This window comes from Streptomyces sp. DSM 15324 (assembly GCF_001514285.1).
Taxonomy (GTDB): domain Bacteria; phylum Actinomycetota; class Actinomycetes; order Streptomycetales; family Streptomycetaceae; genus Streptomyces.
On the sequence record NZ_KQ949040.1, the window covers coordinates 68,440 to 123,073 of the forward strand.

Annotated in this window: 57 protein-coding genes and 2 pseudogenes (1 of these 59 cut by a window edge); 36 read left to right on the top strand and 23 right to left on the bottom strand. The window is 73.7% G+C overall.

The window, feature by feature from the left end; translation table 11 throughout:
• Positions 1-93 precede the first annotated feature (93 nt).
• Positions 94-813, bottom strand: a pseudogene (locus AQJ58_RS37990) (MFS transporter); the annotation flags it as partial.
• On the opposite strand from AQJ58_RS37990, the pseudogene AQJ58_RS37995 reads away from it, so the two are divergent.
• From AQJ58_RS37995 to AQJ58_RS38040, 10 genes and pseudogenes are all read left to right on the top strand, one after another.
• Positions 729-1,520: pseudogene (locus AQJ58_RS37995) on the top strand (NAD-dependent epimerase/dehydratase family protein); the annotation flags it as partial. The pseudogenes AQJ58_RS37990 and AQJ58_RS37995 overlap by 85 nt on opposite strands.
• A 234-nt stretch (positions 1,521-1,754) precedes the next feature.
• Positions 1,755-3,389: a carbamoyltransferase family protein gene (locus AQJ58_RS38000; RefSeq protein WP_067258917.1), complete on the top strand. Its 1,635-nt coding sequence runs from the start codon at positions 1,755-1,757 to the stop codon at positions 3,387-3,389.
• Positions 3,386-4,489 (top strand): glycosyltransferase family 2 protein, encoded by a 1,104-nt coding sequence (locus AQJ58_RS38005; protein ID WP_234360437.1) that lies wholly within the window; start codon positions 3,386-3,388, stop codon positions 4,487-4,489. The genes AQJ58_RS38000 and AQJ58_RS38005 overlap by 4 nt, the downstream gene beginning before the upstream one ends.
• Positions 4,486-5,187 (top strand): D-glycero-alpha-D-manno-heptose-1,7-bisphosphate 7-phosphatase, encoded by a 702-nt coding sequence (locus AQJ58_RS38010; protein ID WP_079079477.1) that lies wholly within the window; start codon positions 4,486-4,488, stop codon positions 5,185-5,187. The genes AQJ58_RS38005 and AQJ58_RS38010 overlap by 4 nt, the downstream gene beginning before the upstream one ends.
• Complete coding sequence (locus tag AQJ58_RS38015; RefSeq protein ID WP_067258919.1) at positions 5,184-6,191, top strand: glycosyltransferase family 9 protein; 1,008 nt, start codon at positions 5,184-5,186, stop codon at positions 6,189-6,191. Before AQJ58_RS38010 ends, AQJ58_RS38015 begins: the two co-directional genes overlap by 4 nt.
• Positions 6,188-7,150 carry a glycosyltransferase gene (locus AQJ58_RS38020; RefSeq protein ID WP_067258921.1) on the top strand — a complete coding sequence of 321 codons (963 nt, stop codon included), beginning with the start codon at positions 6,188-6,190 and terminating at the stop codon, positions 7,148-7,150. The genes AQJ58_RS38015 and AQJ58_RS38020 overlap by 4 nt, the downstream gene beginning before the upstream one ends.
• 104 nt (positions 7,151-7,254) lie before the next feature.
• Complete coding sequence (locus AQJ58_RS38025) at positions 7,255-8,487, top strand: glycosyltransferase (protein ID WP_067259009.1); 1,233 nt, start codon at positions 7,255-7,257, stop codon at positions 8,485-8,487.
• Positions 8,488-8,507: 20 nt separating this feature from the next.
• Entirely contained in the window at positions 8,508-9,095 is a 588-nt protein-coding gene (locus AQJ58_RS38030) for a D-sedoheptulose-7-phosphate isomerase (protein ID WP_079079478.1), read from the top strand.
• The gene (locus AQJ58_RS38035; protein WP_067258925.1) at positions 9,092-10,432 is read left to right on the top strand and encodes a PfkB family carbohydrate kinase; all 1,341 of its coding nucleotides are present in this window, start codon (positions 9,092-9,094) and stop codon (positions 10,430-10,432) included. Before AQJ58_RS38030 ends, AQJ58_RS38035 begins: the two co-directional genes overlap by 4 nt.
• Positions 10,429-11,421, top strand: a complete 993-nt coding sequence (locus tag AQJ58_RS38040; RefSeq protein ID WP_067258927.1) for a glycosyltransferase family 9 protein — start codon at positions 10,429-10,431, stop codon at positions 11,419-11,421. The genes AQJ58_RS38035 and AQJ58_RS38040 overlap by 4 nt, the downstream gene beginning before the upstream one ends.
• 368 nt (positions 11,422-11,789) lie before the next feature.
• Here AQJ58_RS38040 and AQJ58_RS38045 read toward each other — a convergent pair whose 3' ends face one another.
• The 3 genes from AQJ58_RS38045 to AQJ58_RS38055 all read right to left on the bottom strand — a co-directional run bounded on the left by AQJ58_RS38045 (position 11,790) and on the right by AQJ58_RS38055 (position 14,493).
• A complete protein-coding gene (locus AQJ58_RS38045; RefSeq protein WP_067258929.1) occupies positions 11,790-12,329 on the bottom strand; it encodes a DUF4232 domain-containing protein in 540 nt (179 codons plus the stop codon).
• A 220-nt stretch (positions 12,330-12,549) separates the two neighbouring features.
• Positions 12,550-13,686 (bottom strand): MFS transporter, encoded by a 1,137-nt coding sequence (locus tag AQJ58_RS38050; protein WP_067259010.1) that lies wholly within the window; start codon positions 13,684-13,686, stop codon positions 12,550-12,552.
• Positions 13,687-13,851: 165 nt separating this feature from the next.
• The gene (locus AQJ58_RS38055) at positions 13,852-14,493 is read right to left on the bottom strand and encodes a DUF2637 domain-containing protein (protein WP_067258931.1); all 642 of its coding nucleotides are present in this window, start codon (positions 14,491-14,493) and stop codon (positions 13,852-13,854) included.
• A gap of 332 nt (positions 14,494-14,825) precedes the next feature.
• Here AQJ58_RS38055 and AQJ58_RS38060 point away from each other — a divergent pair, with 332 nt between their 5' ends.
• Both AQJ58_RS38060 and AQJ58_RS38065 read left to right on the top strand, forming a co-directional pair.
• Complete coding sequence (locus AQJ58_RS38060) at positions 14,826-15,626, top strand: class I SAM-dependent methyltransferase (protein ID WP_067258933.1); 801 nt, start codon at positions 14,826-14,828, stop codon at positions 15,624-15,626.
• Positions 15,627-15,661: 35 nt separating this feature from the next.
• Complete coding sequence (locus tag AQJ58_RS38065; protein ID WP_067258934.1) at positions 15,662-16,015, top strand: VOC family protein; 354 nt, start codon at positions 15,662-15,664, stop codon at positions 16,013-16,015.
• A gap of 30 nt (positions 16,016-16,045) precedes the next feature.
• Here AQJ58_RS38065 and AQJ58_RS38070 read toward each other — a convergent pair whose 3' ends face one another.
• Both AQJ58_RS38070 and AQJ58_RS38075 read right to left on the bottom strand, forming a co-directional pair.
• A complete protein-coding gene (locus AQJ58_RS38070; RefSeq protein WP_067258936.1) occupies positions 16,046-16,852 on the bottom strand; it encodes a polysaccharide deacetylase family protein in 807 nt (268 codons plus the stop codon).
• Between the two features lie 119 nt (positions 16,853-16,971).
• Positions 16,972-17,844: a polysaccharide deacetylase family protein gene (locus tag AQJ58_RS38075; RefSeq protein ID WP_067258938.1), complete on the bottom strand. Its 873-nt coding sequence runs from the start codon at positions 17,842-17,844 to the stop codon at positions 16,972-16,974.
• A gap of 247 nt (positions 17,845-18,091) precedes the next feature.
• Here AQJ58_RS38075 and AQJ58_RS38080 point away from each other — a divergent pair, with 247 nt between their 5' ends.
• Entirely contained in the window at positions 18,092-18,412 is a 321-nt protein-coding gene (locus tag AQJ58_RS38080; protein ID WP_067258939.1) for a GYD domain-containing protein, read from the top strand.
• Positions 18,413-18,595: 183 nt separating this feature from the next.
• Here AQJ58_RS38080 and AQJ58_RS38085 read toward each other — a convergent pair whose 3' ends face one another.
• Positions 18,596-19,396, bottom strand: a complete 801-nt coding sequence (locus AQJ58_RS38085; protein ID WP_067258941.1) for an inositol monophosphatase family protein — start codon at positions 19,394-19,396, stop codon at positions 18,596-18,598.
• 101 nt (positions 19,397-19,497) lie between these two features.
• Between AQJ58_RS38085 and AQJ58_RS38090 the strand changes: the two genes are divergently transcribed.
• Positions 19,498-20,562, top strand: a complete 1,065-nt coding sequence (locus tag AQJ58_RS38090; protein WP_067258943.1) for a DUF3533 domain-containing protein — start codon at positions 19,498-19,500, stop codon at positions 20,560-20,562.
• Between the two features lie 530 nt (positions 20,563-21,092).
• Complete coding sequence (locus AQJ58_RS45570) at positions 21,093-21,929, top strand: hypothetical protein (protein ID WP_067258946.1); 837 nt, start codon at positions 21,093-21,095, stop codon at positions 21,927-21,929.
• 119 nt (positions 21,930-22,048) lie between these two features.
• Here AQJ58_RS45570 and AQJ58_RS38105 read toward each other — a convergent pair whose 3' ends face one another.
• The 5 genes from AQJ58_RS38105 to AQJ58_RS38125 all read right to left on the bottom strand — a co-directional run bounded on the left by AQJ58_RS38105 (position 22,049) and on the right by AQJ58_RS38125 (position 24,129).
• Positions 22,049-22,492 carry an iron chaperone gene (locus AQJ58_RS38105; RefSeq protein ID WP_067258948.1) on the bottom strand — a complete coding sequence of 148 codons (444 nt, stop codon included), beginning with the start codon at positions 22,490-22,492 and terminating at the stop codon, positions 22,049-22,051.
• Positions 22,489-22,767, bottom strand: a complete 279-nt coding sequence (locus tag AQJ58_RS38110; RefSeq protein ID WP_324613860.1) for a helix-turn-helix domain-containing protein — start codon at positions 22,765-22,767, stop codon at positions 22,489-22,491. The genes AQJ58_RS38105 and AQJ58_RS38110 overlap by 4 nt, the downstream gene beginning before the upstream one ends.
• Before the next feature lie 28 nt (positions 22,768-22,795).
• A complete protein-coding gene (locus AQJ58_RS38115) occupies positions 22,796-23,206 on the bottom strand; it encodes a VOC family protein (RefSeq protein WP_067258950.1) in 411 nt (136 codons plus the stop codon).
• Positions 23,207-23,294: 88 nt separating this feature from the next.
• Positions 23,295-23,687 (bottom strand): winged helix-turn-helix transcriptional regulator, encoded by a 393-nt coding sequence (locus AQJ58_RS38120; protein ID WP_199844785.1) that lies wholly within the window; start codon positions 23,685-23,687, stop codon positions 23,295-23,297.
• Positions 23,688-23,886: 199 nt separating this feature from the next.
• The gene (locus AQJ58_RS38125) at positions 23,887-24,129 is read right to left on the bottom strand and encodes a hypothetical protein (protein ID WP_067258951.1); all 243 of its coding nucleotides are present in this window, start codon (positions 24,127-24,129) and stop codon (positions 23,887-23,889) included.
• 39 nt (positions 24,130-24,168) lie between these two features.
• On the opposite strand from AQJ58_RS38125, the gene AQJ58_RS38130 reads away from it, so the two are divergent.
• Positions 24,169-25,053 carry a glycerophosphodiester phosphodiesterase gene (locus tag AQJ58_RS38130; RefSeq protein WP_067258953.1) on the top strand — a complete coding sequence of 295 codons (885 nt, stop codon included), beginning with the start codon at positions 24,169-24,171 and terminating at the stop codon, positions 25,051-25,053.
• 35 nt (positions 25,054-25,088) lie between these two features.
• Here the strand turns inward: AQJ58_RS38130 and AQJ58_RS38135 are convergent, their stop codons facing one another.
• Positions 25,089-25,706 carry a phosphoribosylanthranilate isomerase gene (locus AQJ58_RS38135; protein ID WP_067258955.1) on the bottom strand — a complete coding sequence of 206 codons (618 nt, stop codon included), beginning with the start codon at positions 25,704-25,706 and terminating at the stop codon, positions 25,089-25,091.
• A 138-nt stretch (positions 25,707-25,844) separates the two neighbouring features.
• Between AQJ58_RS38135 and AQJ58_RS38140 the strand changes: the two genes are divergently transcribed.
• Positions 25,845-26,051 (top strand): DUF4287 domain-containing protein, encoded by a 207-nt coding sequence (locus AQJ58_RS38140; protein ID WP_067258957.1) that lies wholly within the window; start codon positions 25,845-25,847, stop codon positions 26,049-26,051.
• Between the two features lie 66 nt (positions 26,052-26,117).
• Positions 26,118-26,531: a VOC family protein gene (locus AQJ58_RS38145; RefSeq protein WP_067258958.1), complete on the top strand. Its 414-nt coding sequence runs from the start codon at positions 26,118-26,120 to the stop codon at positions 26,529-26,531.
• Here the strand turns inward: AQJ58_RS38145 and AQJ58_RS38150 are convergent.
• Positions 26,528-27,109 carry an ALF repeat-containing protein gene (locus tag AQJ58_RS38150; protein WP_067258960.1) on the bottom strand — a complete coding sequence of 194 codons (582 nt, stop codon included), beginning with the start codon at positions 27,107-27,109 and terminating at the stop codon, positions 26,528-26,530. The genes AQJ58_RS38145 and AQJ58_RS38150 overlap by 4 nt on opposite strands.
• Positions 27,110-27,238: 129 nt before the next feature.
• Between AQJ58_RS38150 and AQJ58_RS38155 the strand changes: the two genes are divergently transcribed.
• The 9 genes from AQJ58_RS38155 to AQJ58_RS38195 all read left to right on the top strand — a co-directional run bounded on the left by AQJ58_RS38155 (position 27,239) and on the right by AQJ58_RS38195 (position 40,249).
• Positions 27,239-28,306, top strand: a complete 1,068-nt coding sequence (locus tag AQJ58_RS38155) for a PucR family transcriptional regulator (RefSeq protein ID WP_107122255.1) — start codon at positions 27,239-27,241, stop codon at positions 28,304-28,306.
• 159 nt (positions 28,307-28,465) lie between these two features.
• Positions 28,466-29,485, top strand: coding sequence for a phosphate ABC transporter permease subunit PstC (gene pstC, locus AQJ58_RS38160; protein ID WP_067258962.1), 1,020 nt, complete (start codon positions 28,466-28,468; stop codon positions 29,483-29,485).
• A gap of 1 nt (position 29,486) precedes the next feature.
• The gene (gene pstA, locus AQJ58_RS38165; protein ID WP_067258964.1) at positions 29,487-30,770 is read left to right on the top strand and encodes a phosphate ABC transporter permease PstA; all 1,284 of its coding nucleotides are present in this window, start codon (positions 29,487-29,489) and stop codon (positions 30,768-30,770) included.
• Positions 30,767-32,428, top strand: coding sequence for a phosphate ABC transporter substrate-binding protein PstS (locus AQJ58_RS45575; RefSeq protein ID WP_067258966.1), 1,662 nt, complete (start codon positions 30,767-30,769; stop codon positions 32,426-32,428). The genes pstA and AQJ58_RS45575 overlap by 4 nt, the downstream gene beginning before the upstream one ends.
• Positions 32,425-35,043, top strand: a complete 2,619-nt coding sequence (locus AQJ58_RS38175; protein WP_067258968.1) for a hypothetical protein — start codon at positions 32,425-32,427, stop codon at positions 35,041-35,043. Before AQJ58_RS45575 ends, AQJ58_RS38175 begins: the two co-directional genes overlap by 4 nt.
• 133 nt (positions 35,044-35,176) lie before the next feature.
• On the top strand, positions 35,177-37,153 hold the full coding sequence (locus AQJ58_RS38180; RefSeq protein ID WP_067258970.1) for an Ig-like domain repeat protein: 1,977 nt from the start codon (positions 35,177-35,179) through the stop codon (positions 37,151-37,153).
• Between the two features lie 122 nt (positions 37,154-37,275).
• Positions 37,276-38,166: a sortase gene (locus AQJ58_RS38185; protein ID WP_067258971.1), complete on the top strand. Its 891-nt coding sequence runs from the start codon at positions 37,276-37,278 to the stop codon at positions 38,164-38,166.
• A gap of 10 nt (positions 38,167-38,176) precedes the next feature.
• Positions 38,177-39,025: a phosphate ABC transporter ATP-binding protein PstB gene (gene pstB, locus AQJ58_RS38190; RefSeq protein ID WP_067258973.1), complete on the top strand. Its 849-nt coding sequence runs from the start codon at positions 38,177-38,179 to the stop codon at positions 39,023-39,025.
• 39 nt (positions 39,026-39,064) lie between these two features.
• Positions 39,065-40,249: a pyridoxal phosphate-dependent aminotransferase gene (locus AQJ58_RS38195; RefSeq protein ID WP_067258974.1), complete on the top strand. Its 1,185-nt coding sequence runs from the start codon at positions 39,065-39,067 to the stop codon at positions 40,247-40,249.
• 102 nt (positions 40,250-40,351) lie between these two features.
• Here the strand turns inward: AQJ58_RS38195 and AQJ58_RS38200 are convergent, their stop codons facing one another.
• Positions 40,352-41,008 carry a TetR/AcrR family transcriptional regulator gene (locus AQJ58_RS38200; protein ID WP_067258976.1) on the bottom strand — a complete coding sequence of 219 codons (657 nt, stop codon included), beginning with the start codon at positions 41,006-41,008 and terminating at the stop codon, positions 40,352-40,354.
• Entirely contained in the window at positions 41,001-41,471 is a 471-nt protein-coding gene (locus tag AQJ58_RS38205) for a DUF1569 domain-containing protein (RefSeq protein WP_067258978.1), read from the bottom strand. Before AQJ58_RS38205 ends, AQJ58_RS38200 begins: the two co-directional genes overlap by 8 nt.
• A 57-nt stretch (positions 41,472-41,528) precedes the next feature.
• On the opposite strand from AQJ58_RS38205, the gene AQJ58_RS38210 reads away from it, so the two are divergent.
• Positions 41,529-42,965, top strand: a complete 1,437-nt coding sequence (locus AQJ58_RS38210) for an aldehyde dehydrogenase family protein (protein WP_067258979.1) — start codon at positions 41,529-41,531, stop codon at positions 42,963-42,965.
• Positions 42,966-42,998: 33 nt separating this feature from the next.
• Positions 42,999-44,192 carry a Rieske 2Fe-2S domain-containing protein gene (locus AQJ58_RS38215; RefSeq protein ID WP_234360438.1) on the top strand — a complete coding sequence of 398 codons (1,194 nt, stop codon included), beginning with the start codon at positions 42,999-43,001 and terminating at the stop codon, positions 44,190-44,192.
• Here the strand turns inward: AQJ58_RS38215 and AQJ58_RS45175 are convergent.
• Positions 44,074-44,388, bottom strand: coding sequence for a DUF6191 domain-containing protein (locus AQJ58_RS45175; protein WP_107122256.1), 315 nt, complete (start codon positions 44,386-44,388; stop codon positions 44,074-44,076). The genes AQJ58_RS38215 and AQJ58_RS45175 overlap by 119 nt on opposite strands.
• Before the next feature lie 196 nt (positions 44,389-44,584).
• Between AQJ58_RS45175 and AQJ58_RS38220 the strand changes: the two genes are divergently transcribed.
• Entirely contained in the window at positions 44,585-45,478 is an 894-nt protein-coding gene (locus AQJ58_RS38220; RefSeq protein ID WP_067258981.1) for an SCO2400 family protein, read from the top strand.
• Positions 45,479-45,525: 47 nt separating this feature from the next.
• Complete coding sequence (locus AQJ58_RS38225) at positions 45,526-46,125, top strand: DinB family protein (protein ID WP_067258983.1); 600 nt, start codon at positions 45,526-45,528, stop codon at positions 46,123-46,125.
• A gap of 67 nt (positions 46,126-46,192) precedes the next feature.
• Here AQJ58_RS38225 and AQJ58_RS38230 read toward each other — a convergent pair whose 3' ends face one another.
• From AQJ58_RS38230 to AQJ58_RS38240, 3 genes are all read right to left on the bottom strand, one after another.
• On the bottom strand, positions 46,193-46,555 hold the full coding sequence (locus AQJ58_RS38230) for a cupin domain-containing protein (RefSeq protein WP_067258984.1): 363 nt from the start codon (positions 46,553-46,555) through the stop codon (positions 46,193-46,195).
• 49 nt (positions 46,556-46,604) lie between these two features.
• Complete coding sequence (locus AQJ58_RS38235) at positions 46,605-47,348, bottom strand: SDR family NAD(P)-dependent oxidoreductase (protein ID WP_067258986.1); 744 nt, start codon at positions 47,346-47,348, stop codon at positions 46,605-46,607.
• A gap of 95 nt (positions 47,349-47,443) precedes the next feature.
• The gene (locus tag AQJ58_RS38240) at positions 47,444-47,947 is read right to left on the bottom strand and encodes a hypothetical protein (protein WP_067258987.1); all 504 of its coding nucleotides are present in this window, start codon (positions 47,945-47,947) and stop codon (positions 47,444-47,446) included.
• 311 nt (positions 47,948-48,258) lie between these two features.
• Between AQJ58_RS38240 and AQJ58_RS38245 the strand changes: the two genes are divergently transcribed.
• Positions 48,259-49,704, top strand: coding sequence for a sensor histidine kinase (locus AQJ58_RS38245; protein ID WP_159056393.1), 1,446 nt, complete (start codon positions 48,259-48,261; stop codon positions 49,702-49,704).
• 6 nt (positions 49,705-49,710) lie between these two features.
• A complete protein-coding gene (locus tag AQJ58_RS38250) occupies positions 49,711-50,370 on the top strand; it encodes a response regulator (RefSeq protein WP_067258991.1) in 660 nt (219 codons plus the stop codon).
• 19 nt (positions 50,371-50,389) lie between these two features.
• Here the strand turns inward: AQJ58_RS38250 and AQJ58_RS38255 are convergent, their stop codons facing one another.
• Positions 50,390-51,616 (bottom strand): wax ester/triacylglycerol synthase domain-containing protein, encoded by a 1,227-nt coding sequence (locus AQJ58_RS38255; RefSeq protein WP_067258993.1) that lies wholly within the window; start codon positions 51,614-51,616, stop codon positions 50,390-50,392.
• Between the two features lie 202 nt (positions 51,617-51,818).
• Here AQJ58_RS38255 and AQJ58_RS38260 point away from each other — a divergent pair, with 202 nt between their 5' ends.
• Complete coding sequence (locus tag AQJ58_RS38260; RefSeq protein ID WP_067258994.1) at positions 51,819-53,000, top strand: macrolide family glycosyltransferase; 1,182 nt, start codon at positions 51,819-51,821, stop codon at positions 52,998-53,000.
• Positions 52,997-53,428 (top strand): acyl-CoA thioesterase, encoded by a 432-nt coding sequence (locus AQJ58_RS38265; protein ID WP_079079483.1) that lies wholly within the window; start codon positions 52,997-52,999, stop codon positions 53,426-53,428. Before AQJ58_RS38260 ends, AQJ58_RS38265 begins: the two co-directional genes overlap by 4 nt.
• Here AQJ58_RS38265 and AQJ58_RS38270 read toward each other — a convergent pair.
• Together AQJ58_RS38270 and AQJ58_RS38275 are read right to left on the bottom strand one after the other, a co-directional pair.
• Positions 53,410-53,658: a DUF397 domain-containing protein gene (locus AQJ58_RS38270; RefSeq protein ID WP_067258995.1), complete on the bottom strand. Its 249-nt coding sequence runs from the start codon at positions 53,656-53,658 to the stop codon at positions 53,410-53,412. The genes AQJ58_RS38265 and AQJ58_RS38270 overlap by 19 nt on opposite strands.
• Positions 53,658-54,503 carry a helix-turn-helix domain-containing protein gene (locus AQJ58_RS38275; protein WP_067258997.1) on the bottom strand — a complete coding sequence of 282 codons (846 nt, stop codon included), beginning with the start codon at positions 54,501-54,503 and terminating at the stop codon, positions 53,658-53,660. The genes AQJ58_RS38270 and AQJ58_RS38275 overlap by 1 nt, the downstream gene beginning before the upstream one ends.
• A gap of 125 nt (positions 54,504-54,628) precedes the next feature.
• On the opposite strand from AQJ58_RS38275, the gene AQJ58_RS38280 reads away from it, so the two are divergent.
• Positions 54,629-54,634 carry part of the coding region annotated (locus AQJ58_RS38280) for an ATP-binding protein (protein ID WP_067258999.1) on the top strand (this coding region is incomplete at its 3' end). 463 nt of the annotated region lie beyond the right edge of the window, so 6 of the 469 annotated nt are shown.

The following is a 54,634-nucleotide window of genomic DNA, read 5'->3' on the forward strand; positions in this document are numbered from 1 at the left end:
CCGGACACAGGTGGTCGGCCCGGATGGGCCGGCAGGACACCGCCCGCCGTCACCAGACGCCCCCGACACGCACCACCCAGCCGCCGCAAGCACTCAGGCAGCCGTGCCGAGGGGCTCTCGGCCCAGGGTGGCCGGTAGAGGGGTCGGGTGGGTGGGGGTGTCGGACGCGGGTGGGGGCTGGAGAGGGCGGCGCGCTGCGGTGAGCAGGCCCGCTCCGGTCACGGCGGCGACCAGGAGTCCGCCGCTCACGAGGGCGCCACGGGCACCCGCCAGTTCCATGAGCAGCCCCAGCACGGGCGGGCCGGCGAGCCCCCACACCGTGCCGATGCCGTTCCACACCCCGAGGACCCGGCCGCGCAGGTGAGCCGGCGGGTCGGTCTGCAGGACCGCCGTGCCGGCGGTGTCGGACACGGACTCGGCGACCGCCATCGGCAGGACGAGCACCAGCAGCACCGCGAGCGACGGAGCCAGCCCGACCGCCACCTGGAGCAGCGCCCCCACGGCGGCCAGGGCGCCCACGTGACGCACCGACGGGCGGTGGAGCCGGGCGCCGAGGACGGCGCCCAGGATCCCGCCGACGGCTAGCACCGTGGAGACCGTGCCGAAGGCCCCCGCCCCCGCGGCGAGCGGCCCGGTGACAAGGACGGCGAGCGTCAGGCCGTAGTTCCGGCCGAAGACCGCGCTGATCCCGGTGATCCCCGCGAGGGCGACCAGCCGGGGCCTGGCCCGGCTTCCGGCTCGTCGAGTGCGACGTCTGCGCACCGGAGTGCCCGGAGGTCCTGGCCGGGCCCTACGACCTCGTCCTGCACTTCGCCTGCTGTGCGTCCCCGGCCGACTACCTCCGGTTGCCGCTGGAGACCCTGGACGCCGGCAGCATCGGCACCCGCGCCCTGCTGGCCGTGGCGGAGCGGGACGGGGCCCGGTTCCTGCTGGCCTCGACCTCGGAGGTGTACGGCGACCCGCTCGTCCACCCGCAGCGGGAGGACTACTGGGGCAACGTCAACCCGGTGGGCCCGCGCAGTGTCTACGACGAGTCCAAGCGCTTCGCCGAGGCCCTGGTCACCGCCCATGTGCGCACCCGGGGCGCCGACGCGGGCATCGTCCGGCTGTTCAACACGTACGGGCCGCGGATGCGGGCGCACGACGGGCGGGCCGTACCCACCTTCGTCTGCCAGGCGCTGGCCGGCGATCCGCTGACGGTGGCGGGGGACGGTCGGCAGACCCGGTCCCTGTGCTACGTCGACGACACGGTCGACGGGGTGCTGTCCGTGGCCGCCAGCCGGTCCGTGCGGCCGGTGAACATCGGCGGCACCGACGAGGTCACCGTCGTCGACATCGCCCGCCGGGTCCTGGAGCTCACCGGGTCCTCCTCCCGCATCGAGTTCGTCGGCCGTCCCGTCGACGACCCCCAGCGGCGCCGCCCGGACACCGCGCTGGCCCGGGAACTCCTCGGCTGGGAGCCGAAGGTGCCCTGGGAGGAGGGGATCAAGCAGACCATCGCCTACTTCGCCACGAGCCGACCGAACCGACCGAGCCGACCGAGCGGACCGAGCGGACCGAGCGGACTGAACCATCCGGACCGACCGAGCCGTCCGGACCAGGCGGGCGGGCCGAGCCGGACGGCCTCGCCGGGCCAGCCCCACCAACCCCACCAACCCCACCAGTCCAAGCAGCCCAGCCAAGCCCGCCGAACCGACCGGACGAGCCCCGCCGGCCGCTGACGCGGTCGGGCCCACAGCCACGGGAGCGACCCCATGCGCGTACTGGGAATCAACGCCCTCTTCCACGACCCCGCAGCCGCGCTGGTCGTCGACGGGAGCATCGTGGCCGCGGCGGAGGAGGAGCGGTTCAGCCGGCGCAAGCACGGAAAGCGTCCGGTGCCCTTCTCCGCCTGGGAACTGCCCGAACGCTCCGCCCGCTGGTGCCTGGAACGGGCCGGGCTCACCCCGTCCGACCTGGACGCCGTCGCCTACTCCTACGACCCCGGCCTCGCCCGCCCGGCCGAGCTGCTCGGTCTCGACGACCCCTGGGACCACCTGCGCCAGGAGTACGCGCGCCGGGCCCCCGAGTTCCTGGCCGAGGCCCTGCCCGGACTCGACGCCGCCAAGGTCCGTTTCGTCGCACACCACGTCGCCCACGCCGCCTCGGCCGGGCAGGCGTCCCCCTACCCGGACTGCGCGGTCCTGGTGCTCGACGGCCGCGGCGAATGCGGCTCCCACCTCGCGGGCCGCTACCGCGACCGGGACCTCACCGTGCTGCGCACCCAGTCGCTGCCGGACTCCCTCGGCCTGTTCTACGAGGACCTCACCGAGCACCTCGGCTTCCTGCGCAGCAGCGACGAGTTCAAGGTGATGGCCCTGGCCTCGTACGGCGCCCCCCGCTTCCTCGGCGAGCTGCGCGCGTACGTCGGCGCGGACGGCCGGGGCGGCTTCCGGGCCCGGCCCGTCCCCTGGTCCTCCCTCGTGCCTGCGCGGGCGCCCGGCGCTCCCTGGAGCCAGGGACACGCCGACGCGGCCGCCAGCGCCCAGGCCTGCCTGGAGGAGGTCCTGCTGGATCTGGCGCGCTGGCTGCACGGCCGTACCGGTGACGACGTGCTGACGCTGGCGGGCGGGGTGGCGCTCAACTGCGTCGCCAACACCCGGCTCCACCGCGAGAGCCCGTTCCGGCGGATCTGGGTGCAGCCGGCCGCCGGGGACGCCGGAACGGCGCTCGGCGCCGCCCTCCATCTCGCCCACGCCAAGGACGCGGTGGAGCCGATGCCGACCGCCGCCCTGGGCCGCGGCTGGCCCGACGCCGAACTGCGGGCCTGGCTGGAGCGGGCCGCCGTACCGTACGAGGAGCCCGAGGACATCGCTGAGACGGTCGCCGAGGAGCTGGCCCGCGACGGTGTCGTGGCCTGGTTCCAGGGCCGTGGCGAGTACGGTCCGCGGGCGCTCGGCCACCGCTCCCTGCTGGCGCACCCCGGGCACGCCGGGAACCTGGAGCGCCTCAACGCGGTGAAGGGGCGGGAGGAGTTCCGGCCGGTCGCCCCGATGGTGGTGGCCGAGCGCGCCGCCGAACTCTTCGACGGGCCGCTGCCGAGCCCGTACATGCTGTTCGTGCACGATGTCGCCGCCCGGTGGCGGGCGCGGATCCCGGCCGTGGTGCACGTGGACGGCACGGCCCGGGTGCAGACGGTGGACCGGGCGGACGAGCCGCTGGTGGCCCGCATGCTCGACGGATTCGAGCGGCGGACCGGGCTGCCCGTGGTGGTCAACACCAGCCTCAACACCGCCGGCCGGCCGATGGTGGACGATCCCCGCGACGCCCTGGAGTGCTTCGGGTCGGCACCGGTGGACCTGCTCGCCCTCGGGCCGTTCGCGGTACGCCGCGGGGAGGTGTTCGTATGACGGACGCCACGACGGACTCCATGACGGACGACGGAGCGCGCGTGGACGCCCCCGCCTATTCCGTGGTGATCCCCACGATCGGGCGGCCCTGCCTGGCCGACTGCCTGCGGGCGCTCGCCGGGGCGGACGGCGGCCGTCCGCCCGACAGGGTCGTCGTCGTGGACGACCGCCCCGGGTCCGGCGAGCCGCTGCCGCTCGCCGCGGCCGGGATCCTGCGCGACCGTGTCCGCACCCTGCGGACCGGGGGCCGTGGTCCGGCCGCCGCCCGCAACGCCGGCTGGCGCACGGTCTCCACACCCTGGACGGTGTTCCTCGACGACGACGTCCAGGTCCTGCCCGAGTGGGCCCGGCACCTCGCCCGCGACCTGGCCGCGGCCGGCCCGGCCACGGGCGGCGTCCAGGGGCGGCTGACCGTCCCGCTGCCCGGGGACCGCCGGCCGACGGACTGGGAACGGGGTACGGCCGGTCTGGAGCACGCGGCCTGGGCGACCGCCGACATGGCGTACCGCACGGACGTGCTGAGGCAGGTCGGCGGCTTCGACGAGCGGTTCCGCCGCGCCTTCCGGGAGGACGCCGACCTGGCCCTGCGGGTGGGCGAGGCCGGCTGGCGGCTGGGGCGGGGCAGCCGTACGACCCGCCACCCGGTGCGGCCCGCCGACCGCTGGGTGTCGGTGCGGGCGCAGCGCGGCAACGCGGACGACGTCCTGATGACGCGGCTGCACGGCCGTGACTGGTGGCGGCGGGCCCGTGCCCCTCGCGGGCGCATCTCCCGGCACACGCTCGTCACGGCGGCCGCGCTCGTCGCGCTGGGCTGCGCCCTGACCGGCCGGCGCCGCGCCGCCGGGGCCGCCGCGGCCCTGTGGGCGGCCGGCACGGCCGAGTTCGCCCTGGCCCGCATCCGGCCCGGTCCGAGGACCGGGGCCGAGATCGCCACCATGGTCGTCACCAGCGTGCTGATCCCGCCCCTGGCGGTCCACCACCGCCTCACCGCCCTGGTCCGCCACCGCCGGGCCCGGCCCCTGCCCACCGGCCGGCCCGCCCCCACCCGGCAGCAAACACCCGCCACACCCGGAGCCCCACCGATCGGGGGCCCGTCATGAAGCGTGTCGGTGCTGTTCTCTTCGACCGGGACGGGACTCTCGTCGAGGACGTCCCCTACAACGGCGACCCCGATCGCGTGCGCCCGGTGCCCGGTGCGCGGCGCGCCCTGGATCTCGTGCGGCGCGCCGGGCTCCGCACCGGTGTGGTCAGCAACCAGTCGGGCATCGGCCGGGGACTGCTCACGCACGCACAGGTCCGCCGGGTCAACGAGCGGGCCGACCTGCTCCTCGGCGGCCTCGGCACCTGGGTCTACTGTCCGCACGCCCCCGCGGCCCGCTGCACCTGCCGCAAGCCCCGGCCGGGGCTGGTGATCGAGGCGGCCCGCCGTCTCGGCGTGCCACCGGGCGACTGCGTGGTGATCGGTGACATCGCCGCCGACGTCCTGGCCGCCCGCGCGGCCGGTGCGGGGGCGGTGCTCGTGCCCACGGCGGCGACCCGGCCGGAGGAGATCGACGCGGCGCCCCGTACGGCTCCCGACCTGCTGACGGCGGTACGCATGATCCTCGCGGGCTGCGCGGGCTGCGCGGGCTGCGCGGGCGGCGCAGGCGGCGCAGGCCGCTCAGGCCCCACAGGGCCCACAGGCGACGCATGCCCCACAGGCCCCACAGGCGACGCAGGCCCCACAGGGCCCACAGGCGACGCAGAAGACGCAGGCCACACAGCCCGCGCAAGCGACGCAGGCGGTGAGCAGCCGTGAAGTCGCTGGTCGTACGGCTCGACAGCTTCGGTGACGTCCTCCTCGCCGGGCCAGCCGTCCGCGCGGTCGCCGCGCACAGTTCGCACGTCGGCATGCTCTGCGGCCCGCTCGGCGAACCGGCGGCCCGGCTGCTGCCCGGCGTCGACGACGTCGGCGTGTGGGCTGCGCCCTGGGAGGGCTTCGACCCGCCGTCGGTGCCGGACGCGGACGTCGAGGGCCTGATACGCCGACTGCGGGAAGCCGCGTTCGACGCCGCGCTGATCCTCACCTCCTACCATCAGAGCCCGCTGCCCACGGCCCTGCTGCTGCGGCTCGCGGGAGTCCCGCTGATCGGCGCCGACAGCACCGACCACCCGGGGCGGCTGCTCGATGTGCGCCACCGGCGCCTCGCGGGCCGGCACGAGGCCGAGGCCGCGCTCGACACGGCCGCCGCCATGGGCTTCCTCCCGCCGCCCGGAGACACCGGCCGGCTGCGGGTCGTACCGCCGCCCGACACCGTCGCGCTCACCGGCAACGGTCCCTACGTCGTCCTGCACCCCGGCACCAGCGCCCCCGCGCGGGCCTGGAGCCCCGGCCGCTGTGCCGAGGCCGTCGAACTGCTCGCCGACGAAGGTCACCGCGTCGTCGTCACCGGCGGTCCCTGCGAGAGCGGTCTGACCCGGCGGGTGAGCGGCGGTACGGCCGTGGACCTGGGCGGCCGGACCGACCCGCGGACCCTGGCGGGCGTCCTGCGCACCGCCGACGTCGTGGTCAGCGGCAACACCGGCCCGGCCCATCTGGCCGCGGCCGTCGGCACGCCGGTGGTCTCCCTGTTCGCGCCCGTCGTACCGGCCGAGCGCTGGGCGCCGTACGGCGTGCCGAGCGTGGTCCTCGGCGACCAGCGCGCCCCCTGCGCGGACACCCGTGCCCTGCGGTGCCCCGTCCCGGGCCATCCCTGCCTGGACGAGGTCACCGCCAAGGACGTGGTGGGCGCCGTCCGCACCCTGCTCGAGGAGAGCACATGAACATCCTTGTCTGGCATGTGCACGGCTCCTGGCTGACGTCGTTCGTCCAGGGCCCGTACGACTGCCTCGTCCCGGTGACCCCCGACCGGGGACCGGACGGGCTGGGGCGGGCCAGGACCTGGCAGTGGCCCTCCCGGGTGCGGGAGGTGGGCCCCGACGGCCTGCGCGAGGCCCGCATCGACCTGATGGTGCTGCAACGGCCGCACGAGCTCGCGCTGGCCCGGCGCTGGACCGGCCGGACGCCCGGTGTCGACGTGCCCGCCGTGTACGTGGAGCACAACTGCCCGCACGGGCCGGCCGTGGACACCCGCCATCCGCTCGCCGACCGCACCGACATCCCCCTCGTGCACGTCACCCACTTCAACCGGCTGATGTGGGACAACGGACGGGCGTCCACGGAGGTCATCGAGCACGGCGTCATCGACCCCGGCCCGCTGTGGACCGGCGAGGAGCTTCGCGCGGCGGTCGTCGTCAACGAACCGGTGCGGCGGGGCCGTACGACCGGGACGGACCTGCTGCCCCGCTTCGCCCGCACGGTCGCGCTGGACGTCTTCGGCATGCGCACGCAGAACCTGGCCGGGCTGCTGGGGATCGCCCCCGCCGACTGCCGCAGCCACGACCTGCCCCAGCACGAGCTGCACGCGGCGATGGCCCGCCGCCGGCTGTACCTGCACCCGATCCGCTGGACGTCCCTCGGACTGTCCCTCCTGGAGGCCATGTTCCTGGGGATGCCGGTGGTGGCGCTGGACACCACCGAGGTGCGCGACGCCGTGCCGGAGGGCGCCGGGGTGGTGTCCAACCGCTTCGACGTGCTGGAGGACGCCGTCCGCGGTTTCCTCGCGGACCCCGGTCACGCACGACGGACCGGGGAGGCCGCGCGGGCCGCGGTACGGGCCCGTTACGGACTACGCCGGTTCCTCGACGACTGGGAACGCCTGATCAAGGAGGTCACCCGATGAGCACCGCCCGCCGCACCGCACCGCACCCCGCACCCCGCACCGCACCCCACCCCGTCGGCCATGCCCTCGGGCGCCCCGCCCGCCACCCCGTCGGCCGCGTCGCCATGGTCTCGGAACACGCCAGCCCGCTGGCCGAGCTGGGCGGCCCCGACGCGGGCGGGCAGAACGTGTACGTGGCCCAACTCGCCGCCGGGTTGGCACGGCGCGGTCACGAGGTCGTCGTCTACACCCGGCGGGACGATCCCGCACTGCCCGAGCGCGTCGACACGGACGACGGAGTGCGGGTCGTCCATGTGCCCGCCGGACCGCCGGTACCGATACCGAAGGACGAACTCCTGCCCCACATGCCCGAGTTCGGCGACTGGCTGGCCGGAAAGTGGCGGGCGGACCCGCCCGACGTGGTGCACGCCCACTTCTGGATGTCGGGGCTGGCCGCGGTGCGCGGCGCCCGCGACCTCGGCCTGCCCGTGGTGCAGACGTACCACGCGCTGGGCACCGTGAAGAAGCGGTACCAGGGAGCCGCCGACACCAGCCCGCCGCAGCGCATCGGCATCGAGACGGCCGTGGGCCACGCGTGCGCCGCCGTCATCGCCACCTGCTCGGACGAGGTGGCCGAGCTGACCGCGATGGGCCTGCCGCGGGAACGCGTCCATGTGGTGCCCTGCGGAGTGGACCCCGAGCACTTCAGGCCGGCCGAGGGGGCGCGCCGGACCGACGGGGCGCGACGCAGGCTGCTGACCGTCGGCCGGCTGGTGCCCCGCAAGGGCTTCGACCGGGCGATCCGCGCCCTCACCGAGGTGCCCGACGCCGAACTCCTCGTCGCCGGGGGCCCCAACCTGGCGCTGCTGGGCGCCGAACCGGAGGCGGAGCGGCTGTGGGCCGTCGCCGTGGAGTGCGGGGTGTCGGACCGGGTGACCCTGCTGGGCGGGGTGAGTCCGCTGCGGATGCCGGAGTTGATGTCCGACGCGGACCTCGTGCTGTCCGTGCCCGTCTACGAGCCGTTCGGCATCGTCCCGATCGAGGCCATGGCCTGCGGGACGCCGGTGCTCGCGACGGCCGTCGGAGGCCAGCTCGACACGGTGGAGCACGACGTCACCGGTCTGCTGGTCCCGTCCGACGCGGCCGCCGACACCCTCGGTGCCGCGATCCGCGGCCTGCTCGGCGATCCGCAGCGCCTCGCCCGGTACGGCGCGGCCGGCCGGCGCCGGGTCCTCGCCCACTACACCTGGGACCGCGTGGCCGACGGCGTCGGCCGGGTCTACGGCGCGGTCTCCGGCGTCCCCTCCCTGGCGGGAACCCCCTCGCTCACGGGAAGCCTCCGAGGAGCCGTCCGATGAGTCGTCCGATGAGTCGTCCGATGAGTCACACCACCGAGGTCGCCCACTGCGACGATCTGATGCACGCCCTCGGCGAGTTCCGCGACCATGCCTCGGCCGTCACCGAGCGGTGGGGCGCCGCTCTGGCGTCCCGTCTCGGGGCGGGCTGCCGGCTGCTGGTCGCGGGCAACGGCGGCAGCGCCGCCCAGGCCCAGCACCTCACGGCCGAACTCGTGGGCCGCTACCGTGACGACCGCCCGCCGTACTCGGCGCTCGCGCTGCACGCCGACACCTCCTCCACCACGGCCATCGCCAACGACTACGGCGTCCAGGAGATCTTCGCCCGCCAGGTCTGCGCCCACGGCCGCACCGGCGACGTCCTGATGCTGCTGTCGACCAGTGGCGCCAGCGCCAACCTGCTCGTCGCCGCGAAGGAGGCACACCGGCTCGGGATGAGCGTGTGGGCGCTGACCGGTCCGGCGCCCAACCCGCTGGAGGGCACCGCGGACGAGCACCTGTGCGTGGACGGGGCGACGACGGCCACCGTCCAGGAACTCCACCTGGTAGCCGTCCACATGCTCTGCGACTCCTTCGACCGGGCCGTGGCGGACGGGGTGGTCCTGCCATGACCGCCCCGGCGCATCTGCTCGTCGTGGGGGACGCCCTGCTCGACCACGACGTGTGCGGGCGGGCCGACCGGCTGGCGCCCGACGCGCCCGTGCCGGTGGTCAGCGGGGCCCGGCGCGCCAGCAGGCCGGGCGGGGCCGCGCTCGCCGCGTGTCTCGCCGCGGCCGACGGCCGGCCGGTCACCCTGGTGACCGCGGTCGGCGAGGACGACAGCAGCGACCGTCTGGTCCGGCTGCTCGCCGACCGGGTCCGGCTGGTCCGGCTGCCCCTCACCGGCGAGCTGTCCAGCAAGACCCGGATCCTCGCCGGGGGCAGGCCGCTGCTGCGGCTGGACGACGGCGACGGGCGGGCACGGGAGGCGACCGAGGAGGCGCGGCGGGCCGTCTCCCGGGCCGGGGCCGTGCTCGTCGCCGACTACGGCCGCGGGAGCGCCGACGTGCTGCGCGAGGCGCTGACGGCCGCGGCCCGGCGGGTGCCGGTCGTCTGGGACCCGCATCCGCGCGGCGGCCCGCCGGTGCCCGGGGTGCGGCTGGCCACGCCGTCCGCCGCCGAGGCCCGTTCCTTCGCCGCGTCGGACGCCGGTGACGCCACCGTGTTGCAGTGCGCGGCACGCGACGCGGGCGCCCTGGTACGGGCCTGGCGGGCCGCGGCCGTCGCGGTCACGCTCGGCGGACGCGGCGCGCTGCTGTCGCACGGGGACACCCCGCTGCTGGTGCCCTCGCCGGTCACCGCGGCGGGCGACGCGTGCGGGGCTGGCGACCGGCTCTCGGCGACCGCCGCCGGGCTGCTGGCCGACGGCGAACTGACCGAGACGGCGGTGCGCGCCGCCGTCCACGCGGCCACCCGGTATGTGAGCGAGGGCGGAGTGCGCTCGCTGACGTGGGAGGACGTCCCCCGGCCGGACCCGACGGACGACCGGGTGCCGCTGGACGGCGCCCTCGGCACGGCGGCCCGGGTCAGGGCGGCGGGCGGCACGGTCGTCGCCGCCGGCGGCTGCCTGGTGGTGTGCGTCAACTCCGACGACTCCGTGCGCCGCCGCAAGGGCTCCGGACGGCCGCTCGTCGCCCTGGCGGACCGGGTCCGGGTGCTGCGGGCCCTGGAGTGCGTGGACGAGGTCGCCGTGTTCGACGAGGACACACCGGAGCGGCTGCTCGCGGCACTGCGCCCGCACATCTGGGCCAAGGGCGGCGACTACGCGCTGACCCGGCTGCCGGAGACGTCGCTGGTGGAGAGCTGGGGCGGACAGGTGGTGCTGTTCCCCTACCTGGACGGCCGTTCCACCACGGGCCTGGCCCGGCGGGCCGCCGCGGGCCCCCGGCCGAGCGGGCGCCCGCGGTGACCTCGGCGCCGCCCCGGGTGCTGGTGCTGCGCGCGCTGGGACTGGGCGATCTGCTCGCCGGGGTGCCCGCGCTGCGGGGCGTGCGGCGCGCCTTCCCCCGCCACCGGGTGGTGCTGGCCCTTCCGGCGGCGCTCGCCCAGGCCGCGTCGGCCACCGGCGCGGTGGACGCCGTCCTGCCGGCCGAGGCGCCGCACCGGGGGGTGCCGGTGCTGGAGGGCTGGCGGGGCGGGCCGCCGGACGTGGCGGTCGACCTGCACGGAAACGGCCCCGAGAGCCGCGACGCGCTGGCCGTGCTCTCCCCCCGCCGGCTGCTGGCCTACGCCCACCCCGATCCCTCCCTGGCCCGTCCGCCCGTATGGCGGCCGGACCAGCACGAGCGCGAGCGGTGGTGCGACTTCCTCGCCGCGTACGGCATCGCCGCGGACCCGGACGACGTACGGCTGCCCGTACCGGCCACGGCGTCCCCGGCGCCCGGAGCCGTCGTGGTCCATCCCGGCGCGCAGGCCGCCTCCCGGCGCTGGCCGGCCGCGCGTTTCGCCCGCCTCGCCCACACGCTCCGGGAGGCCGGTCACCGGGTCGTCGTCACCGGCGGCCCCGGGGAGGACGCGCTGGTCCTGGAGGTCGCCCACGGCGTCCGCCTGCCCGCCGAGGACGTCCTGCGGGGCGGGCTGGCGTTCCCCGAGCTGTCGGCGCTGGTGGCCCGTGCCGCGCTCGTGGTGAGCGGGGACACCGGTCTCGCGCACCTCGCGGTGGCCCACGCCACGCCGTCCGTCACGCTGTTCGGTCCGGTGTCCCCGCGGCTGTGGGGGCCGCCCCGCACCGGCCGGCACCTCGCCCTGTGGCGGGCCGGACCGCCCGGCGACCCGCACGGGGACCACCCCGACCCGCGGCTGCTGCGGATCGGGGTCGAGGAGACGGCCGCCGCGTGCCTGGCCCTGCTCGCCCGCCGCGGCCCGGAGGCCTCCCGTGTCCCCGCGTCCCGCGCCTGAGCCGGACGCCCGGGTCACCGTCGCGGTGATCACCCGCGACCGTCCGGTCGGCGCGCCCGGGTAGTCGGCCACCTCACGGGTCGCCCGGACGACGGCCCGGCGCCGGGCCGTTCCGCTGCGGCCGACGGGCCGGGAGACGGCCGGCGCCACGGCGAGACGGTCCGCCGCGACCGCCTGGAGGCCGTCACCGCGGTGGCCTCGCCATGACGGTCGCGTGCCCTGCCGCTGACGGCGGTGGCCCGGCTCGCTGGGCCGGCCGTGGTGGAGACGCACCCGGACTCCGTCGCAAGGCCGCCCCGTGGCGGGGTGGCCCTTCCCGGGTACCGGCCGGTGCCGGACGTCCCGCTCGCCGTGCCGGGCCGGGCCGGCTACTGCCCGATCGGGTCGACGAAGGTGCCCGGGTGGGTGGCGGCGTCCTGCTTGAGGATCTGGCCGCCGAAGGGCCAGGTCAGGGTGAAGTGCGCCGTCTCGTTCGGCGGGGTGACCAGGAACTTCGCCGGGACGAACTTCTGCGCCTTCGGGGTGGAGGCGGCCACCGGGAGCAGCGTGATGCCGAAGTCGACCGTGTCTCCCTTCTCCAGGACCAGCTTGGCGGGGGCCTTGGAGGAGCGGGCCAGCGACCAGGTGCCGTCGGTCTTCTGGGCGCCGACCATGTCGACACCGGCGAAGCCGGACAGGGTGCAGGTGCGCGTGCTCTTGTTGGTGAACCAGATGTACGCCTGCGTCTGCTTGTCGGTCTGCCCCATTTCCGGCTTCGCGTCGTCGCCCAGCGCGAAACCGGCCTTCAGGTCGGCGGTGTGGCAGCGGGTCGGCGCGGCCTTCACGGCGGCCGAAGCGGGAAGGGCGGCAGCGGCGGTACCGGCGACGACGATCGCCGCAAGGGTCACGGCGGTCAGCTTGCTCTTCATGAAGTCTCGGGATCCCCTCGTAAACGAATCGGCGCGCGAGGTCAGTGCGCGCCTGCGCCTCTCAAGAGGGGCTTTTCCCCGGGAAGGTTGGGTGTGCCGGGGGAACTTTTTCCAGCGGCCGCCGGGTCCCGTCCGCCGGGCCGGACGGCTGCCGGGCTTCCCCAAGTGCCTCTGGGCACTCCAGAGTTGGGCGCATGCCGCGTGCGGCGGCCGACCGGGGTCACGACGGCGGCGGGCGGCGGTGGGCGAGCGCGGCCGCCGCGGCGAGAGCGGTCAGCGCGGCGAGCGCCCCGAAGCCGTAGGTGAGGGTGGTGAGCGAGGCGACGGCGGCGACGAGCAAGGGGCCGCCCGCGTCACCGAGTTCGCGGCCGAGTTCGGCCGCGCCCATGGTCTGGCCGAGTCGCTCCGCGGGCGTGTGCGCGGCCAGCGCGGCGAAGCCGAGCGGGGTGATCAGACCGGTGCCTGCGCCGGTCAGCACCGCCGCGAGGAGGATGCCGGTCAGCCCCGGCAGCATCGCGCAGGCCAGCCCCGCGGCGGTGAGCGTCAGCCCCGCGGCGAGACCGGTCCGGGTGGTGAGGCGGCCCTCGTCCAGCGCGCGTCCGGCGCGCGGCTGGACGACGGCCGCGCACCCGGCGAGCACCGCCACCGCCGCCCCGGTGGCCACGGGGCCGAGCCCCGCGGCCCGGCCCGAGACCGGCAGGAACCCGACGCCGGCCGACAGCGCCGCGGTGGCCGTGGCGAGCGCGGCCGTCGGGGCGAGGAAGACGGGGTCGGCCAGCCGGCGCGCCAGGTCGAGGAGGGTCTGCCGCGCCTTGGGCAGCGGCGGTACGACGGGCACGGCCAGCCCGGCCCAGACGGCGACCGCCGCGCCCAGCACCGCGAGGACGGCGAACAGCAGGCGCAGTCCGCCCGCCCACACCAGCACACCGCCGAGCAGCGGGCCGAGGGTGTAGCCGAGGGACTTGTAGAAGCCGTAGCCGCCGAAGGCCCGCCCCCGCTTCGCCGCCGGGTTCAGCCGGGCGACCAGCGCGGAGGCCGACGGCGAGAAGGCCGACGCCGCGGCTCCCTGGCCGAGGCGCGCGGCCCACAGCCAGCCGGGGCTGTCGGCGACGGCGTACAGGGCGGACGCGCCGGCGAAGGCCACCAGCCCGCCGAGCAGCACGGGGCGGGCGCCGACGCGGTCGGCGAGGCTGCCGAACAGCGGCTTGAGGACGACCTCGGCGCCGTCGTAGAGGGCGAGCAGCCCGCCGAGCACCAGCAGGGAGGTGACCGCGTCGCCGGTGCGGCCGCCGAGGCTGGCGGCGACGCCGTGCGCACCGAAGGCGGTGGTGAACCCGGCCGCGTACAGCGGCCACATCTGCCGGGCCGGGGCGGGCCGCGCGCCGGCCGACTCGCTCGACACGACAACGACGGTAACAGCCCCGCGCCCGGCGTCGTCCGCCGTACGGCCGGCAGCGGAGGAGAGCGGCCACCGGATCGGCTCGCACGGCAGCCGTCTCCTCCGGCCGGAACCCGGGTGGCGTCAGGCGATGTTCGCCCTGCCGGCCGCCCAGCGCGGGCGCTCGTCGGCGGCGTGGCGGGGTTTGGCCGTCGTGGGTGAGACCTGGCCGACGATCTCCCAGAAACACACCAGCGCGGTGATCGGCGGAATTCCGTAGATGACCAGCGAGAGCAGGGAATGCGAGGCGTGGCTGATGCAGAGGCTGACCGCCATCGCCGAGGCACCCAGCAGAACGCCCCAGGAACCCCGTGCGCTCCGCCCCTGCACCGTGGCCCGGAGCACCGACAGGGCGGCCACCAGCCACGGCCCGTACACCGTCAGCGGCCACCATTGCGCCAGTCTGTCCGGAAGGACGGAGGACGCGGTGCCGCGGAGTTGGGCATAGGAGTAGGTGAACGACCAGCCCAGCATGCAGACCGCGCAGACCGAGATCATCGCGATCAGGATCGTGACGTGCGCGTTGCGCCGGTGCTCGGGCAGCCGGCCGGGCTCGGCCGGGAGGTGCCGGCGCATCTTCCGGTGCCCTGCCCTGCCGTGCGGCCTGAGCGGGGGCCCCGGCTCGGGGATCGCTCCGGCCGCGGTCCCTCCGGACAGCAGCTGGGCCAGTTCCTCGGCCGGATCCCACTGCATCTCGATCGTCGTGAACGAGGGATCGTAGGACATCTCTTCGTTGTAAAAGCCATCCATCACACAGGTCCTACAGTCCGGCCATCGCCCGCAGATACTCGCTCTGGATGTGACTCAGACTTCTCAGAAAATCGGTGAGTAGATCCGAACAATCATCGAGGAAGACATCCCCTTCATCGGATTTCACAGGAAAGGTGATGATCGAGCGGCGGTTTCCGACCGTAGGCATTTCCGTGTGTGTCACAACCTTCTAACGAGGCCCATCGGAGAGTGAGATGCCGGTGTTCGGGTATCCGCGTGCCCCGAAAGCGGTACGCCTCGGGGCCTAAAATAGAAGAGGGCGAAAGTAACTTCGGTGGGAAATCAGTATGGACGGGCAGCGCTTCGAGGTGTGGGCGTCCGGGGCCGCGTACGAGCGGTACATGGGGCGCTGGAGCCGGGCCGTCGCGAAGGAGTTCGTGGCGTGGCTCGACCGCCCGGACGGGCTGCGGTGGCTCGACGTGGGATGCGGCACCGGTGTGCTGTCGGCGGTGGTCGGCGCCCGGTGCCGGCCCCGCGTGGTGCTCGGCGTCGACCGGTCGGAGGCGTTCGTGGGCACCGCCGAGGCCGGGGCCCTCTCCCCGGCGGTCTTCCTGGTGGGCGACGCGATGGCCCTGCCCGTGCGTGACGCGGCATGGGACGTGGCCGTCAGCGGACTGGCGCTGAACTTCCTGCCCGATCCGGCCGGGGCCGTGGCCGAGATGGCCCGCGCCGTCCGGCCGGGCGGCGCGGTCGCGGCCTATGTGTGGGACTACGCCGAGGGCATGGACCTGCTCCGTCTCTTCTGGGACACGGCCGTCGCACGGGACCCCTCCGCCGCCCCGCTGGACGAGGGACGCAGATTCCCGCTCTGCCGGCCGGAGCCCTTGCGAGCGCTGTGGGCGGACGCCGGCCTCACCGGCGTCTCCGTCCGCCCGGTCTCGGTCCCCACCGTGTTCACCGGGTTCCCCGACCTGTGGGACCCGTTCCTCTCGGGCCAGGGGCCCGCCCCGGGGTACGTCGCCGCCCTTCCCCCAGACCACCGGGAGGAACTGCGCACCGCACTCGCCGCCGCGGCCCTGCCCCGCGCCACGAACGGCTCCCTCCGCCTCAGCGCCCGCGCCTGGGCGGTCCGGGGCTGCGCGCCCTGACTCCCCCGGCGCCCCCGCGCTGCCAGGATGGACTCATGGAACGTGTGCTGGGGATCGGTGGATATTTCGTACGGGCCGCGGATCCGGTGGGTCTGAGCGCCTGGTACCGGGACTGCCTGGGGCTGGACGCCGATGCCGACGGCGTGTGGAGCCAGCAGGCCGGGCCCACGGTGTTCGCGGCGTTCGAGGCCGGGACCGACTACTTCGGGGACCCGGCCCAGCAGACCATGCTCAACTTCCGGGTCCGCGACCTGGACGCGATGCTCGCGCAGCTGCGCGCCGAGGGGGCGGACGTGGCCGAGCAGACGCAGGACATGGAGGGGGTGGGACGGTTCGGCTGGGTGACCGACCCCGAGGGGAACCGGATCGAACTCTGGCAGCCCGCCTGAACCGCCCGCCCCACCGCCCTCGCCGAGCGGTCACGGCCGGTAGGCGCGGCGGTTGTCGTAGGTGACCTTGCCGGAGGGCAGCGTTCGCGGCGCGAAGAGCTGGTCCACCGTCACGAAGTGGAAGCCGCGGGCCGTGAGGCCGCTGATGATGCCGGGCACCGCGTCGACGGTCGTCCGGTGGATGTCGTGCATGAGGACGATGTCCCCGGGCCGGGTGTCCCGCTTGACGACCCTGATGAGCCGTGCGGTGTCGCGGTACTTCCAGTCGAGGGTGTCGACGCTCCAGTGCACCAGCGGCCGGGCGGCGGCGGCCCGGACGGTGGCGTTCTGGGCGCCGTAGGGGGCGCGGAAGGTGGTGGGCTTCTTGCCGGTGGCCTGCTTGATCGCCGTGTCGGTGCGGGAGATCTCCGATGCGACGGCCGCGCGGCTGAGTCTGGTCAGATCGGCGTGGTCCCAGCTGTGGTTGCCTATCTGGTGACCGGCCTCGGCCTCGGCGCGCGCCGTGGCCGGGTACCGCTGGACGTTCTTGCCGACCAGGTAGAAGGTCACCGGCACGTGCCGTTCCCTCAGGATCCGCAGCAGCCGCTGGGTGTCGGCGACCGGCCCGTCGTCGAAGGTGAGCGCCACGCACTTCACCCTGCGGCAGTCGACGGCGGCGGCCGGGGCGGTAGTGGCCGAGGCGGTGGTGGCGGCGGAGGTGGTGGTAGTGGCTGAGGCGGACGTGGCCGAGGCGGTCGTGCCGGAGGCGGACGTGGCCGAGGCGGACGTGGCGGTGCCGGCCAGTGTGGTGCCGCACAGGGCGGCGATGAGGGCCGAGACGACGAGGCGATGGTGCATCGGATCCTCCAGGCGCGGTGAACTTCCCCTGCGGGCAAGTGAGTTGCCCTGTAGGACAAACCGGAAGTGCGCATGGATGCCGGTGCGATTCGGCCATTCGTGCGAAGGCGCGACCCGCCCTAGAGGTAGTCCTCCAGGGCCGCGACCGTGAAGCCCTGGTCCCGGATGTGGCGCAGGAGGTTCGCCGTCATCTCGGTGATGGTCGTGCCCTTGAGCTCGGAGGGGCCGCGGAAGTGGGCCAGGATGATGTCGCCCGGGTGGAGCTTCCCGGTGGGCGACTGATACTGCATGTTCTTGATCTGCATCGACTCGCGCCACAGGACGATCGCCTCGAGGCCGCAGGAGGCGGCGGCGGCCCGGGTGTCCTCGTTCCAGTTGCCGTAGGGGGGACGCAGCAGCCGCGGGGCGGTGCCGTACTCCTCCTTGAGCCTGGTCTGCTGGCCGCAGATCTCCCGCTTCTGGGCGGACGCGCCGAGGGTGCGCAGGTCGGGGTGGGTCAACGTGTGGTTCTGGACGCCGTTGCCGAGGGCCTGGAGCTTCTTGAAATAGCCGTAGTCGGAGCGGATGGCGGCGTCGGTCAGGAACATCGTGAAGGGGACCTTCAGCTCCCGCATCATCGTGACGAACTCCGGGTCCTTCTCCGCGCCGTCGTCGAAGGTGAGGAAGACGATCTTCTGCTGGGTGGGTATCTCGCTGATCACCGGTACCGGCCCGCCGTCGGCCCGCAGCCGCACCGGCTTCACGGCGGGCGGGGCCGGCGGGGCGGCCAGCGGCTTCAGACCCCACCTGCGGTAGGCGGCCTCGACGGCCGCCCGCGCGGCCTGCTTCCCGTCACCGGAGGGCTGCGAGTGCCGTCCGGAGGCGGAGGGGGAGGGGGAGCCGGAGGGCGTGGCCGGCCGGGCGTCCGCCCGCGACTCGGTCCCGCAGCCCGTCGTCGCACCCGTCGCGAGAAGAGCGCAGACGAGTGCCGCCCCCCTGATCCACCTGTTCACCGCGTTGCCCCCGTGTCATCCGTGCGCCGTGCCCTGTCCACCTGCCTGATGTCGAACAGGGTGTCGGGGTTCCGACACACGGACGAAGGAAGGATGACACGGGTGGCCGCCGGGCGGACGCCGGGCGGCCCCGGAGAGCGTGGCTGCTACCGGGTGAATCCGGCGCCGGAGGCAGAACGGGCCGGGTGTCCGGGGGAAGGGCACTGTACGTACCCGTACGGACAAGCGAGGGTCAGGGAGCGTCCCGATGCCGAAGTTCCTCATCCAGGCGACCTACACACAAGAGGGCGCCAAGGGGCTGCTCAAGGAGGGGGCGAGCGGGCGGCGCGCCGCCGTGGAACAGGTCGTGGGCGGCCTCGGCGGCTCGGTCGAGGCCATCTACTACGCCTTCGGGGAGGCGGACGCCATCCTGATCGTGGACTTCCCCGACCGCGTCGACATGGCCGCCGTCGCCCTCGCCGTCAAGGCCGGCGGCGGCCTCCAGACCCGCGCCACCCCCCTCCTCACCACCGAGGAGATCGACGAGGCCACCCGTCGCGAGGTGACCTTCCGAAGGCCGGGAGCCTAGGGCCTGTCTGACAATTCGCGTCGTCGCCCGAAGGGCGGCCCGGCGGCGTCAGGTGCGTGCTCTCGGTGTGCCGGCCCCAGGCCTGCGTACTGGTGTACTCGGGTCTGGGGCCGGTGCGGCGAGAGGGCGTGCATGGCGTCGCCGGGCAGACGGGAATTGTCAGACAGGCCCTAGCCCGCGTGTTCACCCCGTCCGGCGGCGGTCCGCGCCCGCCTTCCGCCACAGGGCGGTCGCTTCCCCGGCCGCGCCCGGGGCGGTGAGGAGGAGGGGGGTGTCGTAGGGCGGGAGGGCGGGATGGGCGATGGCTCCGGACTCCTGGGCGATCAGCAGGGCCGGGAGGCCGTCGACGTGGTGGAACTCGCCGATCGCCGCCGCCGTCGCGCGGCCCGCCGCGACCTGGACCAGGGACAGGGCCGTGGAGCCCATGACGCGGACCGTGCAGTGGCGCTCGGCGAGTGCGGCGAGGAGGGCGTCCAGACCGGGCCAGTGCGCGTGGGCCGCCCACTCGGTGAGGAAGAGGTGGCCGGTGAGGGTGGTGTGGTCGGCCGCGTGGACCGGGACGCCGTTGAGACGGGCGCCGCCGCCGCGGATCGCGGTGAAGGTCTCGCCGCGCCAGGGGTCCGCGACGACGCCGAGCAGCGGGGTGCCGTCGGGGGCGGCCAGGCCCAGGGAGAAGGAGCACCAGCCGATGCCGTGCGCGAAGTTGGAGGTCCCGTCGACCGGGTCGACCACCCAGGTCGGGGCGGAGCGGGCGCCTTCCGTGGTGCCGTACTCCTCGCCGACGATGCCGTGGGTGGGAAAGGCCTCGCCGAGCACCCTGCGGACGTGCCGCTCCACGGCCTCGTCGGTGTCGGTGACGATGTCCGCCGGGCTCGCCTTCTGCCGTACGGCGGTGGTGCGGGCGCCGCGGATCGTCTCCGAGGCCCAGGCCGCCAGCTCGCTCGCGACCTCCAGGGCACGGTCCAGGTCCACTTCGGTCTCCACGTGAGATCGCTCCTCGCAGCCGGTGATCGCTTCCGCCGCGGAGACAGTAGCCGTCCGTCAAACGGAATGGCAGGTTCACCCGGTCGTGCGATCATGCGGCCGTGAACGAACCCTCAGCCGCCCCCGCCCCTGCCAAGTCCCCCGGTCTCGCAGCCGAGTTCAAGGACGCCGTCACCCTGCGGGCCTTCGGGCTCGTGCTCGGCGGACTGCTCGTCCAGCTCGCCTTCGTCGTGTCGTACGTCGGAGCCTTCCACTCCCCGACACCGCACCGCATACCCGTCGCGGTCGCCGCCCCGCAGCAGGCGGCCGCGAAGATCGTCGCGCAGCTCAACGCGCTGGACGGCGAGCCGGTCGAGGCCACCGCCGCGCCGAGCGCCGCGGCCGCCCGCAGCCGGGTCCTCACCCGCGAGGCGGACGCCGCGTTCCTCTTCGACGCGACCAGCACGAAGGACACCCTGCTGGTCGCCTCGGCGGGCGGGCCCTCGGTGTCGCAGACCGCCACCCTGATCGCCCAGAAGATAGAGGCGGCGCAGAAGCGGCAGATCACCGTCACGGACATCCGGGCCCCGCACTCCGGCGACGGGCGCGGCATGACCTCGTTCTACCTGGTCCTGGGCTGGGTGATCGGCGGCTATCTCACCGCGACGATCATGGGCATGTCGGCCGGCTCCCGCCCCGCCAACCGGCACCGCACCCTGATCCGCCTCGCGGTCCTCGTGCTGTACGCGGCCGTGTCCGGGATCGCCGGAGCGGTGATCGTCGGTCCGGTGTTCGACGCGCTCGGCGGGCACTTCTGGGCGCTGAGCGCCATCGGCACGCTGGTGGTGCTCGCCTCCGCGGCGACCGCGCTCGCGCTCCAGACCCTGCTGGGCCTCCTCGGCACCGGCCTGGTCATCCTGCTCTTCGTGGTCCTCGGCAACCCGAGCTCCGGCGGTGTCTATCCGGCGCCGCTGCTGCCGGGGTTCTGGAGCGCGATCGGGCAGGCCCTGCCGCCGGGCGCCGGCACCACCCTGGTCCGCAACACGGTGTACTTCTCGGGGCACGCCACCACGGCGGCCCTGTGGGTGCTCGGCGCCTACGCGGCGGGCGGCGCGCTGCTCGCCCTGGCGGCGTCCTGGCGCAACGAACGCCGGACCGCGGCCCCCGCCGCCGCCCAGGCCGGCTGAGAGCGACGACCGGGCGGCGACCGGCCGCCCGGACTCGGCCGCCCGTGACCTCGCCCGCGCCGTGGCCCGTGAACGCGTCCCGCACGTCGACGGACCCGACCGGCTCCTTGGCCGCCGCGGCCCCGGTGCCCTCGGGCGGCGCGTCGGCGAGGCCGTTCATGGCGGTGCGCTCGGCGGAGCCGAGGTCGACCACGGGGCAGGGCCCGGTCGAGGAGAGCGCCTGCGGACAGCCGATCTCGCCGACGTCCAGGGCCTGGTCCCCGACCGGCTGCTGCCGCTGATCGACGCGGCCGTCACCGCCCGGATCCTGGTCCGGGACGAGCCCGGCACGGGCGGCACCGGCCGCCACCGGCTGCCCGAACCGCCCCGCGACGCCGAACTGCCCCGCGACGCCGAACTGAGCACCCGGACGCCGCCCGCCCGGCAGATCCGGCACGCCGCGTTCGCCGGCTCCCGGCCCGCGCTGAACTCCCCGGGAAACAGGTGCTGTTGCCCTTATCATCACCGGCCCCGCTCCCTACGATCGGTGGATGACGCAACCGACGCAACCGACACAACCGCCGCAACCCGGCCCCCAGGTGCCCCCGCCCGTCCCCTACGGCAGACCGCCGGGCCCGCCGACGGCCCCGGGCGCGGCCGCCGACCGCGTCTCCGGCGCGCTGTTGCTCGTCGGCGCGGCCCTCGCCCTCACCGGTTCCTTCACCACGCTCGACACGTCGAAGGAGACCATCGGCAGCGGCAGCAGCAGCGCCGCGGCCTACCGGACCGTCGCGAAGGCGTGGTCGTACACCACCTCGGTCCCGGGACAGAAGTCCCAGTCGGTCACGCAGTTCGACGGCGTCCCGCTGCTCGTCGGCGCCCTCCTCGCCGTCGCCGCGGGGATCGTGCTGCTGACCGGTTCCGGCGGCCGGCAGCCTCTGGCCCGGGTGCTTGGTGTCACCGGCGCGGTGCTGCTGTTCGGCACGACGCTGACGGTGGCGGTCTCCACGGTCGGTGACGCCCAGTGGGACACCGACGCCCGGTCCACGACCTTCGGCCCCGGCTTCTACCTGCTGACGGTCGCCTGTGTGCTGGGGCTGGCCACTTCCGTCCTCACCGTGCTCGCCACCCGGCGCCCGGCCACCGCGCCCGCCGCCGTTCCCACCCCGTACCCGCAGCCCTGGGCGACCGGCCCGGTCCCGCAGACGTACCCCCAGGCGTACCCCCAGCCGTACCCGCAGGCCCCGCACCCGCAGGCCCAGTCCTACCCCCAGGCCCAGTCCTACCCCCAGGCCCAGTCCTACCCGCCGGCCCAGCAGCCCCCGCCGCTTCCGCACCAGCCCCCGCAGCAGCCCCCGCACGAGCCGCCGGCCCCGCCCGCCGGCTGAGAGCGCGGGCGCACGTCACTCCGCCACGCCCCGACCACCGGGCCCGTGCGGCGATCTCCGCCTGAGTGAGACCGTTCGCGACCAGCCGTACGGCGTCCGTCCGCGGACACCGGCGTCCCTCAGCCCACCGCCCGCCTGATGAGCGCGCCGATCAGCTCCTCGTCGGCGGCGGTCGGCTCGGTCAGGGCGAAGGCGGTGGGCCACATGCCGCCGTCGTCGAGGCGCGCCGCGTCGTTGAAGCCGAGCGTGGCGTAGCGGGACTTGAACTTGTGCGCGCTCTGGAAGAAGCAGACGACCTTGCCGTCCCGGGCGTACGCCGGCATGCCGTACCAGAGCTTCGGCACAAGCCCCGGCGCCTGCGCCCGGACGAGCGCGTGGATCCGCTCGGCGAGGGCCCGGTCCGCCTCCGGCATCTCCGCGATCTTCGCGAGGACCTCGCCCTCCGTGTCCGCCTTGGCACCGCGCGAGCCGCGCCGCGTGGCCGTCTTCAGTTCCTTCGCGCGCTCCTTCATCGCGGCGCGTTCCTCTTCGGTGAACCCTTCGTGCCGACGGGTCTCGCTCATGACCGGTCTCCTTTCCCGGGCGCCCGAAGGAGCCCGGCGGCCGTCGCGCGCTCGGCGCGACGTTTCAGCAGGTAGGCGTACGGCGACGCACCGTACGCGAGGGTGAACTCACGGCTCAGCAGGCCGGCCGGCATGTCCGCGGCCACGGCGAGCGCGAGGACGTCCAGCGGTCGCGCGTACTCCCGGTCGATCCGGTCCCGGACCCGGCGCAGCCGCGCGAGGTCGCTCAGGCGCCGCGCCGCGAGCAGCGCGTGTCGCCATCCCGGGTGACACATGGCGGAACCCCCCTTCCCCGGGTGCGGCTCAGCGGAGTTCCTGGATGCGGATCAGATTCCCCGCGGGGTCGCGGAAGGCGCAGTCGCGGATCCCGTACGGCTGCTCGGTCGGCTCCTGGACGACCTCGGCGCCCTGGGCGGTGACCTTCTCGAAGGTGCCGTCGAGGTCCGGGGTGGCCAGCAGGATCCACCCGTAGGTGCCCTTGGCCATCATCTCGGCGATGGTGCGCCGCTCGGCCTCGGTGACGCCGGGGTCGGCGGCGGGCGGGGCCAGCAGGATGGACGTTCCGGGCTGCCCGGCGGGGCCGACCGTGATCCAGCGCATCTTGCCCTGTCCCACGTCACTGCGGACCTCGAAGCCGAGGACGTCGCGGTAGAACGCCAGCGACGCGTCCGGGTCGTCGTGCGGGAGGAAGGTCGTGTGAATGGTGATGTCCATGACTCTCACGCTAGCCGCGGCCCGGCGGGGGGCGCTTCTCCGAATCTGACCGATCGGCGCACCCGTGGTCGCAACGCGGCTCGGAGCGTCAGGCCTTCGCCGCGTCGTACTCCTCGCGGGCCTTCTCGATGGCGGCCATCCGCAGGTCCGTCCAGTGCGCGAGGGCGCGGACCTGTTCGGCGGCCTCGCGGCCGAGGTCCGTGAGGGAGTAGTCGACGCGGGGCGGGATCACGGGCTTGGCGTCGCGGTGGACCATGCCGTCACGTTCCAGGGTCTGGAGGGTCTGGGTCAGCATCTTCTCGCTGACCCGTCCGATCTCCCGGCGCAGTTCGCTGAAGCGGTACGGGCGGTCGAGCAGCGCGATCAGGACGAGAGTGCCCCAGCGGCTGGTGAGGTGCTCCAGGGCGCCGCGCTGCGGGCACATCGCGTCCCCGCCGGCGAGCCGCAGTCGGTCCCGGGGCGCCGTCTCGGTAGCTGCCATGCCTCCACCTTACGGCCGTTGCGTCCCGGTCCGGCAGCGCCGGTGCGGGCGGCTGCGCGGCGCCGGGCCGCCTCGAACGGACCAGCAAGAATCGGCTCCGGGCTCGCGGCGCGGCCAGACTCGGACGCGAAGGGGCCCGGGGCCGGGCATCCGTCCGCGGTGATCGGGCGGGGGCTCATCGTCCCCACTTCCTCACCTCTCACCCCCTCTCCCCTTCGCTCCCTTTCGTTCCCTTTCGTTCCCTCTTCCCCCTCTCCCTGTCCCTCTCCGGGCGCCGACGCGCGTCCGGGACGGGCACGGGCGCGTCGACGCGCGTCCGGGGCCGGTTCCGGAGGTCGTCGAGATCGTCGAGATCGTCGAGATCGTCGAGATCGTCGAAGTCATCGAAGTCGTCGAGATCGTCCGCGAGTCGGTCACTGCACCACCCCACCACCCCCACCACCCCTGCCGTCCCCCAGCGGGGCCGGCGAAAGGAACCCCCATGCGCGCAAGCACCGCAGCCGCGACCGCCGTCGCCCTCGGCACGACCGCCCTCCTGCTCGCCCCGACGGCCGTCCCGGCCGCAACGGCCGCCGCTGCCGCCGACAACCGCCCGCGGATCAGCGGCCATCGCGGCGCCGCCGGGTACGCGCCCGAGAACACCCTGCCGTCCTTCGACGCGGCCGACGCGCTCGGCATCGACTGGGTGGAGACCGATGTGCAGCGCACCAGGGACGGTGAGCTGATCCTGCTGCACGACCGGGACCTCAGGCGGACGACGGACGTCGAGTCGGTGTTCCCGTCCCGCGCGGACCATCCGGTCGGCGACTTCACGGCGGCCGAACTGGCCCGTCTGGACGCGGGGAGCTGGATGGGGGCCCGGTTCGCGGGCACCCGTATCCCGACGCTGGCCCGGACCCTCGACCGGCTGGACCGCAACGGCCAGAGCCTGCTGCTGGAGATCAAGCAGCCCGATCTGCATCCGGGAATCGAGGACGACATCCTCGGCGTGCTCGGCCGCAAGGGCTGGCTGGACGGCGGCCATGTCGACCACCGGCTGATCGTCATGAGCTTCGGTACGAACGCCGTGCGGACGATCCACCGCAAACGCCCGGAGCTGAAGACGTCCGTGCTGGTCAGTGCCCGGCCGACGGCCGCGGCCCTGCGCGGGTACGCGACCTACGCCGACCAGGTCAACCCCGACTACCGGCGGGTCTCCGGCGACTTCGTGGCCGCCGTGCACGCGCTCAAGGGCGCGCACGGCAAGCCGCTGGAGACCATCCCCTGGGTGATCAACACCGCGTCGGCGGCGCGCACGGTCGCCGGATGGGGAGCGGACGGCATGACGAGCGACCTCCCGGACGTGGCCGCCAGAGCCCTCGACTGACGCTCCCGGACTCCCGGACTCCCGGACTCCCGCCCTCAGCCGCCGCGAGCCGCCTTGACGAAGGCGGTGATGAGGGCGGGGTCCTTGACGCCCCGGCTGCTCTCCACCCCGCTGGAGACGTCGACGCCCCAGGGCCGGGTGGCGGCGACGGCGTCCCGGACGTTGTCCGGGGTGAGCCCGCCGGCGAGCAGCCACTTCTCCCCGGCGGCGGCCGGGGTCCAGCGGGACCAGTCCCAGGCGACCCCGGACCCCGGCACCGGCGCGTCGAGCAGGAGCAGGTCCTCGCCCAGTTCCCCCCGGCGCGGCACGGAGTCGCCGAAGGCGGCCGCCCGGATCAGCGTCCAGCCGCCGGTGGCGAGTGATGCGTAGTAGCCCCGGTCCTCCGGGCCGTGCAGCTGGACGGCCCGGATGCCGGACTCGACGGCCACGGACCGTACGTCGTCGAGGGGTTCGGCGCGGAACACGCCGACGGTCAGGATGTGCGCGGGCACCCGCCGGGCGAGCCGTGCGGCCGTGGCGGCGTCGATCCGGCGGGGGCTGGCGGAGAACACGAACCCGATGGCGTCGGCTCCCGCCTCGACGGCCGTGTCGACGTCCCGCTCGGTGCTCAGACCGCAGATCTTGACGAAAAGGGGGTCACTGGAGTTGCTCACGGACCCCAGCCTGCCGCATCGGGGCCGATCACCGCGGCATCCGAATGTGACACAGGTCACACGTCAGAGTCCGATGACTTCACCCGGACCCCCAGGTCCCCACCCATGACACCACCGACCCCCGACGGGAGCGCCACCATGACCGCCGCCGCAGCCAAGGGCCCCGCCTCCTACTTCCCGTCCATCGAGAAGAAGTACGGCCGGCCGATCGCAGAATGGAAGGACCTCATCCGCTCCTCGCCGCTGACCCGGCACATGGAGCTGGTGAACTGGCTGAAGTCCGAGCACGGACTGGGACACGGCCACGCCAACGCCCTCGTCGCCGACACACTCGCGGAACGCTAGGCTCCACACGGCGATCATTCGCCCCTTTTGACCACTTCTGCCCCCTCTCGCACCCAGGAGGTTGCGATGGCCTCGCGACTCAACCCCTACCTCAGCTTCAACGGCGACGCCCGGACGGCGCTGGAGTACTACAAGGACGTCTTCGGTGGCACGCTGAGGCTGAGCACCTTCGGCGAGTTCGGCCAGGCGGACACCCCGCAGGCGGACCAGATCATGCACGGCATGCTGGAGTCCCCCAACGGCTTCACCCTCATGGGAGCCGACACCCCGCCGGGGATGGACTACCGCCCCAGCGGCAACGTCTCCGTGAGCGTGAGCGGCGACGACGAGGCCGAACTGCGCGGCTACTGGGAGAAGCTGTCCGCCGGGGCCGAGGTGTCCGTCCCGCTGGACAAGCAGATGTGGGGCGACGTCTTCGGCATGTGCACGGACCGCTTCGGCATCACCTGGCTCGTCAACATCACCCAGCAGCAGTCCTAGACCTGGTACTGGCCGACCTCCAGGAAGTGACGCAGTTCCTCCGGGGTGCCGTTCAGGGCGGTCTGGGCCGCCGCGCGCAGGGCCGCGCTGATGTCGGTCCGCGCGAGGATCTTCGCGACGGCGACCCGGTCGTCCTCGGCCCGGGCGAGCCGGTAGCCGGAGGCGAGGAAGGCCGCCCGGTCCGCCGCAGTGCCGTCGAGCGCCCTCCCGGCCTCCCTCCGCACCGCCTTGCCGCTCTCCGGCGCGGCCAGCAGCCGCGCGATCGCCACCCGGTTGTCCTCGTCCCGCGCGAGCGCGAGACCCGTCTTCAGGAAGGCGCGCAGATCATCGGCGGTGCCGTCGAGCGCCCTCCCGGCCTCCCGCCGCACCGCCTTGCCCGCGCTGTCGTCGGCGAGGACGCGCGCGACCGCGATCCGCAGCTCCTCCTCCGTCATCGAGTCGTACGGCGACGCGTCCCCGGCGGTGGTGGAAGCGGCCGTCGCCGCTGTCGCCGTGGTCGCGAAGGACGGCGAGGCGAGCAGCAGGGCCGGGGTCAGCGCGCCCACGGCAAGGGCGAGCGCCGCACGGTTGGCTCTCATTGTCGTTCCCCCATGATTGATTGGCTTGGTGCCGGCGCAACGATCCTCCAGAATCGAACGGCGCCGCGCACTGCGCGGACCGGGCAATCTTGACCGCCGGTTCGTTGCCGGAACACGAACGCGGGGGGCGTGGTGGCGGGGGAGATTCCCGAGCAGTACCTGGACGGCTACACGCGGCTGCTGACGGAGGTCACGGCCACCGGCCGCCGGCTGAGCCGGGCCGAGCTGGAGTCACGGCGCGCCCTCGGCGAACGGGCCGCCGAGGCCGGTCACGGCCTGCGCGCCCTGGTCAGCGCCCATCTGGCCGCCGCCCGCTCGGTCCCGCCCGGCCCCACCCGCACCACGGGCTCCGCCGACACCACCCTGGCCGCCGTACACCAGGTGATAGACGCCCTGGCCGAGGGGTACGAACGGGCCGGGCGGCTCGCGGTGCGGCGGGAGGAGGCGGCCCGCCGGGAGTTCATCGACGACCTGCTCTACGGCCGCAGCGACCTCGGCCGCCTCGCGCAGCGCGCCGAACGCTTCGGTCTGAGCCTGTCGCACACCCACGCCGTCGCCGTCGCCCGGGGCCCCGCCGCCTACGACGACGGCGACCCGGTGCCCCGGGCGGTGGAGCGCGCGCTGCTCGCCCGTTTCGGTGACCGTGACGTGCTGCTGACCACCAAGGACGGGCTGCTGGTGTGTGTGGCCCCCGGCCACCGGGACGAGGTCCTGCCCGCCTTCGCCCGGCGGGCGCGGGCCGCGACCGGCGGCGGGCAGGTGGCGATCGGCCGCCCGCAGCCGGGCCCCGGCGGGGTCGTCCAGTCCTACGAGGAGGCGCTCAACTCCCTGGAACTCGCCGGGCGGCTGGGCCTGGCCGACCCGGTGCTGCGCGCCGCCGACCTGCTCGTCTACCAGGTCCTGACCCGCGACCGGCAGGCGATGGCCGACCTGGTCCAGGCGGTCCTCGCCCCGCTGACCAGCGCCCGCGGCGGCGCCGAACCCCAACTCGCCACGCTCACCGCCTACTTCGACTCCGGCTGCGTCGCGGCCCAGGCCGCCCGCCGGCTGTCGCTGAGCGTGCGGGCCCTGACGTACCGGCTGGACCGGATCCGGCGGCTCACCGGCGTCGACCCCACCGACGCCGCCCACCGCTACACCCTCCAGACCGCCGTCATCGGCGCCCGTCTCCTGGACTGGCCGGCCCAGCCGCTCTGACCGACGCCCCCACAGCCGGCCCACGAAAACGACATGAACGGTTCACATCATGTCCACATCCGGCGGGTTGAGGGGAAAGAAACCGGCCATTGACTCTCCCCGCGCGCCTCGAACACGAAGCCGTATGGGGAGAACACCGTTTCCTTTAGGGGGACCGCAGTGGCGTCCGCAGTGGAGGTTTCCGGCGCGCCGGAGCCCGACAGACCCGTTCCTCGACGGCTGCACACGGCCCGGGACCTCGGTGACCGGATCTTCCGGTACCAGCTGACGGCCACCGGTGTCACCGTCCTCGCCATCATGGCGGCCGTGGGCCTGTTCCTGCTGCTGAGGGCCGGTCAGGCCCTCGGCGCCCGGGGGTTCGGCTTCCTCACCACCGCGGCCTGGCAGCCGGACGTCCACAACTTCGGGATCGCGGCCGTGCTCACCGGCACCCTGCTGATCGCCGTCGTCGCGGTGACGATCTCCGTACCGCTGGCCGTCGGGACCGCGCTGTTCATCTCCGACGTGGCCCCGCGCGGGCTGCGCCGCACCCTCGTCACCATGGTCGACCTGATGGCGGCCGTCCCCTCGGTGGTCTACGGCCTGTGGGGGCTGTTCTTCCTCCAGCAGCACGTGATCGGCCTGTCGCGCTGGCTGTCGACCTGGTTCGGCTGGATCCCGCTGTTCGCCGTCAACGGCACCCGGCCCGGCGAGCCGCTCGCCTCGGACAGCGTCTACACCGCCTCCACCTTCGTCGCCGGGATCGTCGTCGCGCTGATGGTCGCGCCGATCCAGTGCTCGGTAATGCGGGAGGTGTTCGCCCAGGCGCCGGCGGGCGAACGGGAGGGCGCCTACGCGCTCGGCGCCACCCGCTGGGGCATGATCCGCGCGGTCGTCCTGCCGTACGGCAAGGGCGGCATCATCGGCGGCACGATGCTCGGCCTCGGCCGGGCGCTCGGCGAGACCATCGCCGTCTACCTGATCATCTCGCCGGTCTTCACCATCCAGCCGCACATCCTCCAGACCGGCTCGAACTCGGTCTCCTCGCTGATCGCCCTGCACTACGGCGACGCCTCCACCTTCGGCATGTCGGCGCTGATGGCAGCGGGCCTGGCGCTGTTCCTGCTCACCCTGGCGGTCAACTTCACCGCCTCCTCCATCGTGGCCCGCTCCCGGTCCGGCGCACAGAGCGAGGCATGAGATGACCGTCGTGGACCACGCCCCCGCCCAGCCGGCCGAGGCCGGCACCGGGGCCACCGCCCCGGCCCCGGAACTCCCGGACGTACCGCGCCGCATCGGCGGCCTGACCCGCTCCGGAGTCCTCTCCCTCGCCGGAGCCGCGGCCTCCGGACTGTGCGTCGCCGTCCTGCTGTTCGGCGAGATCGCCCCGTTCTCCGGCAGCCTCGGCTTCACCGTCACCGCGTACGCCGCCTTCCTCGCCGTCTACGCCGTCCTCACGGCGCTGGAGGAGGACGGCCAGGCGGTACGCGACCGGGTGATGACGGTCGTCCTGTGGACGGCGGCCGGGCTCCTCTTCAGCGCGCTCGTCCTGGTCGTCGGCTTCACCGCCTGGCGGGGCCGCGAGGCGCTCCCGCACGGCAACTTCTTCACCCAGGACATGCAGGCGGCCGGCCCGCTCGACCCGCTGTCCCACGGCGGCATCGCCCACGCGATGCTCGGCACCCTGATCATGATCGCCATCGCGCTCACCATCACGGTCCCGCTGGGCCTGGCCTGCGCGGTGTACCTCAACCAGATCCCCGGCCGCTTCTCCCGGTTCGTACGCACCATCGTCGAGGCGATGACCGCGCTGCCCTCGATCGTCGCCGGCCTCATGGTGTACGCCGTCTGGATCCTCGGCCTCGGCATGCAGAAGTCGGGCCTGGCGGCGGGCTTCGCGATCAGCGTGATGATGCTGCCGATCGTGATCCGCGCCTCGGACGTGGTCCTGCGCCTGGTCCCCGGCACCCTCACGGAGGCGGCGGAGGCCCTCGGCGCCCCCCGCTGGCGGACCGTGTGGCACGTCGTCCTGCCGACGGCCCGCTCGGGCCTCGCCACGGCGGTCATCCTCGGCACCGCGCGCGGTATCGGCGAGACCTCCCCGGTCCTGCTGACCGCCGGCTTCACGGCCGCCCTGAACGCCGACCCGACGAACGGCCCGATGGTCTCCCTCCCGCTGGCCGTCTTCAACTTCGTCAAGTCCCCCGAGCCCACGATGATCGCCCGCGGTTTCGGCTCGGCGGCGGTCCTGATGGCCATCGTCCTGATCCTCTTCGCGATCGCCCGCGTGATCGGCGGCAGGGGTCCGGGCCACCAGACGAAACGCCAGGCACGCAGAACGGCGCGAGCGTCCCGCCGCGACGCCGAAAGATTCGCCGGCATCACCCACCTCAGGGGCGCGGGACCGTACCCGTCCGCGGCTTTGCCGCAGGGCGCGACCAGCTCCGACGAACCCGCATCCGACAACGGAGACAGCGACCGATGATCACCGCCCTCAGACGGCTCGGCATCCTGGCCGCACTCATAGGCATCCTCGGCGCCCTCACCGGCGCCCCCGCCCAGGCCGACACCTACACGCCCATCGCCGGCGCCGGCTCGACCTGGGCCGAGAACGCGGTCGACGAATGGCGCAGGGCCGTCAACCAGTACGGCATGCGCATCAGCTACGCCGGCACCGGTTCGTCGGACGGCCGCCGCCAGTTCCTCTCCGGCACCGTCGACTTCGCCGTCTCCGACATCCCGTTCCAGACCAACCCCACCGACGGCAGCGCGGCCGAACGCCCCGCGCAGGGGTCGTACGCCTACATGCCGATCGTCGCCGGCGGCACCGTCTTCATGTACCACCTGACGGTCAACGGCAAGCGGGTCACCAACCTCCGCCTCTCCGGCGACGTCGTCACGAAGATCTTCACGGGGGCCGTGAAGACCTGGGACGACCCGGTGATCAAGGCGGACAACCCGGGACTCCAGCTCCCGCACCGCCCGATCGTGCCCGTGGTCCGCTCCGACGGCTCCGGCTCGACCGCCCAGTTCACGATGTGGATGGCCAACCAGCACAAGGCACTGTGGCAGGCGTACTGCGCCAGGGTCGGCCGCTCGGGGGCGTGCGGGCAGACCTCGTACTACCCGACGGTCTCGGGCATGATCGCCCAGTCCGGTGACCTCGGGGTCGCCGGGTACGTCGCCCAGAACTACGGCGAGGGCGCGATCGGTTACGTCAACTACTCCTACGCCCTCAACGCGCACTATCCGGTCGCCAAGGTCCTCAACCACGCCGGCTACTACACCGAGCCCACCCCGCAGAACGTGGCGGTCTCGCTGCTCAAGGCGAAGATCAACACGAACCGGAACTCCGCCGACTACCTCACCCAGCAGCTCGACGGCGTCTACAACGACAGCGACCGGCGCAACTACCCGCTGTCCAGCTACTCGTACATGATCCTGCCGCTGAAGGTGCAGGGCACCTTCACCAAGGCCAAGGGCAAGACGCTCGGCGCGTTCTCCTACTACTTCATGTGCCAGGGCCAGCAGCAGGCACCCGACCTCGGCTACTCACCGCTGCCGATCAACCTGGTGCAGGCGGGCTTCGCCCAGATCCGCCGGATCCCCGGTGTGCAGGCGCAGAACATCAACATCCGCAACTGCAACAACCCGACCTTCACCACCAACGGCCGCAACAAGCTGGCCGAGACCGCGCCCTACCCGAAGGACTGCGACAAGAAGGGCGCCGCGCCCTGCACCACCGGCAGTGGCGGCGCCAAGGCGACCGGCGCGGACGGCGGTGCGGGCGGGGCGGCCGGCGGCTCGACCGGTGGCGCCGCGGGCGCCTCGGGCGGAACGGCCGCCGGCGGCGGCACGGGCGCGTCCGGCTCCGCCGGGCAGCCGTCCGTCGACCCCGACACCGGCCAGACCCTGAGCCCGGGCGGCGGCACGGCGAACGGCTCCGGCGGCGGTACGGCCACCACCGCCGACGGCACGGTCGCCCTCGCCCAGCCCGTCGCGATCGCCGGGCACACCGGCTGGACCTCCACCCAGACGCTGATGCTGCTCGCCGCGTTCCTCGTCCTCGCCCTGATCCTGCTGCCCTCGCTGGTCTCCCGGCTGCTGCGCGGCGGCGGCTCCTCGAACGGGGGCACGCGATGAACGCCGTACGCCGGACCCTTCTGCGTCTCGTCGCCGGTGCCGCCGTGGGCGCCCTCGCCGGGCTCGCGGTCGCCCAGGCCGCCCCGCCCGCGACCGCGGCCCCCTCCTCGTCCTCGTCCTCCGCCGTCACCGTCTCCGGGCGCGGCGAGTTCCGGGACATGAGGTTCACGGTCTCCCAGACCGCCGACCTCACCAGCCAGGCCGTCACCGTCTCCTGGAGCGGCGGCACCCCGAGCACCTTCGCGGGCACCCTGTTCGACACGGACTTCGTGCAGATCATGCAGTGCTGGGGCGACGACGACGGCACGGTCCCCGCCAACCCGGGCCCCTCGCGCACCCAGTGCCAGTACGGGGCCTCGCCGACCACGGACCGGGGCAGCTGGCCCGGCAACGACTACGACGACACCCGCCGGGTCTTCTACAGCGCCGAGCCCACCAACTACGGCCAGGACGACCGCTACGGCGCCACCAACCCCAACGCCCCGGGCGAGGTGCCGTTCAAGCCGGTCAGCGGCGCCACCGTCACCTCCAACACCCAGAACAACCCCTACTTCAACCGCAACACCACCAACGAGATCGACTTCGCCCGCACCGGCGCCGACGGCACCGGCAAGGAGTTCTTCGAGGTGCAGACCGCCAACGAGGCCCCGCACCTCGGCTGCGGCGTCGTCGTCAAGACGGACGGCGTGTCCCGGCCGCGCAGCTGCTGGCTGGTGATCGTCCCGCAGGGCCACCTCGACCTCGACGGCAAGCCGTACGCGGACCACAGCCAGGTCAACGCGGGCTCCCCGGTCTCCTCCACCAACTGGAAGAACCGCGTCGCGATCCCGCTGCACTTCAACCCGGTCGGCACCAACTGCGCCCTCGGCTCCGACGAACGGGCCACCACCGGCAGTGAACTGGCCGCCGACGCCATGACGAGCTGGCAGACCGCCCTGTGCGCCACCGGAAAGGTCTACGGCTACACCGAACTCGGCGAACCCGACACCCGCGCCCGCCTCGGCAACGACGGCTCCTCCGGACTCGCCTTCACCACCCGCGCGCTGGGCGCCGACGCGGGCACGAGCGCCCCGGACGACCCCACCGTCTACGCACCCACCGCGCTCTCCGGCACCGTCATCGGCTTCACCATCGAACGCAGACCGAAGGCCACCGCCTCCCAGGCCACGCAGAGACTCGCCGGGAGCAAGATCGAGTCAATCGACCTCAACCCGCGTCTGGTGGCCAAGCTGCTCACCGAGTCCTACCGCAACTCGCCCTGGGGAGCGGTCATCGGTTCCACCGCCGCCCAGGGCTACGGCTGGGCGAGGAACAACCCGGCCGGCCTCGCGAGCGACCCCGAGTTCATCGCACTCAACCCGGAGTTCGCGGAGCTGTCGGTCGCCGAGACCCCGGCCACCGACACCGACCTGCTGACGTCGCTCGGCCACTCCGACTCGGCCCGCGCGGTGTGGCAGTGGATCGTCGCCGACAAGGACGCCCGGGGCTTCCTCGCGGGGGTGTCCGACGACTGGGGCATGCGGGTCAACCCGTACTTCACCACCAACACGGACCTCAACCCGACCGGATTCGCCTTCGACCCGGCGAACACCGACACCTACCCCAAGAGCGACCCGTGGTGCACGATCCCGCCGGGCACCGGCGCCACCGAGAAGCAGTGCATGATCGACTTCCACCCGTACGTGGCGGACATGCACGCCGGCGCGCTGCACACCCTGCGCACCGACAGCCTGTGGAAGGCGAGCTGGGACCCGCTGGCCAGCCCGCCGGCGTACAAGAACTCGGGCCCGCAGACCGTCGGCTCCCGGTTCATGATCACCATCACGGACGCGGCCTCCGCCGCCCGGTACGGACTGCGCACCGCGCGCCTGCTCAACGCCGCCGGCACCTACGTCGCCCCCAGCGGCGTCACCCTGACCGCCGCCGCGGCGAGCGCCACCGGCAAGAGCGCCCCCGAGATCAGCCCCGCCAAGGCCACCGCGAAGGACGCCTACCCGCTCGCCCAGCTGGTCTACGCGGCCGTACGCCCCGCGAAGCTCGACGCCGCCGCCCGCAAGGACTACGCGACCCTGCTGCGGTACGCGGCCGGCACCGGGCAGACCACGGGCGCCGACCCGGGCCTGCTCCCGGCCGGATACGCCCCGCTGACGCGGACGCTGCGCACCCGGACCACCCGGGCCGCCGACGCGCTCCTGCACTACAAGGCCCCCGCCACGGGGAGCGGCGACGGATCGGCCGCGGGCGGCGGCTCCGGCGGCTCCACGACCACGGGCGGCACCACCGGTGACCTCTCCGGCGGCACGGCGGGCGGCACCACCACCGGCGGTGCCGGCGCGAGCGCCAGTGCCACCCCGAGCAGTGCGGCCTCCTACGACGGCGGCAAGGCCGTATCGACCACCGCCTCCGGCGCCACGCCCGCCGACCCCGCGAACCCGCTGCGCTACGCCGTGCCCGTCGGGGCCGCCCTCGGCGCCGTGGCGGGGGTGGGCGCGCCCTTCGCGGGCGGCGGCCGGCTGCGCCTGCCGCTGCGGCTGCCGCTCCCCGGCGGCCGCACGGTGACGGTCGTACCGGAACTCGCCCTGCCCGAACGGCTGCGGAGACTCCTGCGGCCCTGAGCGCCCCCTCGGGCGGCGCTCCCCACGGACGGCCGCCCGCCCCGAAGGACAGTCGGGGCGGACGGCCCGCACCACCCTGCCAGATCGATCCACCTGTTTCTCCACCCCTTTCGCACAGTCACGGAGACTCTCCATGCGCAGAACGCGCTCCACGGCCGCGCTCGTCGCCGCCGCAGTGGTGGCCGGCGGTGTGGCTCTCGCGAGCCCGGCGTACGCCGACCCCACCCCCGCCGGGACCTTCCGCCAGCTGGTCGGCGTGGGCTCCGACACCACCCAGGACGTGCTCAACGCCCTCGCCGGCGACACCGTGGGCGGCAAGGACTACTCCGGAACCGCCGTGAAGTCGGCGACCGGCGCGGGCATCGCCTCCTACGACGCGATCGGCTCGTCGACGATCCAGACCCGCTCGGGCGGTGCGTCCTTCAACCGCCCGAACGGCTCCGGAGCGGGCCGCACGGCGCTGAGCATGTCCCTCACCGGTGACAAGTTCCCCAACAACAACGGTGTCGCCATCAGCGGCCAGGTCGACTTCGCCCGCTCCTCCAGCGGTCCGAGCTTCTCCGGCAACGCCCTCACCTACATCCCGTTCGCGCGGGACGCGGTCGGCATCGCGGTCCGCGGCTCCGGCCTGGACTCGCTGACGTCCCAGCAGCTGTTCGACATCTACAAGGCCAACGGCACGCGCGTCCTGGGCGGCCAGACCCTGCACCCGGTCCTGCCGCAGACCAACTCCGGCACCCGCAAGTTCTTCCTTCAGGCCATCGGTCTGACCGAGGACACCGTCGACACCAGCCTGCCGACCGTCCAGGAGAACCAGGCGAACACGGCCCTCACCCAGGACGGCTCGCTCGTGCCGTTCTCCGTGGGCAGCTGGATCGCGCAGAACAACGGCATCGCCCCCGACTACAGCTCCACCGCGGTCGCCGCGGGCGCGCACCTGGCCAGCGTCCAGCTGCCGGGCGACACGGGCGGCGTCACCAGCCCGATCACCACGGTCGACGGCAAGCTCGCCCCGGTTCCCCACTACTACGAGAACTCCACCTTCGGCCGGGACGTCTACAACGTCGTCCCGAGCCGCGCGATCGACACGAGCAGCGTCTTCTTCGACAAGGACCTCTACGACGTCTTCGTCACCAGCGGCGACCACGAGGCGGCCCTCGCCTCCGAGAACGCCGAGAAGGTCATCGCGGCCTTCGGCTTCCTGAACGAGTCGTACAACGGCTCGATCAACCTGGCCAAGCACGCCAAGGTCGGCGGTCTGGAGATCAAGGGCCTGACCACGCCCGGCGCGCCCGTGCTCCAGGCCACCGTGGGCGACGCGAGCGTCAACCTGACCTGGACCGCGCCGGTCCCGGCCCCCGCGCAGCCCGTCACCGACTACCGCGTCACCCTGAAGGACGCGGACGGCGGCGTCGTCGCCACGAAGGACGTGCCGGCGAGCACCACCTCGTACTCCTTCACCGGCCTGGCCACCGGCACCTACACCGCCACCGTCGCCGCCGCCACCGTCGTCGGCACCGGCGCGGAGGCCACCTGGACCGGCGCGCTCAAGTACGCCAGCACCGTCAAGGCGACCGCCGCGGCCACCGCGTACGGAAGGACGCCGAAGGTCGTCGTCACCGTCACCGGCTCGCACTCGGTCACCCCGGCCGGCCCGGTGACCGTGAAGGAGGGCACCACCACCCTCGGCACCGGCACCCTCAGCGGCGGCACGGTCACCCTCGCTCTGTCGAACCACCTCAAGGTCGGCACGCACAGCCTGACCGTGTCCTACGGCGGCAGCACCCAGCTGAACGCGTCCTCGGCCGCGGTCTCCCTGAAGATCACCAAGGCGACGCCGTCGGTCGCGACCACCGCCCCGGCCTCCGTGGCCCACACCGCCCGCGCCAAGGCCACCGTCAAGGTCACCGCCACCGGCACCACGCCCACCGGCACCGTCCGGATCTACGAGGGCACCCGGGTGATCGCCACCGGCACCCTGAGCGGCGGCAAGGTCACCGTCACGCTGCCCCGGCTGACCCGGGGCCGCCACACCCTGCACGCGAGCTACCTGGGCTCCTCGACGGTGAACGCCAAGAACGGCGCGAACTTCGTCATCAGGTCCACCTGATCCGGGGTCCTCGCGACCCCTCCGGAGCCCGGCGGCCGGGGAGACCACTGAGGGAGTGTCTCCCCGGCCGACCGGCCCCACCCCCGTACGCACACCCCTGTCTGTGAAGGAGGCGGGCCGCCGTGACGGTCGCCGTACCCTTGACGCCCTCCCGCGTCCGCAGCGTCACCGCCGTCCGTCATCTCGCCCGCGGCGGCCTGCTCGGCCTGGCCGCCCTGCTGCTCGGCATCACCGCACAGCTGCTGGTCATCAGCGGCGCACAGGAACACTCCGCACAGCACGCGGCCTTCGACGAGCTGCGCAACCAGCTCGCCCTCGGCACCGCCCCGGTCGCCCAGACCGACCAGGACGGCCGGCTGCTCGCCCCCGGCACGCCGGTCGCGATCGTCGACGTCCCCAGCCTGGGGACGACCCAGGTCGTCCTGGAGGGCACCGACTCCTCCGTCCTCACCGACGGCCCCGGCCACCGCCGGGACACGCCCATGCCCGGCCAGGCCGGCACCAGCGTCCTGATGGGCCGCGCCGCCGCCTACGGCGGACCCTTCAGCGGGCTGTCCTCCCTCGCGGCCGGCGACACGTTCACTGTGACCACCGGCCAGGGCAAGGCGACGTACCAGGTCAGCGGCGTACGACGGGCCGGTGACCCGGCGCCCGCACCGCTCGCCGCCGGCAAGGGACGGCTGGTCCTGGTCACCGCCACCGGCTCCCCCTTCGTCCCGTCCGGAGTCCTGCGCGTGGACGCCGACCTGACGTCCACGCCCTTCCCGACCCCGGCCGCCGTGATCCGCTCCGGCACGCTCCCCGCGTCCGAGGAGCCGCTGGCCCGGCCCGACGGGGTGCCCTGGCCGCTGGTGATGTGGCTCCAGGCGCTGCTGCTCGCCGCGGTGGCCGCGGTCTGGGCCTGGCACCGGTGGGGCCGCCACCAGACCTGGATCGTCTTCGCCCCGGTCGTCGCGGTGCTCGGCCTCCAGGTCGCCACCCGCACCACCGAGCTCCTGCCCAATCTGCTGTGAGGTGTCCGACATGACCGAAGTAGCCGAGTCCCTGACCGACACGGTCGTCCTCCCCCCGGTGGAGACCACCGCCCACGGCGGCGCCCCCGCCACGCTCGACGCCCGCGCCGTCTCGGCCTGGTTCGGCACCCACCAGGTGCTCAGCCGGGTGTCGCTGACCATGCCCGCCGGCCGGGTGACCGCCCTCATCGGCCCCTCCGGCTGCGGCAAGTCGACGTTCCTGCGCACCCTGAACCGGATGCACGAGATGATCCCGGCCGCCCGTTTCGGCGGCGAGGTGCTCTTCGAGGGCGAGGACATCTACGACCCCTCCTGGCGCCTGACGGACGCCCGCCGCAGGATCGGCATGGTCTTCCAGAAGCCGAACCCGTTCCCCGCCATGTCGATCTACGACAACGTGGTCGCGGGCCTGCGCCTGACGGGCACCAAGGCGAACCGCCGCGAGAAGGACGTCCTGGTCGAGGAGTCCCTGTCCCGGGCCGGCCTGTGGAAGGAGGTCCGCGACCGGCTGCGGCAGCCCGGCGGCGCGCTCTCGGGCGGCCAGCAGCAGCGGCTGTGCATCGCGCGGGCCCTGGCCGTGCGCCCCCGGGTGCTGCTCATGGACGAACCCTGCTCCGCCCTCGACCCCACCTCCACCCGCCGGGTGGAGGAGACCATCCAGGAGCTGGCCGGGCAGGTCACGGTCGTGATCGTCACCCACAACATGCAGCAGGCCAACCGCGTCTCCCAGCAGTGCGCCTTCTTCCTCGCCGAGCAGGGCACCCCCGGCGGGATCGTCGAGGCGGGCCCCACCGAGGACATCTTCGGCTCCCCGCGGGACCAGCGGACGGCGGACTACGTGGCGGGCCGCTTCGGCTGACCCGCCCCCCACACGCCCGCGTGCCGGAAAATCGACGGCATGAGGATCTCGCAGCGCGCCCGGGCCATCGCCCCCTTCTACGCCATGGAGTTCGGCAAGCAGGCCGCCGAACTGGAGGCGGCCGGCCACCACGTCGTCAAACTCAGCCTGGGCGAACCCGACTTCGGCGCGCCGCCCGCCGTCCTGGAGGCCATGCGCACCGCCATGGACGGCCGGCCCATGGCGTACACGGCGGCCCTCGGGCTGCCCGCGCTGCGGCAGGCGATCGCCCGCTTCTACGCCGACCGGCACGGCGTCGAGGTCGATCCGGCCCGGGTGGTGGTGACCGCGGGCGCCTCCGCCGCGCTGGTGCTGGCCGCCGCCGCCCTCGTCGACCCCGGCGACGAGGTGCTGATCGCGGACCCGTCCTACCCGTGCAACCGGCAGATCATGGAGAGCTTCGGCGCCCGCGTCGGCCTCGTGCCGACCAGCCCCGCCTCCCGTTTCCAGCTGGACGCGGCGTCCGTCCGGTCGCACTGGACGGACCGCACCCGCGGCATCATGATCGCCACCCCCTCCAACCCCACGGGCACCTCGGTCCCGGCGGAGGAGCTCCGGGCCCTGTGCGCCCTCGCCCGGGAGCGCGGGGCGTGGCGGCTGGTCGACGAGATCTACCTCGACCTCGGCGACCCCGACGGCCTCGGCCGCCCGCCGGGCACCGCCCTCGCGCACGATCCCGACGCGGTCGTCATCAACAGCTTCTCGAAGTACTTCGGCATGACCGGCTGGCGGCTCGGCTGGTGCGTCGTGCCCGAGGCCCTCGTGCCCGCGCTGGAGCGCCTCGCCCAGAACTACTTCCTGTGCGCGTCCGCCCCGGCCCAGCACGCCGCCCTGGCCTGCTTCACCCCGGAGTCGCTGGCCGTGGCCGAGGCCCGGCGGGTGGAGTTCGCCGAGCGCCGGGCGCTCGTCCTGGACGGCCTGGAGCGGATAGGTCTGCCGGTGCCGGTGCCGCCGGACGGCGCGTTCTACGCCTACTTCGACGTCGGCGCCACCGGCCTGACCTCCTGGGAGTTCTGCGCCCGCGCCCTGCGGGAGGCCCATGTGGCGCTCACCCCGGGCCGCGACTTCGGCGTGGCCACGGCCGAGACCCATGTCCGTCTCTCGTACGCGGCGTCGGCCGGCGAACTCCGGGAGGGCCTGGCCCGGCTCGGCACGTTCGTCTCCACCCTGGGGCCCACCGTGTAATCCACCTGCCACCCCTGCGAGCAGCGGGCCGCAGGCGCCCGCCCGTCGTGTCCCCCGTGCCCGCCGTGTCCCCCGTGCCCGCCGTGTCGCTCGCGAGCGGCCCTAAGCCGGTGCGGGGCGACCGGGTGGTGCGGCGCCCAGGGCGCTCAGGACGAACGGCAGCAGGCGGTCCGCCCCGGCCCGTGCGGCCCGTGCGTCCACCCGTTCGGGCAGCCGGGGCGTGATCAGGAAGTGGCTCAGCATCGGCCCCACGACCAGGTCGCCGAGCATCTCGGGGTCGTCGACCGGTGGGATCTCCCCCCGGGCCGCCGCCCGGCCCACCGCTTCCTCCACCCGGCGCCGCACGGGCACCAGGAAGCCGGTCGCGAGGGCCTCGGCGAGGGCGTCGTTGTGGGCGGCCTCGCCGATGAGGGCGCGCATCAGCCGGCCGCTCTCCCCGGTCAGGCTCGCGGCCTTGTCCCGCAGCAGGGCCCGCAGGTCCCCTTCGAGGCTGCCGGTGTCGGGCTGCTTCACCAGGTCCTCGGCGCGGGTGGTGGCGGCCGCGAGGACCAGTTCCTCCTTGGAGGACCAGCGGCGGTAGAGCGTCGCGGTGGACACCCCGGCCCGGGCCGCCACCGCGCCGGTGGTCAGCCCGCCGTACCCGCTCTCGGCCAGCACGGCGAGCGTGGCCTCCAGCAGGGCCCGGTCCCGGCCGGCGTCCCGGGGCCGGCCGCGCCGGGCCGGGCCGCCGCCCGTGTCCGCACGCGGACCCTCAGGCATCGGCCAGCCCCGGCAGGTGCTCGGCCAGGTGCATGGCGTGCAGCCGCTCGTACTGGGCGTGGGTGCAGCGGCCGTACGCCGGGTGGAGGCGGTGCGGACCGGTGTGGGCCGTGAAGAGGGCCACCGCGTCCGCGAGCCGGGCCGCCGCCTCGGCGACGGGGAGCGCGGGGTCCAGGGGCGGCGCGCCGTCGAGTTCCGCGTCGAGGGAGTGCCGGGTGGCGCCCCGGCGCAGGAAGACGTGCTTGGCGAGCGTCCCGGCGGTGGCCCGGAAGAGGGCCGGCTTCAGCCGGGGGTAGCCGGTCACCGAGTAGCCGACGGTCTGGGCGCAGTGCTGGAGCGTCTGGGAGAGGTTCCAGGAGCCGCCCGGCGCGAGGAGGTCGCCCTCGGGCCGGTCGAGGGAAGCGCCGAGCTGTTCGGCGAGCCGGGTGAGGGGGGCGGGAGTGGCGGCGGGGGCGGTGGGCATGCCCCCAGTATAAGCAATACGAAACGAAATACTTTCGTTTCGTATATCGTGCGCGCCATGACGACCACACCGCACACGGCCACCCCGCACACGGCCACCCCGGACACGGCCGCCCCCGCCGTCGCCCGGCTGCGCGCCGCCTTCGCCACCGGCCGCACCCGCCCCCTCGCCTGGCGCAAGGCCCAACTGCGCTCCCTGCGCGACCTCCTGACCACCCACCAGGCCGACTTCGCCGCCGCGCTCCACGCCGACCTCGGCAAGAGCGCCACGGAGGCCCATGTCACCGAGACCGGGTTCGTCGTCAACGAGATCGACCACACCCTGCGCCACCTGCGCCGCTGGCTGCGCCCCCGGCGGGTCCCGGTCCCTGTCTCCCTCGCCCCGGCCCGCGCCCGGACCGTACGGGAGCCCCTGGGCACGGTCCTGATCATCAGCCCCTGGAACTACCCCGTGATGCTGGCGCTCGCGCCCCTCGTCGGCGCCCTCGCGGCGGGCAACTGCGCGGTCGTCAAGCCCAGCGAACTCGCGCCCGCGACCTCCGCGCTGCTCGCCGACCTGCTGCCGCGCGCCCTCGACCCGCAGGCCGTGGCGGTCGTCGAGGGCGGGGTGCCGGAGACGACGGACCTGCTGGAACAGCCGTTCGACCACATCTTCTACACCGGAAACGGCACCGTGGGCCGGATCGTCATGGCCGCCGCGGCCCGCCGCCTCACCCCGGTCACCCTGGAACTCGGCGGCAAGTCCCCCGTGGTGGTCGAGCCCGGCGCCGACCTCGCGGCCGCCGCCCGCCGCATCGTCTGGGGCAAGTTCATGAACGCCGGCCAGTCCTGCACCGCCCCCGACTACGTCCTCGCGATCGGCGACACGGCCCCCGCCCTGGAACGGCACCTCTGCACCGCGATCCAGGAGATGTACGGTCCCGACCCGGCCGCGAGCGCCGACTACGGCCGGATCGTCAACGACCGCCACTTCGACCGCCTCCTGACCCTGCTGGACGGCGCCGGACAGCGGACGGGCGGCCCCCGTCTGGTCACCGGCGGCACGCACGACCGTACGACCCGCTACCTCGCCCCCACCGTCCTCGCCGACGTGGACCCGGACGCGCCCGTGATGCGCGAGGAGATCTTCGGCCCCCTCCTGCCGATCGTCCGCGTCCCGGACCTCGACGCGGCGATCGCGTTCATCACCGCCCGGGACAAGCCCCTCGCCCTGTACGGCTTCACCGCCTCCCGGCACGCCAAGCACCGGCTCGCCACCGAGACCTCCTCCGGCGCCCTCGCCTTCGGCATCCCGAACGCCCACCTCACCGTGCCCGGCCTGCCCTTCGGCGGCGTCGGCGAGAGCGGCCTCGGCAGCTACCACGGGGCGCACTCGATCGACACCTTCAGCCACACCAAGGCCGTCCTGGACAAGCCCCTCCTGCTGGACCCCCTGCGCGCGGTCTACCCCCCGTACACCCCCAGGAAGGCCCGTTTCCTGCGCACCTTCCTCTGACCCACCCGCCCCCCGCGGCCCTAGCATCACTCCATGCGCTTACGACGAGGTCATGACAAGGCGGCGGCGCTCCTCGCCGCCCTCCCCCGCGATCCACGAGCCGACGCCTACCCGATGCCGGCCGTGCCGTACGGCTGGTACGCCGTGGCGCGCTCCGCCGAGCTGCGCCCGGGCGAGGTCCTCAGCCTGCACTACTTCGGCCGGGCGCTGATCGCCTTCCGGGGCGCCGACGGGCGGGCGGCCGTGCGGGACGCCCACTGTCCGCACTACGGCGCCCACCTGGGCGCCGGCGGGAAGGTCGTCGACGGCACGGTCGAGTGCCCCTTCCACGGCTGGCGGTTCGGGGCCGACGGGCGGTGCGTCGAGGCGCCGTTCGCGGTCCGCACTCCCAAGGTCTCCCTCGGCGGCCTCCCCGTGCGCGAGCACAGCGGACTCGTCCTCGTGTACGTCGGCCCCGACGACCCCTCCTGGGAGGTCCCCGAGATCCCGGAGACCACCTCCCGCGACTTCGCCTCCCCCGTCGACGACACCTGCCGGGCCCGCGTCCACATCCAGGAGATGCGCGAGAACATCGTCGACGAGTCGCACTTCCACTTCATCCACGGGCAGGCCGAACCCCCCGTCCAGGACTGGCAGGTGGACGGCCCCTTCGCGGAAGTGCGCGGCCGGATCCGGCGACGGGTCCTCGGCCGGGACATCGACAACACCTTCGACGCGTTCATGTACGGCCCCGGCGTGATGGTCGTCCGCACCCACGGCCCCGTCCTCTCCGTGACGGCCGTGGCCCTCAGCACCCCCGTGGACGACCGCACCAGCGAGCTGCGGATGCTGTACTACCTGCGCAAACCGGACCGCGCCCGGTTCCTGACCCCGGCCCTCAAACTCGTGTTCCGCGCGGAGGCGCTCGGCGAGGTCCGCGAGGAGGTCCACATCTGGGACCACAAGATCCACCAGCCCCGCCCGGTCCTGCTCCCCCACGAACAGGGCATACGGCAACTACGCTGCTGGTACGCCCAGTTCTACCCTTCGGAGACCGAGACCGCACCCGAGGCCGTGACCGCACCCGAGACCAAGACCGCGGCCAAGACCGAGACCGAGATCGAGACCGCTAAGCCTGCGGCCTCCGCACGACCGCCACACCCCCGTCGAGATCGACCGTCGTCCGACGCGGCGGAGCCCCGTCCTCCTCGTCGTCCCGCAACACCAGAGCCGACTGCCGCTCCTTGAGCTCGTTCTGCTTGCCGGGCGAGAAGCTCGCGTGCAGCTGCTCGAACCCGGTCGCGGAGATCTGCCCCTGCCGGCCGCTGTTGCGCCAGGGCAGCAACCCCGCCCGGCCGGCCCGCAGCAGCAGCTGATCCACGAAGGCCAGCAGAGTCAGCATGATGACGAGCCCGGGCAAGGTCATGAAGACGGCGAATCCCATGGCGCCAGCATGCCCGCCGGGACTTCCGCGCGAAAGGCCCGGGCCGGATCTCCGGCCCGGGCCGTCCGAGTGGGCCTCCGGAAGATCCTCAAGGGATTCACGCAGGAGCCTCACACAGGCTGCACACGGTCCGTCGCCCGAGTCGTTAGCGTTGCCCGCCACCGGACCCCCGCCCCAGGAAGAGCGAAGACCGCAAATGGACTACTGCTCCACGTGTCGCCGACATCTCAACGGCGCCCTGGTGTGCCCCGGATGCGGCGCCTACGCGCCGGACATAGCTCCGGTCACCTCGGGCGGTCGCACGGTGGCGGCCCGGCCCGGCGCGTCGCCCGGTGCGTCACCCGTCCCGTCACCCACTCCCGAAAGCGTGCCGGCCGAGCCGCCCGTGGCGACCGTTCCGCCCGTGGTGACGGTTCCCTCCGTGGCGTCCGCGCAGTCCGCGCCGCTCGGGCGGGCGGCGCGGCGGCGGCAGCTGGCCCGCTGGAAGAAGAACCAGCGCCGCGCCGTCGTCGCCACGGCCGTCGCCCTGGTCGGCGGCGGGCTGAGCGCCGTCGCGCTGGACCGGCAGGGCGGCGACCGGGCCCAGGCGGCGTCGGCACCGGAGAACCCCACCGTGTCGGGCCGGGAGGAACCGACGTCGGAGTACACCCGCACGACGACGACCGGCTCCGACGCGCACCGGTCCTCCTCCGCCGACGCCACCGCCCCGTCGCGGTCCGGCGACCGCGCCCGCGGTCAGGACGTGCCCACGGGCATCCGCCCGGACACGGCCGCGTCCCCGCGGACCGGCACGACGGCACCGACGGCCACGGCCCCCCGGCAGACCACCACCTCGTCCTACGACGGCACGGTCACCACCCCCGGCGGCACGGCAGGAACGACCGGCACGACCGACGGGCCCTCCTCGACGTCCACCTCAACGTCCCCCTCGAACTCCCCCACGACGGACGAGTCAGACACCTCGGCATCGACGTCCAACTCGTCGACGGGGTCCTCGTCGACGGGGTCCTCGTCGTCCCAGTCGGGCACGTCGTCGGCGTCGACCTCGCCGTCGGAGGTCTGTCTGCTGGGGCTGGTCTGCCTCAGCTGACCGTTCGTCCACGACGGGCGGGCGATCCTTGGGGCACACTGCCTGCCATGATCGAACCGAACCCGAAAGCGGACCTCCAGCGGTACCTCCAGGGCGCGCGGGACACCCTGCTGTGGAAACTCGAAGGACTCTCCGAGTACGACGTCCGGCGCCCGCTCACCCCCACCGGGACGAACCTGCTGGGGCTCGTCAAGCATGCCGCCGGGGTGGAACTGGGCTACTTCGGGGACGTGTTCGGGCGGCCGTTCTTCGCCTCGGACCCGCCGCCCGCGTGGTACGGGGACGACGCGGAACCCAACGCGGACATGTGGGCCACCGCGGACGAGTCGCGCGAGGAGATCATCGGGCTGTACCGCCGGGCGTGGGAGCACTCCGACGCCACGATCACCGCGCTGGGCCTGGACGCCACCGGCCGGGTCCCCTGGTGGCCGGAGGAGCGGCGGGAGGTGACCCTGCACCGCGTCCTGGTGCACGTGATCTCCGACCTCCAGCGGCATGCCGGGCACGCCGACATCGTGCGCGAACTCATCGACGGGAGCGCGGGGTTCCTCCAGGGCAACGACAACCTGCCGCCGGTGGACCGGGCGGGATGGGAGGCCCACCGGGAGCGCCTGGAGCGCGCGGCCCGGCAGGCGGCCGACGACTGATCCCGCCCGGCGCCCACGCCCACACCCATGCTCACGCCCTCACTCACGCCCTCACTCACGCCCTCACTCACGGCACCGCGTACCCGGGGACGGACGGCCAGCGGACGGTCAGCACGACGGAGTCCTCCTCCGCGTGCCAGGAGTGGTCGACGCCCCGCCCCCACAGGACGTAGTCGCCCTGCTCGGCCAAAAGGACGCTACGGCCGGGCAGTTCGACCCGGAAACGCCCGCTGATCAGCAGCAACAGGGCGGTGCGCGCCTCCCCGGTGACCCACTGGGCCCGCTCGTCGCCCTTCGGATGGACGCCCCATTTGATCTCCACGTCCTCGCTGTGCCGGGGATCGGAGGCATCCTTGAAGTGACCGAGGAGCCAGCCCCGGTCCAGTGCCGCGTCCTGGCCCGCGTTGCCGACGTACACGGTGTCGCTCATGGCCGGGAAGCTACCCGCCCCGTGGACCGGTCCGCAGGCGGCCGGGCGATCACCACTGGATGGGGCCGAGCCGATCCGTGAAGGTCCCGCTCGGGCCGTCGGGGTCCAGCAGCGCCAGGCGAACGATCGAATCGGTGCCCTCGGTCACGGTCAGCTGGCCCATGTTGTTGTTCATGTCGGTGGCTGCGAAGGTGTGGTTCACGACTTCCCCGGGGGTGGCGGCGTTGAACTTGATGCCGGGGAACGCCTGCGCGTAGCGGACGGTGAGCATGTTCAGCGCCGCCTTGGAGGAGCTGTAGGCGAGCTCGTGCATCTTCGAAACCGGCTGCTCCGGATCGGTCACCACGGAGAACGCCCCGACGGCGCTGGACACCATCACCACCCGCGGGTGGTCGGCGGCCTGCAGCAGCGGCAGGAAGGCGTGGGTGACGCGGATCGGGCCGTAGACGTTGGCGTCGTAGACGGCGTGGACCTCGGCGACGGTCGCCTGGGCGGGGTGGATCGCGTGGCCCGGCGCGCCGGCGTTGTTGATCAGGACGTCCAGCCGGTCGGTGTGCGTGCGGACCAGTTCCTCGGCGGCCGCCACGGACTCCTCCGAGGTGACGTCGAGCGGGACCAGGACGACGTCGGTGCCGTCGGCGGCCAGCTTCTCGGCGGCCACGCGGCCCCGGTCCTCGTCCCGGGAGCCGAGGAACACCTTCCATCCCAGCTTTCCGAGGCGGCGGGCGGCCTCGTGGCCCAGGCCCTTGTTGGCTCCGGTGATCAGGACTGTGGACTGCTTCGTGTCGGTCATGCCCCCAAGACACCGCTCCCGTCGCTCCTGTGACACGATGTGAGCGGCATCACATCACTGGAGTTCCTCGCGCTTCGCGGACAAGTGGGCCTGCGTCAGGCCGCGTTGGAGGCGAGTGCGGCGAGAATGGCCTTGGCGCCTTTCCGGTAGAAGGAGAGGTACGAGATCGAGCTGGTCAGTTCGATCTTCTGACCGTCCTCGTCCATCAGCTTCAATCGGCGCGACAGGCCCCACCACTTGACCCGGCTGGTGGTGGTGGCCCGGTTCATCCGGAGGAGCTCACGCTCGGGTTCGTACCCCCAGGCCGCGAGGGACAGCAGGTGAATGGACGTCGCGGTGACGACGACGACCATGCGTACGGTCACCCCCTGGGAGTTGGCGTTGACCCGGCGGGCCGCGCGGATCCCGATCGCGGCGAGCACTCCGTCGGTGAGCGCGTCGGCGTCCAGGATGGAAGCCACGGTGCTCGACGCGACGCCCCCCACCGCCAGGCCCAGATAGTCGTCCTGGAGACCGAAGATGCCGACCGCCTCGATCGGCTCCTCCAGCTTGAGGACTCGCTGGGACCGCTCGGCAAGGGTGACCAGGTTGATTCTCATGTGCTGCCTTCTTCCGGGGACGGTAATGTCACGGTCATGCCAAGGGGGACCCAAGTCGACACCACAGCGACACCAAGAAGGTGCCAAAGGGCGTTGACAGTGCGTGAATTGACGTGCCGTCGGTGGACTCGCCGAGCGGGCGCCGCAGGAACGCTCCGGCAGCATAGGACGGGGCGCGGGGGGCGCGGATCCTTCGTATCGGCGTCCTTTTCTCCTCCCCCGGAAGGGGTGGGACGGGCTCCGGACACCTTCCTCAGGGCAGGTGCGACGACCCTCCGGGGCACCGGTTCGGCGTGGTTATAGTTCGGGCCGTGAGGACGCCTTGGCCGGCAGCGGTCTGCGACTGGGTGGGGGTGCCGCGGTCGACGGCGAGGGACACCGGCATCGCCCTGCTTGTCATGCTCCTTTCGTTCTGGGACGCCCACGGCAACGCTCTCGGCGCCCCCGCGTCGTCGACCTGGACGGCGTGGCGGTGTGCGTGCGCCGTGATCGGCTGCGGTTCCCTCGTCCTGCGCGAGCGCCTGCCTCTGACGGTTCTGGGCGTCTCCCTGGCCGCCGACCTGCTGGCGCAGGTGTCGCGCGGCGGCGGGCGGGTGGATTCCTACGCCGTGCTGCTCGCGGCCGGGAGCGCGGCGTCGAACGTCGGCGTCACCCCGGTCAGCACCGCGTTCTACATCGCGGCGACGCTCGCGGAGTCCTTCGCGATGCGCCCCCTGCCGGGGGCGACCCGGGCGGCGGCCGTCTGCGCGGTGTTCCAGCTCGTGATCATGGCGGGGCTGCGGACCGGGATCCGCCGGGAGCGCGCTCAGCGCACCCGGGAGCATGTGGAGCGGCTGTACGAGCGCGGTGCCGCCGCGGCCCGGCAGCATGCCCTGCTCATGCGGACCGCGGCCGCGGAGGAACGCCTGCGCGTGGCGCGCGAGGTGCACGACGTGCTGGCCCACACCATCAGCGTGGTCGTGATCCAGGCCACGGCGGCGGCCGACGGCTTCGAGCACAGTCCGGTCCGCGCCAAGGCCGCGGTGGAGGCCATCGGAGAGGTGTCCCGCCAAGCCCTGAAAGACCTGCGCTCACTGCTCAACGCCCTCCACGACGACTCCGACGCGCCCGCCTCCCCGGCCGCTTCCCCGCCCACCGGCACGCCCCGGGCGCCCTCGCACGGGGACACCGACCTGTCGGGGCTCCTGCCCATGATCGACCATGTCAGGGCCACCGGCCTGGCCGTCGACCTCGATGTCGCACAGCCCGTTCCGGCGCTGCCGCCGACGGTCGCCCTGGCCGCCTACCGCGTGGTCCAGGAATCCCTCACCAACACGCTGCGCCATGCCCACGCCCGCCGCGCCGTCGTCCGCGTCGCTCACCGGCACTCCGCGGACGACCCGGACGGCGGCGTCCTGATCGTCGAGGTCACCGACGACGGCTGGGGCCTGCTCGGGGGCGCGCCCGTCTCGCCCTCGCTCGCCGGGAGCGGACGGGGACTGACCGGCATGGCCGCCCGGGTACACGCCCTGGGCGGCACGGTCGCTTCGGGCAACCGGGAAGCGGGCGGCTTCCAGGTGAGCGCCCGCATACCGGTGGGTGCTGCCGCTGCTGCCGCTGCTTCCGCCTTCACCGAGGAAGAACAGGGCGCCTCCCCGACCGGAGGCCAGGACACCTCCACGCCCCGAGGCCGAGACACCTCCACGCCCCGAGGCCAGGGCGCTCCGCCGCCCGACAACCCACCGTTGGACCCGCCCGGTCCCCGCGAAGACAGGTGACGCGACATGCTCCGAGTGCTGATCGTCGACGACCAGGAGCTGGTCCGTACCGGTTTCCGGATGATTCTGGAGGCCCGGGACGACTTCGACGTCGTCGGTGAGGCCTCCGACGGGGGCCAGGCCATAGCCCTGAGTGCGACCCTGCGGCCCGACGTGGTCGTGATGGACATCCGTATGCCCGTCGTCAACGGCATCGACGCCACCCGGGCCATCGCGGCATCCGGCGCCGCCACGAAGATCCTCGTCCTGACCACCTTCGACACCGACGAGAACGTGCACGCGGCCATCCAGGCGGGCGCGAGCGGCTTTCTCCTGAAGGACACCCGGGCCGATCAGTTCGCCGACGCCGTCCGCACGGTCGCCGCGGGACACGCCGTCATCGCACCCACCGCGACCAAGCGGCTGCTCGACCATGTCGCACGGGCCACACCCCCAGGTGCGCCGCGCAACCTCGACAAGCTCGACGTACTGACCCGACGCGAGCGCGAAGTCCTGGTGCACGTCGCCGAAGGACGCTCCAACGCGCAGATCGCGGCGGAACTCCACCTCAGCGAGACCACCATCAAGACCTACGTCTCGGCCATCCTGCACAAACTGCACCTGCGGGACCGCATTCACGCCGTCATCACCGCGTACGACTGCGGCCTGGTCCCCACCAGCCGCTGACCCGCCGTGGAACGGCGGGCTAGGGGGTGCGGGCGGTCCGCCCCAGCAGGCCCAGTTCGTGGAGGAAGGACTCGGCGAGGAGTTCCGCGTCCTCCGCGCCCGAGTTGGTGGCCACGCCGAGGGTGTGGCCGCGGGCGCAGCCGCCGAGGGTGAAGGTGACCGTGTCGGCCGGCGGGACCATGGGGACGGTGGTGACACGGCGCAGGGGGCGGCCGGCGAGGGTGCGGCCGCATTCACGGAGATGGACGTAGGAACAGGCGGCGGCGGCGTACGCGGGGGCGAAGAGGCGGGCCCTGGCCAGCACCTGCCCGGCGCCGGGGAAGGCCCCGGCCACCCCTTCGAAAAGCCGTTCGGCCGCCCGGGGCGGCCGGACCTCCGTGGTCAGCAGGCCGGCGCAGGCGGCGAGCCGGGCCGCCGGAGCGGCCAGGCCCACGGGCGCGGGCACCCGTACGTTGGCGAAGGCGTTGCCGAGGAACTCCCCGTGTCCGGGCGGCCGTTGGTCCACCGGCACCGACAGCCACACCCGCTCGGAGGCGTCCGGGGTTCCCGCCGACGCCAGCAGACAGGAGCGCAGCACGCCCGAGGCGGCCGCGAGGAACACCTCGTTGGTGGTGACCGGCTGCCCCGGTACGGCCCGGCGCGCCCCGCGCAGCAGGTCGCCGGGCAACCGCACCACCGTGAACGCGGGCCGGCGCTCCCCCTTGCCCGGCGGCGGTACCGCCAGCCCCGCCGTGAGCAGCCCGGGACCGCCGACCGCCGTGCGCCGCAGGGTGCGCGGCTCGGCGACAGCGGCGGCGGCGTCGACCGGCGGGGCGCCGTCGAGGAGGGCGCGCAGCAGGGTGGTGAGGGAGCGGCCGTCGAGCAGGCTGTGGTGCATCCGGAACAGCAGCGAGAACTCCCCGTCGGCCGCCCCGCGCAGCAGGTGCAGATTCCACGGCGGGCTCCCTTCCGGGAAGGGCGTGCGGAACCACCCGTCCACCGCCTCCGGCAGGGTGACGTCGTCCTGCACGACCTGCCCGGCGGGGTCGCCGTCCTCTCCCGTCGCCCAGCGGTGCCGACGCGGGCCGGACAGCAGGCGCCGGCCCAGCCGGGGCAGCCGGGCCCACCGCTCGGCGACGAGCGCGCGCAGTTCGGCGGCCGTCGGCGGGGTGCCGCCGAAGTCGAGACAGACCCCGGCGTTGGGCGGCCCGAACGGCCAGCGGGCCATCCCCTCCTCCAGGAAGGGCAGAGGCATCGATCCGGGCATCGGGCTGCTCCTGTGGTCGCGGGATCCGTAGTACCCCAACGGACCGGCACCGCCCTCGGTCACGCGTCAACACGCCGCCGTCCCCACCTCCCCGATGGGGTGATCCTTCGCCGGAGAGGGGCCCGGACGGCGGTACGGGTTCGTTGTGCAGAACCGCGCACCGCACCGCGCACCGCACCGCCCACAGGACAGGACCACGCCCGTGCCCGGCACCCGCCCCGCTCATGTCGCCGTCGTCAACCTGCCGATGCTCGGGCACGTCAACCCGACGCTCGGAGTCGTCGAGGAGCTGGTCCGCCGGGGCCACCGGGTGACGTACGGGATCAGCGAACACTTCCTGCACCAGGTGAAGGCGGCCGGCGCGGAACCCGTCCTCTACCCGGTCGACGCGGGGGACGGCTCGGAACCCCCCGAGCGTCTCTCCGAGGGCTTCGCCCGCGCGGTCCACGCCTCCCTCGGCGCCCTCCCCGCCCTCACCCGCGCCTACGGCGCCGACCGCCCCGACCTGATCCTCTACGACGTGTACGGCTTCGCGGGCCTGATCCTGGGCGCCCAGTACGGCATCCCCACGGTTCTCTTCTCCCCCACCCACCTCTCCTACGACGGCATGATCCCGGAGTTCTTCGACGGCATCCCCGCCGTCGGCGACCTCCCCGGATACCGGGACCTCGCCGACGCCCTCGCCTCCCGGGGCCTGGACCCCGCCCCCCTCCACGAGTTCCAGTCCCCGGCCTACGCGATCGCCGCCCTGCCCCGCACCTTCCAACGCCGCCCCGACACGGTCGGCGCCGGCCGCGTCGCCTACACCGGCCCCATCCTGGGCGACCGCTCCCACCAGGGCACCTGGCACCCGCCGCACCCCGACGCGCGGGTCCTGCTGATCTCCCTGGGCTCGCAGTTCACCCGCCGCCCCGACTTCTACCGCGCCTGCGTCGAGGCGTTCGCCGACGGCGAGCACCACGTGGTGATGTCGGTGGGCTTCGAGGTCACCCCGTCCGACCTGGGACCGCTCCCCTCGAACATCGAGATCCACGCCCACGTCCCCCAGGTGTCCGTGCTGTCGCGGGCGGAGGCCTTCGTCACCCACGCCGGCATGGGCGGCACCATGGAGGCGGTCGCCCACGGCGTCCCGATGGTCGCGGTCCCCCAGATGGCCGAGCAGCGGGTGAACGCGGCCCAGATCGCCCACCTCCGCCTGGGCGTCCACCTCCCCCGCGAAGAGGCCACCCCGGCGGCGCTGCGCGAGGCGGTCCGGACGGTGACGGCCTCCTCCCCGATCCGCGCGGGCCTCACCTCGCTCCGGGCCGAACTCGCCGCCGCGGGAGGGGCCGTGGCGGCGGCCGACCTCATCGAGGAAGCCCTCCGCTGCGGGGTGACCCCGTGATCGACACCCTGGCCTCCGGCACGCGGCCGCACCTCTACAGCCGCCCGATCCGCATGAGCGACCTGGACCCCTTCAACCACGTCAACAACGTGCGTCTGCTGGAGATGATCCAGGACGCCCATGTCGACCTCTTCTACCTCCAGCCCGGCCACTCGGGCGAGGAGATCCGCCCCCGCATGGTCTACGTCCGCCACGAGCTGGACTACACCGAGCCCCTCGCCTTCCAGCCGGACCCGATCCTCGTCCGCACCACGATCACGACGGTCCGCCGCGCCTCGTTCAGCCTCACCAGCCACATCACCAGGGGCTCGCGGACGTACTGCACGTGCGTGAGCACAGCGGTCGCCTACGACGAGGCGGAACGCTGCCCGCGCCGCCTGGAGGAGGCCGAACTGGCGGTCCTGCGCCGCTACGCGCCGGAGGCGTAGGAGAGGAACGCCGTCCAGGCGGCGCCGGTGACCTGGAAGGTGGGTCCGTCTTCGAGCTGCTTGGAGTCGCGGACGTGAATGAGGGTGGGGGTGGCGGCGACTTCGAGGCAGGAGTCGCCCTCGCTGCCACTGCTGTAGCTGCTCTTGAACCAGTCCAGGGCGACTTCGAGGCAGGAGTCACCCTCGTTGCCTCCGCTGTAGCTGCTCTTGAACCACACCAGTTCCTGCATCACTCGTCTCCCCGCAGTTTCCCGATGAGGGCCAGCGACTCCCGGGGCGGGAGGGCCAGCGCCCGGATGGTGCCGTACCGCAGCTCCAGGATGCGGAGCTGCTTCAGTTCGTCGGTCGCCCGCCCGTTGAACGCACCGTCGGCCCGCCCCAGCGCCGTGCCGTCAGCGAACTTCAGCAGTTCAATGCGGCCGTCCAGCCCGGGATGCACCTCGACGTGGGTCGGCATCACCTGAAACGTGACACTCCGCATGCGGCCCACCTCCAGCAGACGTTCGAGCTGCTGACGCCACACCATTGTGCCTCCGAGCGGCCTGCGCAACGGCCCCTCCTCCACCACGAAGCTGAGCGCGGGCGCGGGGTCCCGATCGAAGATCGACTGTCGGGAAACCCGTGCGGCCACCATGCGCTCCACCTCCTGCCGCGAGTAGGGCGGCTGCCGTGACTCGAACGCGGCCCGTGCGTGATCCGGCGTCTGCAGCAACCCGGGGATGATGTTGCACTCGTACAGCCCGATCTCGACCGCCTTCCCCTCCATCTCCGCAATCTCCCGAACCTTCTTCGGATAAGCGACCTTCTTGACGTCCTCCTTCATCGCGGAGAGCAGCCCACCCGCCCCGAGCACCTCGTCCGCCCTGTCCAGGAACTCGGGCCGGGGAATCCTCTTCCCGCTCTCGATTTTGTAGACCATGTCCTCGCCGTAACCGACGGCCGTGCCGAAGTCGCCGGCCCGCATGCCGACCGCCTCGCGCCGGAGCTTGAGTTGCCGGGCGACGGTGGCGACCACCGCGACGCCCCACTCGTCGGTGGGGTCGACCTCCCACCCCGGCTCATCCCCCTGCGTCATCCCGAAGCCCCCTCAGACCGTGCTCGACATGCCCGGACAGCGCCGGACAAAAGGTGGACAGTGACTGTACGCAACGACGTAGTCACTATCCACGGTAAGCAGAAACGGCCACGCTAAGTGACGTGATGCAG

Bases quoted from the DNA above. Each gene is read 5' to 3' on its own strand.
- AQJ58_RS38010 (WP_079079477.1), top strand. From the start codon at position 4,486: ATGAAGCGTGTCGGTGCTGTTCTCTTCGACCGGGACGGGACTCTCGTC.
- AQJ58_RS38105 (WP_067258948.1), bottom strand. From the start codon at position 22,492: ATGAGCGAGACCCGTCGGCACGAAGGGTTCACCGAAGAGGAACGCGCC.
- AQJ58_RS38000 (WP_067258917.1), top strand. From the start codon at position 1,755: ATGCGCGTACTGGGAATCAACGCCCTCTTCCACGACCCCGCAGCCGCG.
- AQJ58_RS38120 (WP_199844785.1), bottom strand. From the start codon at position 23,687: ATGGCAGCTACCGAGACGGCGCCCCGGGACCGACTGCGGCTCGCCGGC.
- AQJ58_RS38235 (WP_067258986.1), bottom strand. From the start codon at position 47,348: ATGACCGACACGAAGCAGTCCACAGTCCTGATCACCGGAGCCAACAAG.
- AQJ58_RS38250 (WP_067258991.1), top strand. From the start codon at position 49,711: ATGCTCCGAGTGCTGATCGTCGACGACCAGGAGCTGGTCCGTACCGGT.
- AQJ58_RS38150 (WP_067258960.1), bottom strand. From the start codon at position 27,109: ATGAGAGCCAACCGTGCGGCGCTCGCCCTTGCCGTGGGCGCGCTGACC.
- AQJ58_RS38020 (WP_067258921.1), top strand. From the start codon at position 6,188: ATGAACATCCTTGTCTGGCATGTGCACGGCTCCTGGCTGACGTCGTTC.
- AQJ58_RS38025 (WP_067259009.1), top strand. From the start codon at position 7,255: ATGGTCTCGGAACACGCCAGCCCGCTGGCCGAGCTGGGCGGCCCCGAC.
- AQJ58_RS38240 (WP_067258987.1), bottom strand. From the start codon at position 47,947: ATGAGAATCAACCTGGTCACCCTTGCCGAGCGGTCCCAGCGAGTCCTC.
- AQJ58_RS38215 (WP_234360438.1), top strand. From the start codon at position 42,999: ATGCGCTTACGACGAGGTCATGACAAGGCGGCGGCGCTCCTCGCCGCC.
- AQJ58_RS38230 (WP_067258984.1), bottom strand. From the start codon at position 46,555: ATGAGCGACACCGTGTACGTCGGCAACGCGGGCCAGGACGCGGCACTG.
- AQJ58_RS38175 (WP_067258968.1), top strand. From the start codon at position 32,425: ATGAACGCCGTACGCCGGACCCTTCTGCGTCTCGTCGCCGGTGCCGCC.
- AQJ58_RS38275 (WP_067258997.1), bottom strand. From the start codon at position 54,503: ATGACGCAGGGGGATGAGCCGGGGTGGGAGGTCGACCCCACCGACGAG.
- pstB (WP_067258973.1), top strand. From the start codon at position 38,177: ATGACCGAAGTAGCCGAGTCCCTGACCGACACGGTCGTCCTCCCCCCG.
- AQJ58_RS38060 (WP_067258933.1), top strand. From the start codon at position 14,826: ATGGACGGGCAGCGCTTCGAGGTGTGGGCGTCCGGGGCCGCGTACGAG.
- AQJ58_RS38270 (WP_067258995.1), bottom strand. From the start codon at position 53,658: ATGCAGGAACTGGTGTGGTTCAAGAGCAGCTACAGCGGAGGCAACGAG.
- AQJ58_RS38110 (WP_324613860.1), bottom strand. From the start codon at position 22,767: ATGTGTCACCCGGGATGGCGACACGCGCTGCTCGCGGCGCGGCGCCTG.
- AQJ58_RS38200 (WP_067258976.1), bottom strand. From the start codon at position 41,008: ATGCCTGAGGGTCCGCGTGCGGACACGGGCGGCGGCCCGGCCCGGCGC.
- AQJ58_RS38145 (WP_067258958.1), top strand. From the start codon at position 26,118: ATGGCCTCGCGACTCAACCCCTACCTCAGCTTCAACGGCGACGCCCGG.
- AQJ58_RS38080 (WP_067258939.1), top strand. From the start codon at position 18,092: ATGCCGAAGTTCCTCATCCAGGCGACCTACACACAAGAGGGCGCCAAG.
- AQJ58_RS38050 (WP_067259010.1), bottom strand. From the start codon at position 13,686: ATGTGGCCGCTGTACGCGGCCGGGTTCACCACCGCCTTCGGTGCGCAC.
- AQJ58_RS38115 (WP_067258950.1), bottom strand. From the start codon at position 23,206: ATGGACATCACCATTCACACGACCTTCCTCCCGCACGACGACCCGGAC.
- AQJ58_RS45175 (WP_107122256.1), bottom strand. From the start codon at position 44,388: ATGGGATTCGCCGTCTTCATGACCTTGCCCGGGCTCGTCATCATGCTG.
- AQJ58_RS38205 (WP_067258978.1), bottom strand. From the start codon at position 41,471: ATGCCCACCGCCCCCGCCGCCACTCCCGCCCCCCTCACCCGGCTCGCC.
- AQJ58_RS38005 (WP_234360437.1), top strand. From the start codon at position 3,386: ATGACGGACGCCACGACGGACTCCATGACGGACGACGGAGCGCGCGTG.
- AQJ58_RS38045 (WP_067258929.1), bottom strand. From the start codon at position 12,329: ATGAAGAGCAAGCTGACCGCCGTGACCCTTGCGGCGATCGTCGTCGCC.
- AQJ58_RS38070 (WP_067258936.1), bottom strand. From the start codon at position 16,852: ATGCACCATCGCCTCGTCGTCTCGGCCCTCATCGCCGCCCTGTGCGGC.
- AQJ58_RS38180 (WP_067258970.1), top strand. From the start codon at position 35,177: ATGCGCAGAACGCGCTCCACGGCCGCGCTCGTCGCCGCCGCAGTGGTG.
- AQJ58_RS38055 (WP_067258931.1), bottom strand. From the start codon at position 14,493: ATGTCCTACGATCCCTCGTTCACGACGATCGAGATGCAGTGGGATCCG.
- pstA (WP_067258964.1), top strand. From the start codon at position 29,487: ATGACCGTCGTGGACCACGCCCCCGCCCAGCCGGCCGAGGCCGGCACC.
- AQJ58_RS38255 (WP_067258993.1), bottom strand. From the start codon at position 51,616: ATGCCCGGATCGATGCCTCTGCCCTTCCTGGAGGAGGGGATGGCCCGC.
- AQJ58_RS45575 (WP_067258966.1), top strand. From the start codon at position 30,767: ATGATCACCGCCCTCAGACGGCTCGGCATCCTGGCCGCACTCATAGGC.
- AQJ58_RS38140 (WP_067258957.1), top strand. From the start codon at position 25,845: ATGACCGCCGCCGCAGCCAAGGGCCCCGCCTCCTACTTCCCGTCCATC.
- AQJ58_RS38225 (WP_067258983.1), top strand. From the start codon at position 45,526: ATGATCGAACCGAACCCGAAAGCGGACCTCCAGCGGTACCTCCAGGGC.
- AQJ58_RS38030 (WP_079079478.1), top strand. From the start codon at position 8,508: ATGAGTCACACCACCGAGGTCGCCCACTGCGACGATCTGATGCACGCC.
- AQJ58_RS38210 (WP_067258979.1), top strand. From the start codon at position 41,529: ATGACGACCACACCGCACACGGCCACCCCGCACACGGCCACCCCGGAC.
- AQJ58_RS38220 (WP_067258981.1), top strand. From the start codon at position 44,585: ATGGACTACTGCTCCACGTGTCGCCGACATCTCAACGGCGCCCTGGTG.
- AQJ58_RS38130 (WP_067258953.1), top strand. From the start codon at position 24,169: ATGCGCGCAAGCACCGCAGCCGCGACCGCCGTCGCCCTCGGCACGACC.
- AQJ58_RS38035 (WP_067258925.1), top strand. From the start codon at position 9,092: ATGACCGCCCCGGCGCATCTGCTCGTCGTGGGGGACGCCCTGCTCGAC.
- AQJ58_RS38195 (WP_067258974.1), top strand. From the start codon at position 39,065: ATGAGGATCTCGCAGCGCGCCCGGGCCATCGCCCCCTTCTACGCCATG.
- AQJ58_RS45570 (WP_067258946.1), top strand. From the start codon at position 21,093: ATGACGCAACCGACGCAACCGACACAACCGCCGCAACCCGGCCCCCAG.
- AQJ58_RS38065 (WP_067258934.1), top strand. From the start codon at position 15,662: ATGGAACGTGTGCTGGGGATCGGTGGATATTTCGTACGGGCCGCGGAT.